The sequence below is a fragment of the Cytophaga aurantiaca DSM 3654 genome, from assembly GCF_000379725.1.
GTDB classification, from domain to species: domain Bacteria; phylum Bacteroidota; class Bacteroidia; order Cytophagales; family Cytophagaceae; genus Cytophaga; species Cytophaga aurantiaca.
On sequence record NZ_KB903632.1, the window covers coordinates 1 to 57,671 of the forward strand.

Annotated in this window: 41 protein-coding genes, 1 tRNA gene and 1 pseudogene (1 of these 43 running past the window's edge); 23 read left to right on the forward strand and 20 right to left on the reverse strand. The window is 37.3% G+C overall.

Features of this window, described 5'->3' with window-relative positions:
- Positions 1 to 247, forward strand: a pseudogene (locus tag A3EE_RS0107625) (IS110 family RNA-guided transposase); the annotation flags it as partial.
- Between the two features lie 108 nt (positions 248 to 355).
- Here the strand turns inward: A3EE_RS0107625 and A3EE_RS0107630 are convergent.
- From A3EE_RS0107630 to A3EE_RS0107655, 6 genes are all read right to left on the reverse strand, one after another.
- Complete coding sequence (locus tag A3EE_RS0107630; protein ID WP_018342854.1) at positions 356 to 3,178, reverse strand: WD40 repeat domain-containing protein; 2,823 nt, start codon at positions 3,176 to 3,178, stop codon at positions 356 to 358.
- 100 nt (positions 3,179 to 3,278) lie between these two features.
- Complete coding sequence (locus A3EE_RS0107635) at positions 3,279 to 4,289, reverse strand: SH3 domain-containing protein (protein WP_018342855.1); 1,011 nt, start codon at positions 4,287 to 4,289, stop codon at positions 3,279 to 3,281.
- Positions 4,290 to 4,410: 121 nt separating this feature from the next.
- On the reverse strand, positions 4,411 to 5,844 hold the full coding sequence (locus A3EE_RS20220) for a leucine-rich repeat domain-containing protein (RefSeq protein ID WP_018342856.1): 1,434 nt from the start codon (positions 5,842 to 5,844) through the stop codon (positions 4,411 to 4,413).
- 206 nt (positions 5,845 to 6,050) lie between these two features.
- A complete protein-coding gene (locus A3EE_RS21275; RefSeq protein ID WP_018342857.1) occupies positions 6,051 to 6,719 on the reverse strand; it encodes a DUF7822 domain-containing protein in 669 nt (222 codons plus the stop codon).
- 12 nt (positions 6,720 to 6,731) lie between these two features.
- Entirely contained in the window at positions 6,732 to 8,714 is a 1,983-nt protein-coding gene (locus A3EE_RS0107650) for a PAS domain-containing sensor histidine kinase (protein ID WP_033417698.1), read from the reverse strand.
- Positions 8,715 to 8,964: 250 nt separating this feature from the next.
- Positions 8,965 to 9,049 (reverse strand) — tRNA-Ser (locus A3EE_RS0107655).
- 291 nt (positions 9,050 to 9,340) lie between these two features.
- On the opposite strand from A3EE_RS0107655, the gene A3EE_RS0107660 reads away from it, so the two are divergent.
- The gene (locus A3EE_RS0107660) at positions 9,341 to 9,679 is read left to right on the forward strand and encodes an MGMT family protein (protein ID WP_018342859.1); all 339 of its coding nucleotides are present in this window, start codon (positions 9,341 to 9,343) and stop codon (positions 9,677 to 9,679) included.
- A 133-nt stretch (positions 9,680 to 9,812) separates the two neighbouring features.
- On the opposite strand, the gene A3EE_RS0107665 is transcribed toward A3EE_RS0107660, so the two are convergent.
- The gene (locus A3EE_RS0107665; protein WP_018342860.1) at positions 9,813 to 11,279 is read right to left on the reverse strand and encodes a sodium:solute symporter; all 1,467 of its coding nucleotides are present in this window, start codon (positions 11,277 to 11,279) and stop codon (positions 9,813 to 9,815) included.
- A 74-nt stretch (positions 11,280 to 11,353) separates the two neighbouring features.
- Between A3EE_RS0107665 and A3EE_RS0107670 the strand changes: the two genes are divergently transcribed.
- From A3EE_RS0107670 to A3EE_RS0107695, 6 genes are all read left to right on the forward strand, one after another.
- Positions 11,354 to 11,653, forward strand: a complete 300-nt coding sequence (locus tag A3EE_RS0107670; RefSeq protein ID WP_018342861.1) for an ATP-dependent Clp protease adaptor ClpS — start codon at positions 11,354 to 11,356, stop codon at positions 11,651 to 11,653.
- A 54-nt stretch (positions 11,654 to 11,707) separates the two neighbouring features.
- The gene (gene recR, locus A3EE_RS0107675) at positions 11,708 to 12,325 is read left to right on the forward strand and encodes a recombination mediator RecR (RefSeq protein WP_018342862.1); all 618 of its coding nucleotides are present in this window, start codon (positions 11,708 to 11,710) and stop codon (positions 12,323 to 12,325) included.
- The gene (locus tag A3EE_RS0107680; RefSeq protein ID WP_026209658.1) at positions 12,322 to 14,280 is read left to right on the forward strand and encodes a glycosyltransferase; all 1,959 of its coding nucleotides are present in this window, start codon (positions 12,322 to 12,324) and stop codon (positions 14,278 to 14,280) included. The genes recR and A3EE_RS0107680 overlap by 4 nt, the downstream gene beginning before the upstream one ends.
- 18 nt (positions 14,281 to 14,298) lie before the next feature.
- Entirely contained in the window at positions 14,299 to 14,631 is a 333-nt protein-coding gene (locus tag A3EE_RS0107685; protein WP_018342864.1) for a hypothetical protein, read from the forward strand.
- Positions 14,632 to 14,720: 89 nt separating this feature from the next.
- Complete coding sequence (locus tag A3EE_RS0107690) at positions 14,721 to 16,274, forward strand: SulP family inorganic anion transporter (RefSeq protein WP_018342865.1); 1,554 nt, start codon at positions 14,721 to 14,723, stop codon at positions 16,272 to 16,274.
- A 10-nt stretch (positions 16,275 to 16,284) separates the two neighbouring features.
- Positions 16,285 to 16,923, forward strand: a complete 639-nt coding sequence (locus A3EE_RS0107695; protein WP_018342866.1) for a carbonic anhydrase — start codon at positions 16,285 to 16,287, stop codon at positions 16,921 to 16,923.
- 171 nt (positions 16,924 to 17,094) lie between these two features.
- Here the strand turns inward: A3EE_RS0107695 and porX are convergent, their stop codons facing one another.
- Positions 17,095 to 18,651, reverse strand: coding sequence for a T9SS response regulator signal transducer PorX (gene porX / locus A3EE_RS0107700; protein ID WP_018342867.1), 1,557 nt, complete (start codon positions 18,649 to 18,651; stop codon positions 17,095 to 17,097).
- A gap of 373 nt (positions 18,652 to 19,024) precedes the next feature.
- On the opposite strand from porX, the gene A3EE_RS0107705 reads away from it, so the two are divergent.
- From A3EE_RS0107705 to A3EE_RS0107725, 5 genes are read left to right on the forward strand one after another with little or no spacing between them, the layout of a single operon-like run.
- A complete protein-coding gene (locus A3EE_RS0107705; RefSeq protein WP_018342868.1) occupies positions 19,025 to 20,257 on the forward strand; it encodes an HD domain-containing protein in 1,233 nt (410 codons plus the stop codon).
- Positions 20,258 to 20,293: 36 nt separating this feature from the next.
- On the forward strand, positions 20,294 to 21,343 hold the full coding sequence (gene lpxD / locus A3EE_RS0107710) for a UDP-3-O-(3-hydroxymyristoyl)glucosamine N-acyltransferase (protein WP_018342869.1): 1,050 nt from the start codon (positions 20,294 to 20,296) through the stop codon (positions 21,341 to 21,343).
- 8 nt (positions 21,344 to 21,351) lie between these two features.
- Positions 21,352 to 22,740, forward strand: a complete 1,389-nt coding sequence (locus A3EE_RS0107715) for a bifunctional UDP-3-O-[3-hydroxymyristoyl] N-acetylglucosamine deacetylase/3-hydroxyacyl-ACP dehydratase (protein WP_018342870.1) — start codon at positions 21,352 to 21,354, stop codon at positions 22,738 to 22,740.
- Between the two features lie 2 nt (positions 22,741 to 22,742).
- The gene (lpxA, locus tag A3EE_RS0107720; RefSeq protein WP_018342871.1) at positions 22,743 to 23,522 is read left to right on the forward strand and encodes an acyl-ACP--UDP-N-acetylglucosamine O-acyltransferase; all 780 of its coding nucleotides are present in this window, start codon (positions 22,743 to 22,745) and stop codon (positions 23,520 to 23,522) included.
- On the forward strand, positions 23,522 to 24,142 hold the full coding sequence (locus A3EE_RS0107725; protein ID WP_018342872.1) for an ABC transporter ATP-binding protein: 621 nt from the start codon (positions 23,522 to 23,524) through the stop codon (positions 24,140 to 24,142). Before lpxA ends, A3EE_RS0107725 begins: the two co-directional genes overlap by 1 nt.
- A gap of 409 nt (positions 24,143 to 24,551) precedes the next feature.
- On the opposite strand, the gene A3EE_RS0107730 is transcribed toward A3EE_RS0107725, so the two are convergent.
- Together A3EE_RS0107730 and A3EE_RS0107735 are read right to left on the reverse strand one after the other, a co-directional pair.
- A complete protein-coding gene (locus A3EE_RS0107730) occupies positions 24,552 to 25,562 on the reverse strand; it encodes a zinc-binding alcohol dehydrogenase family protein (RefSeq protein ID WP_018342873.1) in 1,011 nt (336 codons plus the stop codon).
- A gap of 17 nt (positions 25,563 to 25,579) precedes the next feature.
- On the reverse strand, positions 25,580 to 26,200 hold the full coding sequence (locus tag A3EE_RS0107735) for an SGNH/GDSL hydrolase family protein (protein WP_018342874.1): 621 nt from the start codon (positions 26,198 to 26,200) through the stop codon (positions 25,580 to 25,582).
- A gap of 98 nt (positions 26,201 to 26,298) precedes the next feature.
- Here A3EE_RS0107735 and A3EE_RS0107740 point away from each other — a divergent pair, with 98 nt between their 5' ends.
- From A3EE_RS0107740 to A3EE_RS0107750, 3 genes are all read left to right on the forward strand, one after another.
- A complete protein-coding gene (locus A3EE_RS0107740; protein ID WP_018342875.1) occupies positions 26,299 to 29,025 on the forward strand; it encodes a WG repeat-containing protein in 2,727 nt (908 codons plus the stop codon).
- Complete coding sequence (locus tag A3EE_RS0107745) at positions 29,025 to 29,384, forward strand: hypothetical protein (RefSeq protein WP_018342876.1); 360 nt, start codon at positions 29,025 to 29,027, stop codon at positions 29,382 to 29,384. The genes A3EE_RS0107740 and A3EE_RS0107745 overlap by 1 nt, the downstream gene beginning before the upstream one ends.
- Before the next feature lie 152 nt (positions 29,385 to 29,536).
- Positions 29,537 to 30,019: a hypothetical protein gene (locus A3EE_RS0107750; protein WP_157446936.1), complete on the forward strand. Its 483-nt coding sequence runs from the start codon at positions 29,537 to 29,539 to the stop codon at positions 30,017 to 30,019.
- 56 nt (positions 30,020 to 30,075) lie between these two features.
- Here the strand turns inward: A3EE_RS0107750 and A3EE_RS0107755 are convergent, their stop codons facing one another.
- The 9 genes from A3EE_RS0107755 to gcvP all read right to left on the reverse strand — a co-directional run bounded on the left by A3EE_RS0107755 (position 30,076) and on the right by gcvP (position 49,496).
- Positions 30,076 to 30,486 (reverse strand): DUF6691 family protein, encoded by a 411-nt coding sequence (locus A3EE_RS0107755; protein ID WP_018342878.1) that lies wholly within the window; start codon positions 30,484 to 30,486, stop codon positions 30,076 to 30,078.
- A 108-nt stretch (positions 30,487 to 30,594) separates the two neighbouring features.
- Entirely contained in the window at positions 30,595 to 31,149 is a 555-nt protein-coding gene (locus A3EE_RS0107760) for a YeeE/YedE family protein (RefSeq protein ID WP_018342879.1), read from the reverse strand.
- 252 nt (positions 31,150 to 31,401) lie between these two features.
- Positions 31,402 to 35,994 (reverse strand): T9SS type A sorting domain-containing protein, encoded by a 4,593-nt coding sequence (locus tag A3EE_RS0107765; protein WP_018342880.1) that lies wholly within the window; start codon positions 35,992 to 35,994, stop codon positions 31,402 to 31,404.
- A 35-nt stretch (positions 35,995 to 36,029) separates the two neighbouring features.
- On the reverse strand, positions 36,030 to 37,271 hold the full coding sequence (locus A3EE_RS0107770; RefSeq protein WP_018342881.1) for a hypothetical protein: 1,242 nt from the start codon (positions 37,269 to 37,271) through the stop codon (positions 36,030 to 36,032).
- A complete protein-coding gene (locus tag A3EE_RS0107775; RefSeq protein ID WP_033417701.1) occupies positions 37,261 to 38,346 on the reverse strand; it encodes a porin family protein in 1,086 nt (361 codons plus the stop codon). The genes A3EE_RS0107770 and A3EE_RS0107775 overlap by 11 nt, the downstream gene beginning before the upstream one ends.
- Before the next feature lie 12 nt (positions 38,347 to 38,358).
- Positions 38,359 to 41,493 (reverse strand): nSTAND1 domain-containing NTPase, encoded by a 3,135-nt coding sequence (locus A3EE_RS0107780; RefSeq protein WP_018342883.1) that lies wholly within the window; start codon positions 41,491 to 41,493, stop codon positions 38,359 to 38,361.
- A 4-nt stretch (positions 41,494 to 41,497) separates the two neighbouring features.
- Positions 41,498 to 43,003: a hypothetical protein gene (locus tag A3EE_RS0107785; RefSeq protein ID WP_018342884.1), complete on the reverse strand. Its 1,506-nt coding sequence runs from the start codon at positions 43,001 to 43,003 to the stop codon at positions 41,498 to 41,500.
- Between the two features lie 13 nt (positions 43,004 to 43,016).
- Positions 43,017 to 46,286 (reverse strand): hypothetical protein, encoded by a 3,270-nt coding sequence (locus A3EE_RS0107790; RefSeq protein WP_018342885.1) that lies wholly within the window; start codon positions 46,284 to 46,286, stop codon positions 43,017 to 43,019.
- A 309-nt stretch (positions 46,287 to 46,595) separates the two neighbouring features.
- A complete protein-coding gene (gene gcvP, locus A3EE_RS0107795) occupies positions 46,596 to 49,496 on the reverse strand; it encodes an aminomethyl-transferring glycine dehydrogenase (protein WP_018342886.1) in 2,901 nt (966 codons plus the stop codon).
- A 161-nt stretch (positions 49,497 to 49,657) separates the two neighbouring features.
- Between gcvP and A3EE_RS0107800 the strand changes: the two genes are divergently transcribed.
- From A3EE_RS0107800 to A3EE_RS0107830, 7 genes are all read left to right on the forward strand, one after another.
- A complete protein-coding gene (locus A3EE_RS0107800; RefSeq protein ID WP_033417713.1) occupies positions 49,658 to 51,238 on the forward strand; it encodes a M28 family peptidase in 1,581 nt (526 codons plus the stop codon).
- A 116-nt stretch (positions 51,239 to 51,354) separates the two neighbouring features.
- A complete protein-coding gene (locus A3EE_RS0107805) occupies positions 51,355 to 52,734 on the forward strand; it encodes a LutB/LldF family L-lactate oxidation iron-sulfur protein (protein ID WP_018342888.1) in 1,380 nt (459 codons plus the stop codon).
- Positions 52,735 to 52,758: 24 nt separating this feature from the next.
- Positions 52,759 to 53,460: a class I SAM-dependent methyltransferase gene (locus tag A3EE_RS0107810; protein ID WP_018342889.1), complete on the forward strand. Its 702-nt coding sequence runs from the start codon at positions 52,759 to 52,761 to the stop codon at positions 53,458 to 53,460.
- A gap of 45 nt (positions 53,461 to 53,505) precedes the next feature.
- On the forward strand, positions 53,506 to 53,634 hold the full coding sequence (locus A3EE_RS22170) for a hypothetical protein (RefSeq protein WP_018342890.1): 129 nt from the start codon (positions 53,506 to 53,508) through the stop codon (positions 53,632 to 53,634).
- Between the two features lie 8 nt (positions 53,635 to 53,642).
- A complete protein-coding gene (locus A3EE_RS0107820) occupies positions 53,643 to 54,122 on the forward strand; it encodes a hypothetical protein (RefSeq protein WP_018342891.1) in 480 nt (159 codons plus the stop codon).
- A 113-nt stretch (positions 54,123 to 54,235) separates the two neighbouring features.
- Entirely contained in the window at positions 54,236 to 54,688 is a 453-nt protein-coding gene (locus tag A3EE_RS0107825; RefSeq protein WP_018342892.1) for a hypothetical protein, read from the forward strand.
- 99 nt (positions 54,689 to 54,787) lie between these two features.
- The gene (locus A3EE_RS0107830) at positions 54,788 to 57,040 is read left to right on the forward strand and encodes a TonB-dependent receptor (protein ID WP_026209662.1); all 2,253 of its coding nucleotides are present in this window, start codon (positions 54,788 to 54,790) and stop codon (positions 57,038 to 57,040) included.
- A 61-nt stretch (positions 57,041 to 57,101) separates the two neighbouring features.
- Here the strand turns inward: A3EE_RS0107830 and A3EE_RS20230 are convergent, their stop codons facing one another.
- A protein-coding gene (locus A3EE_RS20230; protein WP_018342894.1) for a M48 family metallopeptidase crosses the window boundary here: on the reverse strand, positions 57,102 to 57,671 show its 3' portion. Its footprint extends 528 nt past the window's final position; the window shows 570 of its 1,098 coding nt (coding positions 529-1,098); its start codon lies off the right edge, out of view — the gene reads right to left on this strand; its stop codon occupies positions 57,102 to 57,104.

A 57,671-nucleotide genomic window follows, 5' to 3' on the forward strand; every position in this document is an offset into this window, starting at 1 on the left:
CGTAAGAAAACGAACACATGTATCAAGAAAAGCAAATATGCGTATCAAATCAATATTACACATGGCAGCACTGGTTGCTATTCAATCAAATAAAGAAATTACAGAATTCTACGATCGTAAAATAAAACAAGGGAAAGCAAAAATGAATGTTATAAACGCTATTCGAAATAAATTAATACATCGTGTATTTGCATGCGTTAGAGATAATAGAAAATATGAATATATTTATACCAATGCACTTGCATAAACCATAGAAATCCACGGCGAAAATAGAAAGCATTCATACATATCCACGCCATAATAAATCCCATAGCTAAAGCTATGGGCTATGCAGAAGGTTAATTTTGAGTTATTGTCAGGAAGGCTTCTGCAGTATCCGATCCAATACTGCTTTAGATGTTTCTCCTGAAATGATCTTCAGTTTGAATGTGTATGTACCTTTCTTTTTTATTTCTGCAATATCCAGTTTGCGAAATTTTTCTTCTTCGAAAATAGCAATGCGCTCATTTGGCAAAACAGCAAGCATCATATTGTTGTCTTCCGGTACAAATCTGAATTTATCTACTACACTGCTATAATATTTGATCACAACATTTCTATCCTTACCTGTGATCAGGAAAAAGGTAATGTTATTAAACTCCATTATGCTGGTATCTAATTCCATCGTAGCATTAACAAATAAGGCGTTGATATCTTTATAAAAACGATCCCAGTTATAGATGCCAAAATTGTTGATGGCGAAACTGCGGACTAACTTTTCTTCTTCTTCAACGCGTTGGGCTTCATTTTTTTGTTTTTCTTTAATCACCCTTTGTTTTTCTTCATTCTCCCGTTTACGTATCAAATCGTATTGGTTTTGATATTTGGTTAATAATTCAATTTGTTTTTGATCTACGTATGCGTATGTATGAAATTCAATAGTATCTTTTTTAAAAGATATTCTATGCACGCCAGAAGGTAATTTCACCGAAGTTTTTTTCCAAAGAATGACGGGGGATTTACCTGGATTTCCTCTTGACAAGACTACATCATCCGGTATTTCAATAACCTCACTGCCCAAATAACTTAACTTATAATCCATTACAAATTCCTGGTTGTATGCGTACACTAAAGCTCCTGTTTTGAAATCCCAACATTCTGTTGGTCTTTGATTGCTATAACCATAAAAAAAGTTTTCTTTCCCAGGGCAGAATGCAGTCATTTCTTTATTTGTACGAACGGTGTTTAACAGTTTGCCATTTTGCCCCCACAGCATTACGGTGCCGTCAACGGTCTGTGTTAAAATACTTTCATTGCTGCAAAAGTTTGCGCGCACTATCTCACTATCATACAATTTAAAATCAACAATTTTCTTTCCTGATTTATCAATCAAAAATAATTGCGTCGAATCGTCCTGAACGATAATACGGTCTTCATTTTCCGAAAATTCGAAAAAGCACCATTTGGATTTCTTCAATGATAAAATAATATTTCCTTCAGTACTAAGCAACGTTCGTGATACGTCAGTTGTATCCCTAAATATTTGAGGATAAATAAAGTTTCCTTTTTTTGAAAAAGAGAAATAGGTATGTTGATTCTCAGGCACCTTAATTTCCTTATAGGTATCTTTTTCCCAGTTCCAAAAAAACTCACTGTTGTCTTTTTTTAAAATAAGAATTGGATCTTGCGGACTGATTGTGAAAGTATATTTTTCAACTTTAAGTTTAGCTTTGAAAGTCTCGTTTTTATTCCAATCCCAAATCAACGCCTCGTTATTTTTAGTATAAATTACGATGGATTGGTTGTAGTTCGCAAAATGCCAATCCTGAATATCTCTTGCATCCATTGATGCTTGTTCTTTCCCATCCACATCAAACACAGTTAGTTTTTTTGAAGCTATCACTGCTATGTTTGATTGATCCGGAGACGTTTCCCAATGGCTATAAAAAACTCCCTCACTAGTGACATCGAAAGAAAAATTATGAAGCGTATTTCCTGTTAATGAATATATAGAAACAGGTCTAATTCCATAATCTTCAGGAATGCGTTCTCCAATTACTTTATTTCCGCTTTTGTCAAATGATGGATTGTTTAAAAAACCAAAATCTTTTATCAATGTTCCATTAAGAGCATAGAGTTTGCAATTGTATTTATTATCTGTCAGCAGAATGTGTGTATGTAACTTATTAACGGATAAATATTCCGCGTGTTTTGTACCTCTGTTCGTATATAATAATCTCGTTGCTCCTTTAAATCGTGCCTTTAGTTTACCATCCCACCCATAATAGGATAAATAGTCAGCACCATCTCCGGCAACAAAACCCAAATTATCAGGTAATACTTCCAATTCTGCCCAATAGAAATTATTGTTAAACTTATGTAGTTGAACTTGTTTAATTTGCTCCGTATAGTATACAGGTTGCGATATACGAACACTAGACCATGTTGTGTTTTTAACATATGCATTCGACGGATCTGTTGGATCATCTGATTTATTCAAGCCTGCGTACTCCCACTTTATGGTATCGATCGCTGCCGCTGCTGTATACTTTTTAGTATCGAAATGCGCCTGAAAATATTTTGCATTGGGATTCTTTTCCCTTGCCGGAGGATTTTTTACTGTATCTTCTGAAGCTGTGTAGAGCTTCTTCCATCGGTATTGCTTATCGGTAGCCGCAGTTGATTGTGTTTGTAAAAAGAGAGATGCTGTTTCAACCTTTTTGTTTCCGTCTTCTTCCAAATAATAAAAATCAAAATCACCCTCTACCTTTGAAGCCAGATTCACATTGATCTTTTTATCCTTCGCTATATTGATTTCTTCTCCATTTGCAGTTGCCGTAATTTCAAACATGCCTCCGCTTTCAAAAGGTTTTGCTTCACCATTTTCATCGTTACACATCATTGGTATACCACTGGCTAAAATATCTGCAGCGGTATGAAATTCCCGATACGTCAATGCTACTTTTCCTTTTACCACATTTCCTTGCTTGTCTACAAATGCATTCTCCGGAATTTCAATACTTGAACCACTGGATAACCGAAGTGTTTTGGGCTCTGACGCATCCAGTTCAAAGGTATCGTACTTGGGCGTAATGGATTTGAAAGGCGGTTCAATGGTATAAGCCGGACCATCTGAGTTACATGCGATGAAACATAAAAGAAGTCCACAAGCAAAAAGTAAACGGGGGATTGTATTCATAAAAACAGTATCGATTATTTGGATACGAAAGATAGTAAATAGTTGTCAGTAGACAGTGGTCAGTAAAACAGTGGTCAGTTATGATGAAGCCAATAAATTCTCAGCACCCACTCTCTTGCAGAGAAATCGTAATATATCGGGTTTCTATTAGCCTATCACCTGAAAACCGCTGTACTTTAAGATAAAAACTGCCAAGATCGTAACAGAAATAGCGGTTCTTATGTACATATTCTGTATTGATCTCATACTCTCCCGGTATTGTCACAATGGTATCTTTCATGTGATGTTTTTTAGCCATTGCGTTTCTGTATAAATCTCCTTCGCCTTTAGTTAAATTACCATTGGATCTAGGTAGGAAAATACCACCCGTATCTGGCAGTACCTTGTATGGGGTAAGTTCAAACCATTGCATGATTTTATTGTCGGCATTTTCATGTGTGAGTTCTTTCACTTCATACAGAAGTTGTCCGTAAGCAAGGGAAACAACGAAGCGGTCGCTTTTATTTTTCGGAACACATTGAATGCGTTTGATTACTTGATAACTTTTTAGCGTTTCATATAAAGAGATGGTATCCTCTTTAATAATCTGCGCCTGGCTTCCATCCACTCCATTCTGCTGATAAAAGCGGTTAGTGTTTGTATATTCCTCATCATAAATGAATCCGAAAAAAATCATTTTAAACTCCGGATAAAAAAGCGTTATGCCAACCGGATTTTCAGAAGAGGTGTATTCTTTGAAAACATAATAAATATAGATCTCTGAATTATTTCTAAAGCGTACCTTATACCATTCCTTGTGTTCTTCCAGTACATCCAGTTCCTGACCAAATGGAAGTATACTTTCCAGCTCGGTATTGTGATCCATCTGAGCATATACTGTTGTACCTTCTTTATTGGTTACATATACCACTTTGATGGCTTTCATGGTATCCTCGGGAATAATCGTTCGTGGGACATTTACAGCAGCGGCATCATCCATGCCTGGAATAGCAGGTGTGGAATCAGGCACTACTAAAACAGAATCTGCAGCAGTCTGTTCGGATGTTGTTTTGTCTGCACAGCCATACAGTGCAACAAGAGATCCTATTAAAAGTACTCGAAAGAATATCATTCGGTTCATGCAATAAAAAATGTAGAGGTTCTGTGTCAAGGTAATAAAGTTAGAGCAAATTTATTAGTGGTCAGTTATGATAAAGTCAATGCATAGAACAAAAAGTACACTTCATCACTTATCAATGAAGTCTCATCGAGCTATCTTCTTCCGTTTCAAAACGCACTTCACAGTTTTCAGGTAATAGCTTTTTAATTTCTACGACTCTTTCCACAGGTATTTTTGTTTCTCGTATTCCAAGCCATTTAAGATTTTCTAAATTTTTAATTGGATCAGGAATGGTTGAAATCGGATTGTTTGTCAATGATAGTTGCTCAAGATTTTTCAATTCAAATAACTCCAGAGGTAACTTCTCTATGTTATTATCCATTAAATAAAGAACGCTCAGGAATTCAAGTTGGCCAATGCAATCCGGCAACGTAGTTATTTTATTATCCGACAAATCCAGTTTCTGAAGATTCGTTAAAATACAAATAAAACCCGGTAGCGTAGTTATTTTATTATTCGACAAATCCAATTCCTGAAGATTTGTCAACTCACAAATGAAATCCGGTAGCGTAGTTATTTTATTTCTCGACAATTTTAATTCCTGAAGATTTGTCAAACCACAAATAAAATCCGGGATTTTCTCAATGTTAGAATTTCGTATTTCCAATGATACAAGATTTGAAAGTCCTTTAATAAATGCTGGGAATTGAGATAGCGAATCGCTACCCAAACCAAGCCACATAAGGTTTTTTAGGTTGGATAATTCATCCGGAAAATGAGATATCTTATTCCCATTAAGAAAAAGATCATTCAGCAGAATTAATTGCCCCATGGATGCAGGAATGCTTGTCAAGTCATTTCCAAAAGCATGAAGGTGTCTGAGTGATATTAGATTTCCAATTTCGGAAGGCAGTATTTTTATATTGTTGCTTTGAATTTCAAGCGTTTCTAAATTACCCAGTAGGCCAATTGTTTCGGGTAAAGCCTTGAGTCCATTAAAAGGTATGCTTAATATTTTAAGGCTTTTCAATTCACCTATTTGATTCGGCAGATATTCAATCTGATTGCCTTGCAATGAAATTTCAATCAGGCTTTTCAATTTTCCTATTTCAGCAGGTAAAGAAGAAAGTTTGTTATCTCCGATCAATAAGGTTTCAAGATGGGATAATTCTCCAATTTCTTTCGGAAGGGCTGTTAATTCACAATGATGGATTGTAAAATACTCAAGTCTCTTGCAATATTTTATACCAGCAGGAATCTTCGTGAATTCATTATCATTTAATATCAGTGTTCTTAGATTCGGAAGCTTAAAAATTTCATCGGGTAAGTTTTTCAGGAAGCATTCTGATAGCGATAAAAATTGTAAACTATCCAGTTTTCCAATTTGCTTTAGCTTGTTGAAATCAATTTCCTTAAGATAGAGTTGAAGATTGTATACTTTCTCTTTTGCGTTAAGCGCTTCGTCGAGGTCTGTATACACTTTCTTACCCGGCACATGTCTCCAGTCGTAACAATAGCCATTGATCGATACTAAAAGCAGGACACCAATTATCAGTATGTGTTTCATTTTATGTTTCTTCTAATTTGCTGCAGGCTTACTTACGCGAATAATTATACGTTGGGGTGTAGTCAAAGACTACAGAAAGATCAGACACCAGTCCCGCTTCGCTCAGACTGGCGCCAGCAGTGCAGTATTTGTTTCATTTTTATTTTTCTGATTTTGCTGCAGAGAGTCGAGCGAATGTCTGCGGCAGTAGAAGACTATTGTTGAGTTTATTTATTACTGAAATCAAAATATAGATGTTTGGACCAGTTATCGACACACAATAATGCATGTTTTTCTGATTCAATTCTGTAGATCTCCTTATTTATCTTTTCTATATCTGCAGATGAATTTGAAGATTTAAATATGAAATTTAGAAATCCTTTATTCTTCCCGGAAATTATTTTTTTCAAAGCGATGATTTCAGTATTCTTCAATTCGATCATTTTATAAAAATCTGAAATCATTTGATTGTAATTTAAAATCTCTTCGTATATCTTTTGATTTTGAATCTCAAAAGCTTCGTTGCCCATCATATATAATTCTCCGGCTTCCAAATAAGCAAACGCACCTGAATTTGATTCATCATTTAAAAATATCTTTGTAGTTTCAATGAGTTTGTCCAAGTCCTGATGATCGTAATATCCACGTTGTTTTAAATCAATTAAAAAATCAAATAATTTTTCCTTCCCCTTATAAAAATTCCCTATAATAGAAATTGGATGATCGTATTCCCATATTATGGATGGTGACAACTTCGATTCCTGACTCACTAATATTTTATGAATTAAAGGAATCTCATAATTATTTTCCGAGACGCCTTTAATACTATCTGAATCCTGTTTTTTCCTTAGGGTTCTATCAAAATTAATTGCATACAAATAACTTCTATTTGCCATATTTTAAAAGGTTTATAACGGAAGGTATATATGAAAGCTTGTTCCCTTTCCAACTTCACTTTCGACATCGATGTAGCCGCGATGATTCTCAACTACTTTTTTACAAACAGCCAGGCCAATACCCGTACCTATAAACTTAGGATCGGCGGTGCCACGCGTAAATATTGTAAAAACTTTTTCAAACAGATCTTTTGTAAACCCTATGCCGTTATCTTTAAAAATAAGATGCGCGTATTTACTTTCAGGATCAATTAACTCACTGCCGTTTTTTATATTTTTGCCATCTATTTCGGAACAGCTGATTGAAATAACAGGTATTGCTTCATTGAATTTTAACGCATTGCTCAACAGGTTTAAAAACAGCTGATAGAGTTGTGATGAAACGCCCTCTATTATTGGCAACGGAGACAGATGAATGACTGCATTCTTTTGTTTGATTATACATTCGCAGTCAGTAATAGCATTAGCAAGTATAACAGACAGATCAACCGTTTCAAAGGTAAGCTGAGGTGATGAAAGGCGCGAATAATTGAGCAGCTCTTTTACCAAAGAAGACATGCGCTCCGAAGCGCTATTGATTTTAGAAATATATTTTTCAAGCAGCTCCTGATCGTTGATATTTTCCATGATCAGATCGCTAAAGATCCGGATCTTTCGCAATGGTTCCTGCAAGTCGTGACTGGCAACATACGCAAACTGTTCCAAATAACGATTGGAACGATTCAGGTTGAAGTTCGCATTGCGAAGATCAACCGTACGCTCATCTACGCGTTCTTCTAATTCATTACTCAATTGTCTGTATTTTCTTTCTGATTCCTGCAATGATTGTTGAGCAGCAAGTTCCTGCCGCATATCCCTCATCACCGCACCAAACGCTAATACTTCTCCTGTTACCGGATCATCGATGCGCACCGTATTGTTGTATACGGGAATGATCTCCCCTGTCTTTAAATGCCGGACATTCATTTGCCCTGACCATCTTCCAACAGTTTGCAAGGATGTAATTACCTCTGCAGCTACTTTTTCAAAATCCTCTTTTAAATGCAGCTCCGAGATAGGGGTTTGAAGAACCTGCTCCATGGTGTCAAACCCAAGCAGTTCCATGCCCGCCTTATTGATGTAGGAGTTAATGTTATTTGTTCCCAACAAAGACATCAGCTCAATGCTGTTGTCTACCAGTCGTAATAATTTCTCTTGCTCGGACTTGAGTTGATGTTCTTCTGTAACGTCCTGCACAGTTCCTACAAAACGATAAGGAACATCACCGTTAAAATATCCCTTGCCTTTGTTTCTAATCCAGCGAATCTTACCTTCTTCACTGCCCACTCTGTATTCCAATGTATAATCTGCCCGTTGCAGGGGATCCAGAGAAGCGCCTACAGCGACGGTCACTTTAGGATGATCCTTTTCGTTAATATATTTCCAAAAATCGAGTGGGGCTATGTGCTCATGCGGCGGCATGTTAAATAATTCGCGGCAACGGGCATCCAGCTCAACCGTATTATCAAGCAGGTTGAAATCCCATGTACCATAAGATCCGGCATCCAATACAAGACTTTTTTTCTTTTCAGCTTCTTCCAGCTTTTTACGGGCTTCTACAGAATGCGTGATGTCGTTTGCCAGACACATGATGCCATTGATGCGACTCTGTTCGTCCCGCAATGCTTCGAATGTGAGGCTATAGTAAAATGGAATTAACCATCCCTCAACAGGTAACTCTACAAATACCTCGTTAATGACAGCACGATTTCCCTGGTTGTAAACGTCATCAAAAATTTTTCTTAGCTCCTGTACATCTTCCCTTTTTAAAACGTCAAAGGCAGGCTTTTCAAGAACATCTTCCGCATTTAAATTCCAATAACGAAGCATGGCTTCATTCGCCAGTTCTATCATGTAATCCGAGCCGCGGTAAATAGCCATACCGATAGGCATTTGTGAAAGGATGTTGGATAGGTTAAGTTGAGAAGTGATTCGTAAATTGTCGGCCAAACTCATAATTCTTTATTCAGACTAAATTTATGGAAAAGTTAAACCTGCATTAATCGGAGACTCATTGCTATTGAAAACACAATGAAAGAAAACACTATTCAAGATATAAAATAGCATACATTTTACAAAAAAAAATGCTGAACGATCGCGACCGTTCCGTAAGTACGAAGAGGGCTATAAAGAATGTGAGTGGGGCTCAATAATTGATATATATTAAAACAAAAAAACCCTTCCGGTTTGGAAGGGTTTTAATACGTAGAGAGAGAGGGATTCGAACCCCCGGAACCTCGCAGTTCAACGGTTTTCAAGACCGCCGCATTCGACCGCTCTGCCATCTCTCTATGCGGTCCAAAGACAATCGTGTTGTCTAATGAGGATGCAAAACTATGCATTTTCTATTAATATACAAACATTGACTGCCAAATTCTTTTAAAAAAGTTTCCACAACTTCTTCGTTTGGATACAAGTCTAAGATAATGTTAGAGTTGTATCCAAACGAAGAAAACTCCAAATATCAAAAAAACAAATTCCAAAGAGGTTGCGAGGAAATACATTCCTGAGTGTCCGCCGCGGCGTAGGCTGAAAAAGCACAACCCCGGCAACATTCAACAAAATTCTAATATCTTTAATTCATGAAAAAAGACCATGAGTCCTTCTTTTCTTCCGTTTATCAGGTAGTGGAATTGATACCAGCCGGTCGGGTAACATCGTATGGTGCGATTGGTAAATACTTAGGCATGAAATCTTCTGCACGTATGGTGGGCTGGGCAATGAATGCTGCTCATGCGCATCTTCATGTACCAGCGCACCGCGTGGTTAATAGCTCGGGTTTGTTAACAGGCAAACATCATTTTGAAACACCTACTGCAATGGCAGAAGCATTGGAAAAAGAAGGTGTTAAAATAAAAGACGGAATCAAAGTAGTTAACTTTAATTCCGTCTTTTGGGATCCTGAAAAAGAGTTGCTGTGAGAACTTATTTTTCTTGGGGCGATGCCCCAAGCTATGTTATTTAAGGCTTTCAGCCTTAAGATTCGACAATAAACAATTTGTAGTTATTTACTAATAGCCGCTATTTTACAACGGTGCGCAACCTGACCACTCTTTACTGACCACTGGCCAATCGTTCTGATTTCGACGAAATCAGATACATCCCCAGCGCAGTAATCGCTCCATTTATCATTAGGTCTTCAAATGCGGTTTGATAATGCAATACTTCTTTACAGAAGATCACCACTCTCCATGTTAAAAACGGCGATAAGATACAGATCAACGGCACCCATGCATCTTTCACTTTTCTATTCTTGCTGATAATTCCAAAGGCAAACATACCCAACAATGGACCATACGTATAAGCTGCTGCTTTTAACACCGTTTTAATAACAGAAGTATCTTTATTAAATTCTTTAAATAGAATAATGATAACAAAAAAGAGTACTGAAAAACCTACGTGTACATAGGTGCGTGTACGGTTTTTATTTTTCACTTCGCCTTTATTGAAATTTAAAAAGTCTATACAGAACGCTGTTGTAAGTGCTGTCAATGCAGAGTCTGAGCTTGCATAAGAAGAGGCAGTAATTCCCAATAAGAAAAATACACCTGCAATCACTCCTAAATATTTCAATGCTAAGATCGGATACAAATAATCCGTTTGTGCCGGTATAGTAAATCCTTCTTTTTCTGAATAGATATACAGCAATGCACCCAGAGTTAAGAATAAAAAGTTTACGATCACCAGAATGATGGAGAACCAATACATGTTCTTTTGAGCTTCGCCTAAATTCTTACACGTTAAATTCTTTTGCATCAGATCCTGGTCTAAGCCCGTCAATACAATGGTAAAGAAGATCCCTGAAATAAATTGTTTCCAGAAATAATCTGACGCTTTGGCATCTTCAAAATGAAAGATGGTAGAATATTTACTTGCATCTACTTCTTTTACCATGTCCACTACACCCCAGCCCAATTGATTTGAGATTACAGCAACACTAATAATTACCGCACCTACAAGAAAGAAGGTCTGAAAGGTATCTGTCCAGATAATGGTCTTCACCCCTCCTTTGAATGTGTAGATCCAGATCAATAGAATGGTAATGCCCACGGTGAACACAAACGAAACACCTAAGCTTTTAAACAGGAACGTATGTAAGACTTCGGCCGCGAGATAAAGTCGAAGCGATGAGCCAATAGTTCTGGATAATAAAAAGAACGCGGAGCCGGTTTTATAGGACCAAAAACCAAAGCGTTCTTCCAGAAATGTGTAAATGGAAACCATGTTGGATCTGTAGTAGATCGGCATCAAAATCAATGCTACGATGAAATACCCGACCAGATTCCCTAAAATCAATTGAAAATAGGAAAAGCCTTCTAATCCAACCCTCCCCGGAACAGAAATAAAAGTCACCCCGGATACCGAAGTGCCGATCATTCCAAAAGCGACCAAATACCAGGCAGATTGATTATTTCCAGTAAAAAAAGCGTCTGAATCGGCTTTTCTGGAAGTAAACCAGGCAATAAGTAACAATGCACCAAAATAGATGCTCAAAATGGAAATAATTAACCCGCTTGTCATATTAATTCTGTCTTAAAATCAGTCAAATTTGTCTTTTTTTTATTAAATTTGCTATACACCTTACCGAAAGAATTATGAATCACTTTCTAAATCATTCGTTCCCATTTCAACATGAAGAAGATGTTGCGTTAATGGAAGAAGTGCAAACTTCTGATATGAATGACCTTATTGTGTACAATGATGATGTAAATACATTTGAGCATGTTATCCAAATGTTGATGTCTGTTTGCGGACATTCACCGGAACAAGCGGAACAATGTACACTTCTTATTCATCACAAAGGTAAATGTACGGTAAAAATGGGATCGTTCAGTGAACTAAAGCCAATGCGTCAGGGATTATGTGACAAAGGTATTTCTGCTGAAATACGCTAGTAACAAACCATTCGCATTTGAATTTCTTTAGTTTACTTACCACAATCTTAACTTATGAACTTTCCTTCTAAATTATTAGAAGATGCTGTACTTGAAGTAGCTAAACTTCCCGGAATCGGAAAAAAGACTGCTTTAAGATTGGTGCTTCATCTTTTAAAGAAAGAAAGTAAAGACTCTGAAAGTTTAGCGCATGCACTTTTAAATGCGCGCGAAAACATTCAATACTGCTCAAAATGCCACACTATTTCAGATAATGAAATTTGTGACATATGCACAAGCAATAGAAGAGACCAACGCATCGTTTGTGTTGTAGAAGATATCCGGGATGTATTGGCAATTGAAAATACAAACCAATATTTTGGCGTTTACCACGTTTTAGGAGGAGTAATATCTCCGATGGAACGAATTGGGCCAGATCAGTTAAATATCAATTCTTTAATCGATCGTATATTAACCAATACGGAAATTAAGGAGGTAATACTTGGACTCAGTCCAACAATGGAGGGTGATACAACTGCGTTCTTTATAACTAAGAAACTTAAGCCGCATCCAATCAAGATCAGCACGATCGCTCGTGGGATACCTTTTGGTGGTGAACTTGAATACATGGATGAAGTAACTCTTGGTAGAAGTATTGCAACCCGAACTTTATTTGAAAACAAAGAAGATTGAAACAATTAAGTGTCATAATTGTAAATTATAATGTGTGTCATTTTTTGGAACAGGCACTCATTTCTGTATCTAAGGCAAGTTCAAACCTGGATATTGAAGTTTTTGTTGTTGATAATAATTCAGCTGATGGTTCAGTTGAAATGGTAAAAGCAAAGTTTCCTTCTGTAAAACTTATCGTTAATGAATTGAATGTTGGCTTTTCAAAAGCAAATAATCAAGCGATTGCACAAGCTACAGGTGAATATATCTTATTATTAAATCCGGATACCGTAATTGAAGTTGATACCTTAGACAAATGTGTTGCGTTCATGGATGCACATCCTGAGGGCGGCGGATTAGGTGTTAAAATGATCGATGGCAAAGGGGATTTCCTTGCTGAATCGAAAAGAGGCTTCCCTACTCCATGGGTTGCGTTTTACAAGATCTTCGGTTTAGCTAAGCTGTTTCCTAAATCTAAAAAGTTTGGCCATTATCATTTAGGCTACTTAGATAAAAATAAAACACACGAAGTAGAAGTACTTTCTGGTGCATTTATGGTTCTGAGAAAATCTGTTCTGGATACGATCGGCGTACTTGATGAAGATTACTTCATGTACGGTGAAGACATTGATCTGTCTTACCGCATCATAAAAAACGGGTACAAAAATTATTATTTCTCAGACACGCGTATTATCCACTACAAAGGGGAAAGTACAAAAAAGACGAGTGTCAATTACGTGTTTATTTTTTACAAAGCGATGATTATTTTCGCTCAGAAACACTTTACAACAAACAATACCGGCGCCTTCAAATTACTGATCCATCTTGCAATTTATTTCCGCGCTCTTATTGCACTTTCAAACCGTATCCTTGATAAAGTATTACCTATTGCATTTGACGCAGGGTTAATTCTCAGTTCTTTGATTGGCTTGTTTTATTTCAAGAATGAAACACAATTATTAAATGATTCATCGATAGAGATTGTCTACAAGCAGATCATTCCGTTATTCACTTGTACATGGCTTCTTTCATTGCTGTTTAACGGCGCCTACAAAAGCAATGTAACAGCTGGCCGATTGATTCGCAGTTTCTTTTTCGGAACATTGATCATTGCATCCTTATCGTACTTCATTGATGAGTACAGATACTCTAAAAACTTTTTGATCGAAGGTTCTCTTTTATCTATGTTAATGGTATTTGTATTCAGAGGTTTAATACACTGGATCAAAAACGGCAGATTTGAACTGGGTGAAAATAAAAATAAAAAGATCGTTATCGTCGGCTCTTATGCAGAGTGCGACCGGATCGATTCGTTGCTGCACGAATCTAATTATAAATTAAACATCCTTGGTTTTATCACAACAGGTAATAACGCAGATGTAAAAGGTAAATACTTAGGCTTCACAAAACAACTACATAATATTGTACGTCTTTACAAGGTAGATGAGATCATCTTCTGTTCGAAAGATCTGCCTGCAAACTCGATCATTGAGTGGATGACGCAAATAGACAATACGCTTGTTGATTTTAAGATCGTTCCTGAAGAAAGTAACATCATCATCGGAAGCAATTCTAAAAACCGTCGTGGTGATTTTTATACCCTGAACATTAATTTGAATATCATTGAGGAGAAAAACATCAAAGACAAACGCATCCTGGATGTTATCGTTAGCCTTATATTCTTGATATCCTATCCAGTGATTGTATGGTTGATCGACAAACCTAAAAACTTCTTTTACAATATCCGTCAGGTGTTAATCGGCCGCAAATCGTGGGTAGGGTTTACAAATGCAGGTCAAATTAATCTACCTAAAATTAAAACCGGAATTATAAATCCTACGTATTATCTGGAACGATCTGCTAAGATCCATGCATCTAATATTCAGGAACTGAATTTAGCGTATGCAAGAGATTACAGTTTGTATATGGATATAACCTTAATTGCTAAGTCTTTCAAATATCTGGGAGGCTTTTAAACCAGCCCAACATCTTACATGAGAATTATTACCTACATATTATTCTTTTTATTCTCACTTAGCATTGTAGGCAAGTCAAATCTCATCGCATTCATAAAAAAAATTAAAACTCCTGTTGAGCTTGCTTCTACTGAAGTAGATGACGAAGCAAAAAGTCTCGACGACGAAGAAGGTAAAGAACGTTCTGAAAAAGAAGAATCTAAACAAAAAGATTCATACTATTTAAAAACTTCTTTTTATTACGGAATAGCTTTACAGTACAATTGCAATAAGCACACCTTAGATTTTTATGCACTTCTTTTCAAATCTCATTTTAAAGAAGTAGTAACACCGCCGCCTGAGTTGGTATAACCCTATTTCAATCATTTCATTCTTGCATGTAACGAACAAATCCCCGTGTTCGATTATACGTGTATTCTATTTACATTAAAATTTAAATTATGTTATCAACCAAAGAGTCTTTAAAAGACATCCAGGCGGGTGTCGTAGTATTCCTTGTTGCAGTACCACTATGCCTTGGAATTGCTTTAGCTCAAAATGCACCTCCGTTTTCAGGTATCATCAGCGGCATTATCGGAGGCAGCATCGTAATGCTGATCAGTGGCGCGAAATATAGTATCAGCGGACCAACCGCAGGCATGACAGCCATTATGATCAGTTCAATAAAAGAATTGGGAAATTTTGAAATGGTACTTACTGCGATCTGTATTGCAGGACTGTTTCAGATCTTGTTTGGAATACTTAAAGTAGGTATCATCGGCTACTACTTCCCTTCTTCTGTGATCAAAGGTATGTTGTCTGCAATCGGTATCATCCTGATCATAAAACAAATCCCTCACTTAATCGGATATGATGTTGACCCCGAAGGGAACATGTCCTTCTTTCAGGACGATGGCAAGAACAGCTTCTCTGAATTGATCCACATGGTCAATTATTTCACTCTCGGTCCAGCCATCATCAGCGCTATCTCTATTATTATCCTACTTTTCTGGAACAGTGATTATATAAAGCCCGGATCGCGACTATCATTTGTACCCAGCGCCTTAATTATTGTGGCTGCCGGCTTATTACTGAATAAATTATTTCAGCTTGTATTTCCTTCACTCTTAATTCATCAAAATCACCTTGTATCTATTCCTACAATCAAATCTGCAAATGATCTGCTTGGCAGTTTGATCTTCCCTGATCTAAGTGCACTGAATAACATCCGCACGTACTCCATCGGGTTTACTATTGCTATTGTTGTAAGTTTAGAATCCTTGCTAAGTATTGATGCTACGGATAAATTAAAAAAAGAAAGCACTCCTACTCCTACCAATAGAGAGTTGATCGCGCAGGGAGTTGGTAATCTTACTTGCGGACTGGTTGGCGGTGTACCAATCACGTCTGCAATTATCCGGAGTTCTGCCAACATCAACGCTGGCGCAACAAGTAAACTCTCTGGTTATATTCACGGAGCTCTTCTATTTGCCAGTATCTTATTGTTTCCGGATCTATTGACGAGCATTCCCAATGCATCGCTGGCCGTAATCTTATTATTTACGGGTTATAAATTAACACGGATCGGCTTATTCAAGTCTATGTATGCGATCGGACAAAAACAATTTGTACCATTCATTACGACCATTGCTGTCATGCTTTTAACAAATATGCTGATCGGTATTATATGTGGACTTGCTGCAGCGTTGCTTTATATCATCCGCGACTTGATGAAAATTCCGGTAAAGAAATCTTCTACTGAAATAGAAGGAACAACGCACACCCTCATCACATTTCCGGAGAATGTGTCATTCATAAACAAAGGTGCCTTGCTGAAAATGCTAAACACCGTACCATACAATTCATCGTTGATCCTTGATGGAGTAAATATTAAATCGATTGATTACGATGTATTGGAAACCATCATGATCTACAAACAGGAAGCCGTTAAAAACGGAATAAAAATTCAACTAATAAATATTCAGGAGATCGACCTTCACATAATCAGAAAATAATTATACCGCTATGAAAGATAGTTATCAAACATTATTAAATAACAATAAAAGATGGGCTTTAGGTAAACTCCAGGATGATGCGGATTACTTCAAGCGCATGAAAATCTCTCAAACACCTGAGTACTTATGGATCGGCTGTTCAGACAGCCGCGTTCCAGAAACAGAAGTAACAGGAACCAATCAGGGACAACTCTTTGTGCATAGAAACATTGCCAATATGGTTGTGCATACAGACTTAAATTTATTAAGTGTTGTTGAATATGCTGTTACAGTATTAAAAGTAAAACACATTATTGTGTGTGGCCACTACGGATGTGGAGGTGTTGCTGCTGCAATGAAAAATGATTCGTTTGGCTATGTCGACAATTGGCTTCGCAACATCAAAGAAGTATACAATAAAAATACGATAGAACTGCTTGCGATCGAAAATGAAGAAGAGCGTACCAACCGACTGGTTGAATTAAATGTAGTTGAACAAGTTCGCAATCTTGCTAAAACAAAACCTGTTCAACAAGCATGGCAGAACAGAGAACTCGATATTCATGGCTGGGTTTACGGGCTGGATACTGGTATCATAAAAGACTTACATTCGTTGTACGATGAATCGGAAGATCTGGAGCATATCTTCAGGTATAAATTTAAGGAGTAGTTGCTAGTTACGAGGTACTAGTTACTAGTATAAAGTACGGAGTACAGAGTACTAAGACGAGGAAATAAAAAAGGAAAGAGATATCTCTTTCCTTTTTTTGTACTTAGTAATCTGTACTCCGTACTTTATACTCCTTTTATCGTCTGGCAACTAGTAACTAGCGCCTCGTAACTACCTGTTCGGTTCCAACACGATAAATGGAATCAGCACTTCTTCCATTGAAATACCACCATGTTGGAAAGTATCTTTAAACATCTGAACAAACTTTTGATAGTTATTTGGGTACACAAAGAATAATTCATCGCCGGCAAACACGTAGGCATCTGACATGTTTGTCTTTGGTAAAAAGATCTTCTCAGGCTTTTTAATTTCCATCAAATAGTTTGAAGCGTCAAAACCCAAATTTTTTCCAACTTTATAGCGCATGTTTGTATTGGTTGTTTTGTCGCCAATGATCTTATGTGCCTTACTTACCCGAATGGTTCCGTGATCTGTTGTAATCACCAGCTTGATCTTTTTATGACTTAAGATCTGAATCAGTTCCTGTAAAGGCGAATGCTTAAACCAGCTTGCGGTGATAGATCTATAAGCTGATTCATCCGGAGCTAGTTCTTTCAACACTTCCATGTCCGAACGTGCATGCGAAAGCATATCGACAAAGTTATATACCACAACATTCAATGGATTGTCCAGAATGTTTTTAATACCATCGCATAACGCTTTTCCTTGATTCAGATTCGTAACCTTCTGATAAGAGAATTTTATATCCAATCCGTTTTTCTTAAGTTGATCGCGCAGCAATTCTTCTTCCATATTATTTTTACCCAGCTCTTCTTCATCGCCGTTGTAAAAACCCGGATGTTTCTTTTCAATTTCTGAAGGCATCATGCCTGCAAAAAAAGCATTACGTGCATACATGGTTGTTGTAGGCAGGATCGAATAATACAACTCTTCTGTTGCAGTCTTATACGATTCAGCAATCAAGGGTTCTAATACTTTCCATTGATCGTAGCGTAAATTATCGATCAATAACACAAATACTTTTTCCTGTTTTACGATTGGCAGAATCTTTTTTCTGAAAACAGTATGTGAGAATACCGGTTTATTTTCAGAGGATTCATTGATCCAATCTTCATAGTTATTTTTTACCGTTTTAAAGAACTGCTGATTGCCTTCTGATTTCTGAGACAATAGAATTTCTTTTAAGCCTGCATCTCCTACTGCATCGATCTCGATTTCCCAACGCACTATCTTCTTGTACAACTCAACCCATTCGGTGTAATCTAATTTATCGCTGATGCTCATACTGATCGCAGCAAACTCCTGTCTGTATGAAGACGTGGTCTTATCACTTACCAGTTCTTTATTCTGCAGCAGTTTTTTGATCGACATCAAGATCTGATTGGGGTTGATCGGCTTGATCAGATAATCCGCAATCTTTGAACCGATCGCTTCTTCCATGATGTGCTCCTCTTCGTTCTTCGTGATCATGACAATAGGAACCAATGGGCGTACTTCTTTTATCTTAACCAGTGTTTCTAATCCACTCAGACCAGGCATATTCTCATCTAAAAAAACAATATCGAACAGCTGCTTATTTGAAAGCTCCAATGCATCAAGTCCATTTGTCACAGTTGTTACTTCATATCCTTTGTTGTTTAAAAAAATAATGTGTGGTTTTAACAGATCAATTTCGTCATCTGCCCAAAGAATATGATATTTTTGCATGAGTGTGTTTTCTAAATGAATGATTCAATATACAAACGTTTGGTTTTAATATTCGGTATGTGGATAGAAAGTAAATTAAAGAGAAATTCTTTAATCCCGTAGGAATGAAATATCTGTAGCAAAATGTATATATGTATTAAAATCGTACGAGTCCCATCGGGACGATATACATAATCTTTATTAGTCGCTCCTCCCGGAGCTCCGCGCGTAATTTTAACTGACGGCTTACTTCTTACTACAGATATTTCATCCCTACGGGATTAATCCTTATTGTTACCTGTAGTTGTTGCCAAGTTCATATCTCTAAATAGAAACTTTTAATTCCTTTGAATCGTCAAAATAAAAGAAGTATTTTGAAGTATTAAATATCCATATGATCAATAAGAAGAAAGTAGTAAACGATCCTGTTTGGGGATTTATAAATATACCAACGGAATTGCTTTTTGAAGTAATACAACATCCTTACTTTCAACGGCTGAGAAGGATACGGCAGTTGGGTCTTACTGAAATGGTTTATCCCGGAGCCATTCATACTCGTTTTCATCATGCCTTAGGTGCCATGCACTTAATGACGGAAGCATTGAAATCGCTACAAAGTAAAGGGCATGCAATTTCTCCCGAAGAATTTGAAGGGGCGCAGCTTGCGATCCTGCTTCACGATATCGGACATGGACCATTGTCGCATGCATTAGAATATTCCTTGTTATCAAATATCAAACACGAAGAGCTTTCCAAATTCATTATGGAAAGTTTAAACAAAGAGTTTGATAATAAATTAAGTCTTGCAATCTCTATTTTTACCAATACCTATCATCGGACCTTTCTGCACCAGCTTGTTTCAAGTCAGCTAGACATGGACCGCATGGATTATTTAAGCAGAGACAGCTTTTTTACAGGAGTATCTGAAGGCACAATCGGTGCAGACCGTTTGATCAAAATGCTTGATCTGCATAATGACGAACTGATTGTTGAAGAAAAAGGCATTTATAGTATTGAGAATTTTTTAACGGCACGCAGGCTTATGTATTGGCAAGTTTATCTGCACAAAACAACAGTGAGTGCAGAGAATATGATCGTTTCGATCATCAAAAGAGCCAAGCATTTGATCCGTAAAAATGAGTTATCATTTAAACCGCCCTATTTATCAGTCTTTCTTGAAACTGAGATCTCTTTTGAACAACTGATTGAAAAAGATGAGCTCTTGTCTGCTTTTTTAAAATTGGATGATATCGACCTATGGTATGCGATCAAACAGTGGTCTGAAGAGAACGATTACATTTTGGTAACCATCTGTAATATGCTCTTAAACAGGAAGCTATTTTCTGTTCAGATACAGCCGGATTCTTTTTCACCGATTCAAAAAGAGCAGTATAAAAAACAACTGCTTGATTCTATGCCAATTTCAGAAGAAGACCTGGAATACTTTCTGCTTCTAGGAACAATAAGCAATGCGGCTTACCTTCCTGAAGATGCTCAAATTAAGGTAAAAATGAAGAATAAGGAGATTTTGGATGTAGCGTATGCTTCTGACTTACCCAACATTCAAGCTCTAAGCAAAATAGTAACTAAACATTATATTTGCTGTCCAAAAAATGTATATTTGTAAGGAATAACTGTACATAAAATAGATAAAAACAGCCAAATGGAGTTTACTTTAGAGGAAATAGCACACCTACTTGGAGGTGAAGTAAAGGGAGACGGTAAAGCTAAAGTCAATTCTATTGCGAAAATTGAAGAAGCAAATCCAGGAAGTATCTCATTTTTATCTAATCCCAAATACGAAAACTTTATATACTCTACACAGGCAAGCGCTGTGATTGTAAAGAAAGACTTTTTGCCTAAAACAGCTGTAACTACATCATTAATTCTAGTCGAAGACCCATATTCAAGCTTTACAACAATTTTAGAAGCGTATCAACAAGCGTTGCTTGCTTCTAAAAATGGCAAAGAAGAACCGAGTTTTATCGGAAACAAATCAACGATTGGTACCAACCATTATATTGGTGCATTCGCATACATTGGCAACAACTGCAAGATCGGAAATAATGTAAAAATCTATCCTCAGGTATACATTGGTGACAATGTTATAATTGGAGATAATACAACGCTTTATGCAGGTGTTAAAATATATACAAACTGTGAACTGGGACACCACGTTACCATACAGTCTGGTGCTGTTATAGGCAGTGATGGTTTTGGATTTGCTCCACAGGCAGATGGTACATACAAAACAATTCCGCAGATCGGGAACGTAATTATCGGCAACCACGTTGATGTAGGCGCAAACACAGTTATTGATTGTGCTACAATGGGCTCTACGATTATTTACGATGGCGTTAAAATCGACAACCTGATTCAGATTGCACATAACGTTAAAGTAGGTAAAAATACGGTTATAGCTGCTCAGGCAGGTATTTCAGGATCAACAACCATTGGCGAAAACTGCATCATTGCCGGACAGGTTGGCATTATCGGTCACATTAAAATTGCTAATAAAACTACCATTGCTGCGCAAGCAGGCATTGGTCGCACGATTTCAGAAGAAGGAACTACCTTATTAGGCTCTCCTGCCATTGAAAAACTGGATTTCCTAAAATCCTTCTCGATTTATAGAAAACTTCCCACATTACAGAGACGAATTGAGGAATTGGAAGAAAAAATACTAAATTTGTCCGTTATTAAGGAATTGTAATCACTTAGATGTATACGAAACAACACACTATTAAAGCGCCTGTTAAGGTATCAGGCGTAGGCTTACATACAGGCGCCCAAGTTAATCTTACTTTTGTCCCAGCTCCCATCAATCACGGAATTTTATTCAAGCGCGTTGATTTACCCGATCAACCTACAGTAGAATGCGATGTTGATAATGTAGTAGACGTATCAAGAGGAACATCCATAGAAAAAAACGGCGCGCGTATCAATACCGTTGAACACGCTTTAGCAGCTTTAGTAGGATTACAGATCGACAATATACTTATTGAATTGGATGGCCCTGAAATCCCAATCATGGATGGAAGTTCGCTGCCGTTTATTGAAGCTATCAGTGCTATTGGATTAGAAGAACAAAATGCATTAAGAAACTTTTTTGAAGTACCGCACGGTATCTTCTTCCACGATGCAGAAAAAAATATTGAATTAGCAGCATTGCCATTAGATGACTATCGCGTTACAGTGATGGTTGATTACAACTCCCCTGTACTTGGCAGTCAGCATGCTACATTGAACAGCATTACACAGTTTGAAAAAGAGATTGCTTCTTGCCGCACCTTCTGCTTCTTGCATGAATTGGAAATGCTGCACAAACAAAATCTTATTAAAGGCGGTGATTTGAATAATGCTATCGTAGTTGTAGACAGAGTTGTAAACGACGATGAATTAGAAAGCCTTGCAAAATTATTTGGTAAAGATAAAGTTGAAGTTAAAAAAGAAGGTATTCTTAATAACATCGACTTACGTTATAAAAACGAACCGGCAAGACATAAACTATTGGATGTTGTAGGTGACTTAGCATTAGTAGGCAGACCGATTAAAGCACAGATCATGGCGGCTCGCCCGGGTCATGCTTCAAACGTAGCCTTTGCTAAAAAAATCAAACGCGTAATGATGGACTCTCGTCAGAAAGCTCCGCATTATGATGTTACACAGCCTTCTGTATTGGATGTAAATCAGATCTACAAAATTCTTCCTCACAGATACCCATTCAAATTGGTTGATAAAATTGTACACCTTGACGAAAATATGATTATTGGTGTTAAGAATGTTACAATCAATGAGCCTTTCTTTGAAGGTCACTTCCCTGGAAATCCTGTAATGCCTGGTGTATTGCAAATAGAAGCAATGGCTCAGACGGGCGGTATCTTTGTATTGCAAACAGTACCGGATCCTGAAAATTACTGGACGTATTTCTTAAGTATTGAAAGCGCAAAATTCCGCCGTATGGTTGTTCCTGGCGACACATTAATTTTCAAATGTGAATTAACAGCACCTATAAAACGTGGAATAGCTAAAATGCAAGGCCAAGCTTATGTTGGTGGAAATTTAGTTTGTGAAGCAAGTTTAACAGCAAGCATTGTTAAAAAGAAATAAGCATGAATCAACCATTAGCATATATACATCCGGAAGCTAAGATTGCACAGAATGTTGTGATCGAACCTTTTACAACCATTCATAAGAATGTTGAAATTGGTGAGGGTACATGGATCGGTCCGAATGTAACCATCATGGAAGGTGCGCGCATTGGCAAAAATTGTAAAATTTTCCCTGGTGCTTCTATTTCAACCCTACCTCAGGATTTGAAATTCGAAGGTGAAGAAACACTTACTATTATTGGCGACAATACGGTAATCAGAGAATGTGTTACGATCAGCCGCGGAACAAAAGATAAATTCAAAACAGTAGTTGGCAGCAACTGTCTGTTAATGGCATACGTGCACATTGCACACGATTGTATCGTTGGTGACAACTGTATTCTTGCAAACGCAGTACAGGTTGCCGGTCACGCGATCATCGATGATTATGCAATCATCAGTGGTGCAAGTGCGATTCACCAGTTCTGTAAAATCGGAGCACACGTTATGGTATCAGGAGGTTCTCTTGTTCGTAAAGACGTTCCGCCATATACGAAAGCCGGTCGTGAGCCATTGAGCTACTGCGGTATCAACTCTGTAGGTTTAAGACGCCGTGGTTTTTCAAACGAAAAGATCAACGAAATTCAAGATATATATCGTGTAATTTATTTAAAAGGGTTTAACAACTCTCAGGCATTAAATCATCTTGAGGTAAACTTCTCTCCTTCTAAAGAATTAGATGAGATCATAAACTTCATGCGTAACTCTGACAGAGGTATCATGAAAGGTATCGGCGACTAGTGAAAATAGTTGCAAGCAATATCGGCAAACGATACAACAGAGATTGGATATTCAAGAATGTTTCTGTTTCTGTTGAAAGCTGCTCAACGCTTGCAATTACGGGTTCTAACGGATCTGGAAAGTCTACTTTACTACAAGTATTAAGTTCATTAACCGTACCAAGCATTGGTACGGTTTCTTTTTTTTCAGGTATGGAGAAAGCAGATGATACTGAAACATACAAACTGATCTCTTACGTTTCCCCATATCAGGAGATCATAGAAGAAATGACTCTTGCGGAGATGCTGCAATTTCATCAGTCTTTCAAACAACTTTCCATAAAAGACAGTAAACCTTTTGCAGAATACTGCGGCATCAACAAAGGGCAGAATAAAGAGATACGCCATTTTTCTTCGGGCATGAAGCAGCGTGTAAAGCTTGGACTGGCGTTGTTATCGGACACTCCTCTCCTTTTCTTAGATGAACCAACCAGCAATCTGGATGAGCAAGGAAGCAAGTGGTATTTAAGTGAAATCAACAAGTTGATCGGAAAGAAAACGATTGTTGTAGCGTCGAATATACCGGAGGAGTATGCGTTTGCTGGACAGATACTGAAAATTTCTGATTATCAATCAGCGTAATTTTCAAATTCCAAATAACAAAAAACTATAACCTGTCCCGCTTTTGGGTGGGATTCCAAACGGCTGCAAAAAGCTCAACTAGCAGATTTCTCTGCGGGAGTAATCAAGACATTTCAACTTTGAGGGTACAGGGCTGTCGGCCGTTGGCACAACAGCGGGTTGATTAGTGATTAGGTAAGAAATGTGATTGTCAATAGCGTTGAATAGTATTGCTATACATACTTCATACTTGCTTCATACATATCTCATACTTATGACTGACTTATACCATACTATGTTCATGCATCCCTGATAGTATGTTCATACTATGTTCATACTATCCTCATACTACATTCATACTTAACGCATACTATCGGCATACTTCCTTCATACTTAACTCATACTTAACTCATACTTCAGAGTACCTAATTCATAATTCAATCACAATTTTTCCAATAGTCTTTCCGCTCTCTAACATAGCATGTGCCTGTTTGATATTTTCTACGGTGAAGCCTTTTAATACTTGCTTTAAGGTAGTTTTAATTTCTTTTTGATCGATCAGCTCTGCGATCTTTGTTAGAATTACATGCTGTTCAATCATATCTTCCGTATTGAACATGGAGCGTGTATACATCAGCTCCCATGAAAAGCTTACGCTTTTATTCTTCAACTTATTTAATGCAACGGGAGTTGCAGAGCCTGTGATCGATGCGATATGTCCCTGAGGCTTTATAAGCTCTGCCATTGCATCCCAATAGGCATTCACATCCACGAAGTCCAGAATAAAATCAACCTGCTTAAACCCGATCTTTACCAGTTCATTTACAAGATCCTTGTGATCCACTACATGATCTGCACCAAGATCTTTACACCATTGTATGGTTTCAGGTCTGGAAGCAGTGGCAATCACATGTAATCCGGCTACTTTTTTCGCCAATTGTATAGCTATGGAACCTACACCACCTGCACCGCCAATGATGAGTATGCTTTTACCTTTATCTCTTTCACCTATACGGATACGGTCAAATACTATTTCCCAGGCCGTTAAAGCCGTTAAAGGCAAAGCTGCAGCTTCAGCAGTAGTAATGCTTTTAGGAGCTAGGCCAACAATACGTTCATCGATCAATTGATATTCGGCATTTGAACCCGGCTTTGTAAGATCCCCTGCATAAAATACTTTATCTCCTTTTTTGAATAGCGTCACTGCACTTCCAATTTCTTCGACAATACCAACAGCATCCCAACCAATCACCTTAGGAGTGGTTAGCTCTATTTCTTTTGCACTGTTTTGTCGTACTTTAAAATCAACCGGATTGACCGATATCGCTTCGATCTTCACCAATAGATTTCTTTCTGTTGCTACAGGTTTTTCAATTTCAAATAAGATAAAGCTATCCGCTTCTGTTATTGGTAATGAGCGTTTAAATCCAATTGCTTTCATGGGTATTTTATAAAAATTTATAATTTATCATTCATAATTAGTTGAACCCATTCCTTGTACATCTTAGCAGAAGGATGCAAACCGTCTCCGGCAACAAGATCCGGCTCGCTCAAACCTCTTCTGGATATCGGAGTAATATTGCAATACCTCAAGCCTAAGGAGTCTGACAAGTGTTTATTAGCCGCATTAAATAAATCAATTTGTTGTGATATTGCCATTTGATTACTTTTACCAAAAGGAGTGTAACCATAATCCGGAATGGACACAACAAAAACATTTTCCTTTTTACCTCCGGCAAATTGTATAGCACGTTCTGCAAGCTCTACAAATTCTTCTTTATATTCTTCAATGCTTTTGCTTTGATATTGATTATTTACTCCGATCAAAAGAGAAACCAGATTGAATGTATCTTTTAAACCGGAAACCTCAATCGCCCTCTTTAAACTTGTGGTTGTCCAGCCCGTTTGGGCAATAATTTTATATGATGAAACCGCCTTCCCGTTTGATTTTAATGTATCAACTAATTGTCTCGGGAAATTCTGATCCGCCGGAACGCTTTCTCCGATGGTGTAGGAATCACCTAATGCTAAATAGCGAATCGGTTCAACAGGTTTGATTTCACTGCTTTCATCTTTCATTTTGCAAGATAAGGATAGTAGCAACAGAATTACAATATGTATCGTTTTTAAAATCATAAATCTAATGTATTTTTAGGCTCAGTTATTTCACTTTTAAGATGAACTTCAAACGAATTGTATTTTTTATTTCTTTCGCTGTTTTGGTATGCTGTATTCATACAAAAGCTTATGCGCAATTACATCTTTTAAAAGATAACAAAACCTGTTTATATGGATATACGAATGAAGCAGGAGAATGGATTGTGCCGGCACAATATGTATATGCGGAAGAATTCTCTGATAAAAACTATGCAGTCGTAGGAAACGGAGACAAAACTGGATTACTGGATACAACTGGCACATTTATCCTACCATTGATCTATGATCAGATTGTAGTTTATTATCGTGAAAATTATTATCTATTAAAAAATGACAGCACCTATTCAATATTTGATGTTACAGATAAAAAAGTTCATTACAAGAATTTCCTGTACCCTATTACACAATATAAAAACAGTTATGTTATTTTTCAAAAAGGAGCGTATTACGGATTAGCCTTCAATGAAAAAATTGTATTTGACAATGTATACCACATTAATAATAACGTATACACCCAGGTAGCAATCGTTCATCATGGGCCTTATAACAATGATTCTCTGCGCTTATACGATTTACAAAAAAATGCATTTATAAGCGAAGATTTCTATAACTGGATATCTCTGGAAGGCGAAAATCATTATTTAGTAAGAAAGCATGATCGCTATGGCATGATCGATAAAACCGGAAAAATTGCCATTCCTTTTTCATATTCTGCACTGTATTCAAATTCATACAGTCATCCTATTCTTGTTATGCGTAATGTGAATAATAAAGGATACGATGTATATAGTCTCACTGGTAAAAAGTTAAACCGCAAACCATACCCGTATATAGATACAGTGCTTGTTGAAAAGAATCTATATATCATTTCTAAAAATAAAAAATTTGGAATATTAAAAGCAGATGGAACATTAGGATTACCATGCATCTATGACAGTATTACACATTTAGAATGGAATAATATATATTTACTATATCAAGACAAAGGCATTCATGTATCAAGCAATGAAGGGGTAATTCTTAATAAAAAACAATATAAAAACATTTGTTTTCCCTCGAGTTTATTTAAACCCGATGAAGAGACCCCACATTCCGCCTATTACGAAGAGCAACTCCCCCTTATTGTAAACATCTGGAATGACAGCTCAGTTAGTATTATAATTATAGATTCTTTAAAGGAGCATACAACGGGTGATGGGTATGAAATGGAAACAGATATACGGCTGTATGCAAATGAGAAATACGGATTTCTTTCAACAAGTCTCAACTATATTCTTCCTCCTGCTTACGATATGATCTTCCCATTTGAAACGGATCAATACAGTACATCTATTCTGAATGAGGAGCGTTTTGGTATTATGTCTCGAAACGGAGAAGTGGTCATTGAACCGGAATATCTTTTTATTGAACAGAATCCATTTTCAGATTCTTCTTTCATTTTCATGTCTGAAGAAAATTTATTCGGAATAAAAAACAGTGAAGGTGATATACTTATACAGCCAGTATATACTGCACTTAGCGGGTACGACCCTGAACATGATTATTGCTGGGCACAGCACATCGATAGTACCGAGCTACGATTGATTGATCGTAACGAAGAATTAAAAAGTCTGTATGATTTTGCATATCCGGTTTCACTATCCTTAGAAAAAAACACCATTGTGCGTGTTCGGGTATCCGATGTGATTGAAGAAGTTTATAAAACAGGTGTACTCGACTGTAGCACCTTACTACCTGTAATACCTTTTGTGTATGAAAAGATCGCCGCACTTAACGACAGTATGTATTTATGTATGATGGAAGAAAATTATACAAATTCAACGCATTTGGATTTATACATACATGATATGCGCATTGATTCTGTTACCGGAATCAGTATACTTCCAGAAAATATCATTGCAATTGAACGCAATTACAATTGGGGATATTTCAGAGATGGTGCATGGCTGATTCGTCCGACTAAAAAACCATTAGGTTATATATTAGATGAGCGATCAGTTATTCAGATGCAGTCCCAGACTTTCGCAGGCTTATCCTACGAAGATTTTGTAGACTATGAGATCACAATTGAATTTTACACTACAGCTACATCTAATCCATTAAGCCATTCACTCAACAATGAGATCTTGTGGTGGTATTGCAATGATCAGAAGCTTTCATTCAACAATATATATATGTATGAAGACACAGAAAATATTCCTGTGTTATATACAAATGATTATGTAACTAATGTAATAGAGTCTAAAGACGATGAATATGAAGAATATTACTACGGAAACTCAAACATTAATACAAGTACAAGTGAAATTATTTACGCTGTAATACATTCTGCTTCCTTCGCAGAAATCAGATTTAGAAGAGAGTATTGGAACAGATATGCTTCCGAGATTATACACGATAATAAACAATATACGATCACTAATACAAATCAGTTAAAACAGCTTTCTCTGGCAGACATAACCAATCATCCACAATATAAAGCTTTACTAAGTGCGTTAATTAATATACATCTGGATTCATTGGAAGATATTCAATTGCCCTGCACAGACAGAGATAATATTATTGAATTGACTAAAGGATATCAATTTGAGAAAGAAGGCCTTCGTTTTTATTTTAAGGATGAGCGGTATGAGTATAATAATTTTGAAGAGCAAGAAATAGAGGCACTAATTCCATATTCTGAATTGATGATTTATTTCAAAAAATCTGTTTATATTTCATTACTTTACCGTAACTCTATAAAGTAATGAATTCAAAAAACCTTACAAAATTTTTCGTCTTTATATTAACCATATTCATTGCTGAAATTGTATCTACCGTAGCAAAGAATTACTTAAACATTCACACAGGTTACAGAGATCCCTACAAATTAACAGCTATTCAAATGGGTATTATTGTAGTGATTTATTATCCGATCTTTACATTGCTTAGCGGCCTATCAGAATTCATTTCAAAAAACTTTTTCAAGAAAACAAAAAGTGCAATCACCGGTGGTATCCCGGGATTGATTATCGCGTTTTTAATCGGGCTTGTAATCTGCTATGGTATCTTTTTAAAATTATGGCACCACATAAATATTGTAGAGGTGTTGTGGAGGAAACTTTGATTATGTTTTTACTTTACTGGTTTGTCATATTATTCGTTTTCTTTGGACTAAGATATCTTATTCTAAAAAATCAGTGGTGCGCTGCAAATAAGGTTTCAAAGATACTTTTAATCATCCATCTTGTACCGCTGGTATTACTACTTATTTCCATAGTGCTTTATTTTTATGGCCTTTCCTTCAGAGGGTATGATTCCACTTCGATTATTTTTATTTGTACAGTTGGAACGGGCATTCCATTTTATTTATTACGAAAAAAGGAATTCCTTAAGCCGGCATTAAATTACATACTTATTGGAATCTGCGCCTTTTCAGTACCGTCATTTGCAGCTTACACGTATCACACATTAACTACCTTCAAAGACGACATTTATTACGAAGATGATACATGCCGACTTCAACAAACATTTAATGGGATTATGGCACCAAAAACATTTCCATCTTTATTTGTTAAAAAAGGAATGATCGAAAAAAGATATCAACCTGATGAAGGTGAAGAACCGATAAACAATGATCAATCCATTCAATCCATTAAAATTATTAAAAACCATCCGGATTCCATCGAAATAATTGTTCAACATCCGGATATGTATGACAGGTCTAAAACTTCGTTGTATAGCATTCGAATGAAAGAATAGACCAGATTAAAATATTTGTTCACGAGTAGGCACAAGCGAATGCTTGCGCCAGCGCATTAACTAGGCAATTTTTCTTTAATAAGTCCATATACAAACGTGCCTGCTATTGCTGAAACAATCGCAACCAGCATTACCTCTACCCCATTCCCTACAAGAGCGAACAACGGTCCGGGACATGCGCCTGTCAATGCCCAGCCTAAGCCAAAGATAATTCCTCCAGGCAATAGACCTTTGTGATATTCTTTGCTGATCAAACGGATATCTTCTCCGCCAAAACTTTTCAAATTAAATTTCTTAATAAGAAAAACAGAGATAGCTCCGATAACAACAGCAGAACCTATAATACCAAACATGTGTATGCTTTGAAAGTGAAACATCTCCTGAATACGGAACCAGGAGATTACTTCTGCTTTGGTCAATACAATGCCAAAGTAGATACCGATGAGAAAGAATTTTATATACTTCATAGTTAGTTGCGAGTTGATTGTTTCTAGTTATCAGCTGGCGTAAGCATTTGCTTGTGCCTTTCAAATAATATAAAGCACAAGCAAATGCTTGCGCCAGCGTTCTCTATTTCACATTGCTAGTACGTAAGGCAGGATCAGATACGTCATGAACAGTCCGCCGATGAAGAAGCCTACTACGGCGATCAATGAATTAACGCTTAGTAATGACAAGCCCATGATCGCGTGACCGGATGTACAGCCATTTGCATAACGAGTACCGAAGCCTACTAAGAAACCACCAATGATAATCATGATGAACCCTCTCAGTGTAAATAATCCTTCCCACGAGAAAATATCTGCCGGTGCCAATCCATCAAACTGATGAACGCCTTGCTGATTTAAGATCGCATAGGTATCGTCTCCCACACCAACGGTAGGATTCAAATAGGTATGTGCAACCCATGCACCCGCAACCGTACCAAGGATCAATACCAGATTCCAGATCTCTTTTTTCCAATCGTAATCAAAGAACTTAATAGACTTGGGAGCAAACATTGCACAGATGTGCCTGAAGTTTGAAGACACTCCAAATTGTTTGTTTGTTATAAATAATAACAAGGGCACCATCAGTCCTAGTAAAGGACCCGAAATATACCAGGGCCAGGGTTGAGTTATAAATTCCATAATGATGTAATATGTTTTAAGAAAGCCACTTTAAGAACACAGGTACTTTTACGAAAATATTCATTTACAGTGACAAGTTGTGTTTCGTGTAGGATTATTTACTGGTATGATTCCCTTTATATAGATTACAAATCCACTTCCTGTATTTTCAGTATATAACACCAAACAGATGTTATATAATTCCCAAAAATAAAAAATCCCAAGCCTCAATTGAAGCTTAGGATTTTCATACAATATACTTTTAAAATAAACTTAATGCAACACTACAAACTTCTGTGTCTTGACACCATCGTTGCTATTGCTAATGCGTAAGGTGTAGAAACCATTTGCATAGCTTTGTGTATTGATTGTAAAGCCATCTGTACCATCCTTCAATGTACCTTGTCCTACTGTTCTGCCAAGCTCATCTACAATTACCCAATTGTATTCTCCTGAAAGTTTACCGTTTAAAATAACCGTAGTAAGATCATTCGCCGGATTCGGATACAAGGTCACAGTTGAGCTTACTTCAGTAGGATCGAAGATTGGAGTCGTAACTGTTGAACCCAAACCTTTATAAGCCACTTGATAAATTTCTTTTGTAACGTTGTCTTGTACGAAGGCGATCATGGCAAGTTTATTCGGATCATATATTCCCGCATTTGAATAGTCACAATCAAAAGTAATCGTAGCGCTACTATTTTTCGCCCATGTAGTTGAAAAACCTGTACCTGCTGCATCCGGAAGAAATTTTGCATGTACCCATTGATAATTGGTTTCTCCATTAATACCGGTTACATTACTAACATAACGTTCCAAAACAGATATGTATAATGTCACCGGATTTGAAACAGGAATATTTGCAGTAATATTTACTGTTCCAGTGATTGTTGAAGAAGTAAATGTTGGGTCAATTTTAATCTTAAATCCAGGATCTTTTAAAATTGCTTTTATAATTGTTGTATCCTGTAAAACAGTTGCTGGATGCCCTACAGATTCTGAACCGTTCACAACTGCATAAGGAATAATTGACACCCCATTAAATAATGATCTTGCTCCTGGATCAGCCGTATTACGATTATAGAAAGGATCAGGCAATGAGTAACCAACGTGATACTGCAGTCCAACAACATCTAATGGATACTGGTTTATTTTTGAATAAAACATTTCATTTTCAACCTTTGTTACCGGATAAGCATTATTGGTAAATTGTTCTATTAATAACATTTTAGTTCTTTCGCCTATCCATATATTGTCAAATGCGAATCCATCTGAAACATTTTTAGTAGAACCAAAAGCTACCCTAAAACGAATATTTTTATTTGAAGCAATCTCATTGTCTAATGTATAACGCGCATTCTTAAAACCTACGCTATCCATGTAAGACCATCCATACTGACCGACACTCTGTTCACCTGGATTTCCTGCAATCCCGAAGTCATCATACCAGTTAATCCCTATTCCCTTTTCATTTTTCCCTAATGTTTCCCAAACTTTACCATCGTATGAATATTGTAATGCTGCACCATTAAGTTTATCAAGAGTCGCATTCCAGATATCCAATGTAATCATGGGACGCGTTAAACTATCCATACTAAAACACGGACTATAAACATAGGACTGCTCAAGTGGTTTATTAGAGCCCGTCAGGCCTGTCACCCAAAAATTATTTGCAGTTGTTTTAATTACTGATTTAGAAGGCTGTCCCCAAATCCATGTCGATACAGTATCAGCTACACTGCTTGAAACCCAGCCACCACCGTCTGCTTGAAAATCATTTACATAAGGTGTATTAGGACCCAGCACCTTTGCTGGAAGTATATAAACATTTTGAGAAAGTTTAGCTTTACATTTGTAATCAGACACTGCCTCTAAAGATACTTCGTAAATACCAGGTCCGCTGAATTGATGGTTTATATTTCCAAACAAAGGATCTGTAACAGTAGATCTGATAATATTTCCTGAAGACGTTCCATTTGAAAAGTCCCAGCGAATTGTATCAATGTTTCCAACTACAATACTGGATAAATTCTTGAACTGTGTATTTTGCTGATTACAGATTTCATCCCAAGTAAAGTTTATTTTTGGATATGAGCCTATTGTAATTATTTTCTTTTCTACATTTTGACATCCCTGACTTGTTATTGTTGTATAGTTTATACTATGGCTTCCTGCAGATAAATTTGTATCTAAATCTTTCTTTATGAAATTTTTAGAATCAATCTCCCAAATCCATTTATTAATTATACTTGAGGAAACACCTGAGCCTGAATTAAAAGTAGTAAATGAGTCTCTAAAACGAATAATATCTTTTTCACAAACAGTAGACAAACTAAAGTCTGGTTCAGGCTTACCAAAAACAATTGTAGATATCGTTGAATCTTCACTACAACCATTTAAATCCTTAAAAGTATAGGTGATAAAATGCTGTCCTACTCCTGCTAAATCCGGGATAAATTTTGAACCCGCAATTGCACTTGAAATAGGATTACTTGAAAATCCTCCAGACAGCCCAGTAGAAGGAAGAGGAAAAGGGTTTAATTCAGCGATCGAATCTTTGTCGCAATACTTAGGTTTAAGTCCTGTAAAATATACTAATGGCAATGAATTTATAACAACAGTATCGATAATTGAATTGGTACATTGATTCGCATCTTCGTATGTATATTTTAGATAATATGTATCAGGATTTCCATTTGACGGTAAAAATTTCAATGGTGATTGTTGCAATGGATTTTTTATAATAGATGCTTGCACTTTTGCTGTTATAGAAACAGCCCCTCCACTTGGAGAACCATTTAAACTTACATCAGAACTACCAAAACAATACGCAGCACTAGTACTGTTATTTGTAAGACCGAACAAATGAACTTCTGGAAGTTTATTAACTGTTGTTTCAAATGTAAAGCTATTAATACAGCCTTGAGGAGACTGATAAGTATATGTAATTAGATATTTTTTCGAATCTAATTCAGTATCAGCAAGCTTAGATGGTTTAAATATCGGTTTATTAAGACTATTTGTATCAACAATATTATTGAAATAGCCTTTACCTCCAGCAGGTATTATATTCGCATTAACTACAATAGTTGCTGGAACTTCGGAGACACAATATGAAGATTTAACTCCTGAAAATCCAACATTTTTAGGAAGTGATAACACCAATGTTGAATCAAGAACAGAAACTGTACAACCATAACTATCCGTATATGTTGCATTCATCTTAGCATACGTATTGTCTGGAATATTTTTCGATGAAAATTTATTATTCGACACGCCATCACCAAAAAAACTAATACCACTTCCTGTACGATTTACAGAAGCAGACAATACAACTAAAGAATCTGACTTACAATATTGAGGAGCTAAATTATTAATTTTAATGACTGGCTTATCGATTACATATACATATGAAATGGTTTTACCTTTAGTAGGATCAGTAAATACAATCATATAATATGTTCCCAAAACAGGAGCATTTGACGGCTTAAATGTACCAATTCCATTGTCATTAAACGGATCATAAATCATTAATGATGAATAATCCGCATTAGTAAAATATTCAACGCATGTATATTTGCCAATACCATTTGGTATTGACATAGTTACATCAGAAGATGTAGGACAATAATAGGTGCCTAATCCGTTTATTACTCCTCCACTTGGCTTAGACACATTGATAGTTTTTGTTTTTGTTGCAATACAACCATTGGGAGCTTCTAATGTTCTTGTAATGGTTGATGTTCCTTCCCCAATTACATTTGGATAAAATCGAGAAACGCCTAACGAGTTCGTTGAAACTCCATTTCCAGTTACAGTAATTATTCCACCATTAGTTGGATTTGATTGATCCCCTGTAATTAATATTGAATCTTCTGTATTGAAATAACTTGCCTCACTAGGGCTAGTTATTGTAACGGATGGAGATTGCAATATTGTTGTTTGCTGAGTATACGAGCCTTGACAACCATTATTTGTATAGGTATATGTTACAGATTTATTTGTTCCAACTCCAGCATTAGTTGGATTAAAAAAAGTTGTATTCACAATACCACTACCTGAAAATGTTCCTCCTGCTGGAAAGCCTGTTAATAAAATTTCCTGATCAGCGCTACAACAGGAGTTGGGCAAACCAAAAAAAGTAACTGACGGAATTGGTTTAACCAAAATATGTACAGTATCTGATCCCGGACATCCATTATCTGTAGCAGCATAAGTAATTATATATGAACCTGCTCCTGCCTGACTTGGCTTAAATGTATTTCCTGTTAATCCCGAAGATGCTGGAGAAACGGAATAAGAACCTCCATTCGGACTACCGTTTAAATTAATATCCGACCCATTTGAACAAACAATTTTAGCTGTAGCATTAAGATTTACATATGCGCCGGCACTTGTTACAACAGCATGCACTTTATTATCGCCAGAATTATTTCCAACTTGCATGGCATTACCACTACGAACTAAATTTTGTGAACCTGAGGGGCTATTTGCTCGTATTTGAATATTACTCAGTACAAATTTGTCTGTAGTTGCAGTAGCATTTATAAAATAAATAAGTGTAATTTTTGATGCCGTAACCGTTAATGCAGAAAAAGTAATATCATTCCCGGTAGCAGTAACAGAGCCATTTCCAGGATTAAACTCAAAGTTGGATGGAGCATTGATTTCATATGTTTGTACATTCCCTGAAATCGAAAATTCTGTTGCAGCAGATTCTGCAATCGTAATATTTCCAATTGTTGTATAAGTAGTTCCTACACATAAATTAAAACTCCCACCAGAAGTAACATTAACATTTGCAAGAGTATCCGTTACCAGAACGAATAAACAAGCAAGCACAATATATAGGCGTTTAGAAAACATAAGGTCTTAATATTTTTTATTACAATACATTTAAATTATTTTAATTCTCCGTTTGATGTCAAATGAATTAAAGACATTACACTATTTGATCCTGTTGCATTACCACCAAATTGTATAGTAGCAGATACGATAAAACTTCCATCAGCAGTTTGTTTTGCCGAAGCACCATAATCATTGCCGCTTCCTCCGAATTGCTTCGTCCAAAGAACATTTCCTTGTGAATCCGTGCGCATTACAAGCACATTACTCATACCATTGTCGGCGTCTATTGTTGAGCCTGTAATAATAAATCCACCATCTGCATTTAGACTAAAATCAGTAGCAATATCATTCCTTGCTGTACCAAATTCTTTATAATAATTTTTAGAAACTGAAGAAGTAGAAATATTTAGTTTCATAATATAAATCTCAGAATTGGATGTACTGGTTGTATTCCCCAATACAAAAGCGCTCCCGGGTATTGATAAAATATCTACTGCATTTGCAATATTAGGCTCTACGATTGCACCATTTTTATCATAACTTGAAGTAGCATCATACGCGCCATCAATTTTAAGTTTTCCTGTAGTAATAAGTATGTTAGATTGCGATGTAGAAGGTAAATATGTTGATGCACTCGTAAGATAAACAGAATCTTTCAGTTGCTGAATTGCAGTCCCAACATTCATAGCGTTATCTACTCCAAAAATTGCTTCCCACTCTTTCGTAAAAACAGGATCTACTTTTACAAGATACACAGCCGATACTGCTTTTATTGTTTGAGTTGTCGATCCTATTACAATATATCCTTGATCATTTGTCAATAATATTTTATTTCCTTTTTCTTTAAAATTTAAATTGCCGTATGTGAATTCCTGATATTGTGTACCATCACTATTCAACTTAACAATCCATACATCTGTACTAGAAGATGAAGCGCTTTCAGCTTTAGAACCAACAACCACATAACCACCATCAGTAGCAACCTCTATCCAATTCCCCTCATCATCACCTGCACCACCCAATACTTTGTTCCATTCTTCGTTTCCGAATTTATCTGTCTTTATAACAAGGATCTGTTTACCGTCACCGTATGAATCCGTAGTACCTACCAAAACGTAACCGCCATCGGGAGTCAAGGCTACGTTGCCTGCCTTTTGTGTGCCGCCTTTTCCGTAATATTTAATAAAACTATTTGCCTGTTCGGGTTGAATTTTCTCCTTACGGCAGCTACCCAACACCAGTGCTACAGATGTTAGTAAAAGAAAAATGGTATATGCCTGTTTCTTATTTTTCATGAGTAGGTAATTTTTTAGGCTTGTAGAATGATTTGTAATATCCTACAGAAAACATCAGTGAATTCAGTGTGAAGTTATTGTCTATGTATCCGTACTTATAGACCAGATCTGAATTGCTATATTTATTATCTGGATTAGAAATATTATTCAACCCATACATATATTTCACATCAAGTACCAAATAGCCGTAGCCGGCTTTGTAACGAATCCCGCCACCACCTACTAAGGAGTAGTTAAACATGTTGCGCAGGTCGTGTGTATTCACATCCGGACCGATCGCCTGATTGGATTGCGTATTGACATCTTTACGGGTAATGTTGGCTTTTGAATTCAGCATCATAGAAACTGCTGCCCCGCCCTGCAGGTAATAGCGCAGCTTCTGCTGCCCCATGGTATACTTCAGCACAACCGGCAGTTCAAGCCACAACTGAGTTTCCTTTGACACCAGCTCTGTATATTCAAGCAGTGTATTTTTATACTGATACTTTTTAAAGGAAAGTAATAAATCCGTACCTAAGGTGAATTTTTTATTCAGATAGATATCTGCATTAAAACCAAATTGCAGGTTCAACAATCCTTTATACTCTCCGGTATTTTCGCCTGTATTGTATACACCATACGGCACAAAGGAATTGGGTCTGGTGACATTCATTCCCACTTTAAAACCCAATGCATAAATAGGTTTCGTACGATACGAATTAAATAGATTAATAAATTCAGATGGATCAGTCACCGGATTTACCTGATACTCCGGATCTGTTTTTATCAATTCCAGGAAATACCTATTGGCTTCCTCATCTCTGCCATCAAATAACTTGGAAAGAATAATTAACCTGTATGCCTGCAGCTTTTCAAACTTACTGAACCCGTCTTTCTGAATACACGGGAGCAACATTCCTTCAATCGCATCAATGCGGCCAGCTTCATAGGTTTTCTCAGAATCTCTCAACAACTGTACGCAACGGTTTTCAATTATTGAATCTTTACTTTTATTCTGTGCAAGTATTGTTCCTGAAATCAGGAACAATACCATGCAACATAAAAATGTACCAAACGGAGTGAATCTCTTTTTCATCTTCCTCTCTCCTTAATATATTTTTTCCATATTACTTTCCTGACTTGGCAATTCCGGACACGTTAGCTCGTATGGAACACCTTCTTTTGCTACATATCGTTTCCACTCTGCTCCTGTCATGTTGCGTTTCAATAAACCACACATTTGCTCCGCCATAACCTTACTGCTTGTTGGCCATACACGAATGAGGTTATCACCGCAGCCTGCAATAAGTTTATCGCCATCCGGACTGAAACACATAGACCATACCCAGTTGCTGTGATCTTTTAATACCAACGGCTGTTCGCTCAACTCCGAAAGATCCCACACACGTATGGTTCCATCAAAACTAGCAGATGCTAATTTAGAATCGTCTTTACTGAATTGCATTTCATTCACACGTGCTTTGTGCCCAGGTAATGCTACAACCAAACGTTTGCCTTCAACATCCATAATTTTAATCACACCTAAATTATTAGCGATGGCTAAGAATTCTCCGTCGTGACTATATACCAAACTGTACACTGCACTTGTACTTTTATCAATGGAATAGGATTTGAATTCATTGTACAAGGATACAATTGTAGTTTCGCCAAGATCATTTGACACAGCAACAATACGTCCCTTCGGATGTACTGAAACTGCTTTAATGTTTGATTTGTCGCGGTATACAGTCGTTGATTTCCCTGTAGCAAGATCCCATAGGATCACTGTACTATCCGCACTTGCTGAAACCAGTGCAGTACCATCTGAAGTAAAGCCGGTAAAGAATACATTCTTTTTATGTCCGCCGAGTATCACAGGCTGTGCTTCGGGTTTTGACGGATTAATAATACGAACATTTGTTGTTGCTCCGCCCAATGCGAGATATTGATTGCTTGGACTGATTGACAATCCAGCAAATGAGAAGGTGTTGTAATAAACGAGCGTTGGTTTCGGATTCATACTTCCAACGTCCCACTTAAAGATTTTCCCGTCGGAACCAGCTGTATAAATTGTTTTTCCATCTTCAGAATAGACAACGGATTTCACTGCATCTTTGTGACCATGCAATGCATTGTATTCAGAAGGTTTTAAATCTTTCAATGCATAATACAATCCGTCATAGATCTCGTGCTGATTCACATTTCCGCCATTCTTATCATAAAATCCGAAGGCCTGAAATGCCAGCAATCCCTTACGCATCGAATCATCTTCGATCTGTACCGAACGCACAGCCATAGATTGCGCAATAGACAATAAACGCAATTTATCCGCCCGTTCTTTTTCGGCATTTGCAGTACGCTCGTTGGCGATTGCCAGCTCGCTCTGCATCTCAGCAATTTTCTGCTGCTTGGTTGCTTCTGCAGCAAACTTTACTGCAATATTCCGTTGCTTCTGTGCTTCATCGAAGTTTTTCTCAGCTATATCCTGCTGATGTTTTGCTTCATCCGCAGCAATAACGGCTAATTCTTTCTGACGTTCTGCTTCTTTTGTTTGCTCTACAGCTATCACTTGTTGCGATTTGGCAAAAGCTTCATTCTGTTCCGCTTTTGCTTTTTGCAACAACGCTTCAGCTCGCTGCTGATCTGCTTCAACCATTTTTAATATAGAGAACACCAATGATCCTAAGGCCATGATGGTAAAGATGCCCAAAACCAATGCTACAGTACGCGCACGTTTCAACGCTTGCTTCTGTGCAAGTTCTTTTAAGCGTTGTTCTTCTTCATGTGCTTCATTACTGGTATCCAAAAACACCATTGCACGTTCAAAGGCAGAATCATAACGCTGTGCCCAAACTAAGGTCGGTTGATTTTTCTGTTTCCAGTTTAAAGCCAATTGCAGATCGGGTGGCCTCCATAAACCTGCTTTACCTATCTGGTAACTGGATGCTGCATCCGATAAACGTATGTACATCTGTGCAGACTCACCTTCTTCTTCTACCCATTTTTTTAAACGGGTCCAGATGCGCATCAAACTCTCGTGTGAGATATCTATGATACTGTCTGAATCAAGAGCGATATGCACAGGCGGCATTAATAACGAACGGCCTTCTATTCTGAAGTGATCGACTATGAGAGCCATATCGTCTTCACTGCAGCCAGCTACTTTTGCTATTGTTGACAGTTTGGTAGGTCTGCGGATACCTGCCGAATCAGAACCTTTCTCTGTTAAGGTTTTAAATAATATTTCACAATAGAATTTCTGCTGTTCGGTAAGTTCATCGTACGCTTCATCGGCGTGCTGAGACAAGGCACCGGACATTGAGCCAATGGCTTCGTAATGTCTTAGATCTAAAACTTCATTGGGTTCGTGATTCTCTGCCCAGAACGTCCAGGTACGCATCAAGGCGTGCTGTATGATCGGCAGCTGATCGGGATTGTCTCCTAGATCATTTAACAACTGCTGAACCAAACGCGAAGATATTTCTGCGCCACCCACCGCAACTGGCCCTTCGATTGCCAAACGTTTCTGTTCGCGCACCATTTGCGGAATCAGATAGTGACTCTCATTGATGTATTTAGTAAGCTCAGGGAACTGTGCGCAATCGCCAATAAAGTCGGAGCGCATGGTAAGCACTACATAGATATTTGACTTTAGATCTTTCACCGCTTCCATCAATAAATTGATGTAGGCTAATGATTCATTGGCTGAATTTGTGTCTTCGCTTCTTTTAAAACGAAACAGTTCTTCAAACTGATCGGCTACAATTAATATATTGTGCCCGTTATCCAGATGCAATTGTTTTACCGCCTCTATTAAACCCAGCGATGAACTTTTAAGTAACGTTGAAGTAATTGTCTTCTTTAATTGCTTGTCGTCATTGTCTGCAACCAGATAACTTCCATCTTTTTGAAGCAAGGCTTCTGAAAGATTATCGATCGGACTACCTCCCGGACGTGTTGTAATTACATGCCAGTTCGGGCCAATGTGTGATAAGAAACCACCGTATAAAATCGGGATAACTCCGCAAAACATAAACGAAGATTTACCACTGCCTGACGCACCGATAATCCCAACAAATTTATTTTTTGAAAGTTTATCTAAGACTTCATCGCTTTGGCCTTCTCTGCCAAAGAATAAATGACTTTCATCTACGTGAAAAGCACGCAACCCTGGAAATGGATTTTGCTTTGCACGCGTGAGTCCAATGTGTTCTTGATCGATAAGATGTAGAAAATCGCTCATACTCTTATACCGTTATTTGTTTCAGAAATGGGTGAATAATCTCTTTCTCAAAACTTCCTGATGTACCACGAATAATTGAGAAATTATATTGATTGTAATATCCTGTATCGATTGGTTTATCTGTAGTCAAATAAATTGCCTTACCAATCATATTTTTCTTTCTTCCGAATCCAGGCGCCTTCAATATATCCAGCACCTTACTTTTTAGCCATTGTTCAGAAACCTGATCGCAAAAAACCAGACACGAATCACAGGCATTTAAATTATTGCGATGTCTTGAACGAACCTCCATAATGTCTCCTTCAAACATTGGAAGCAATACATCAAAGCCGTTTTGTTTTAGATGATTTACAATTGGCTGGCATTTATTCATATCAATGGCATCTACAATCACATAGATATTTTTACCTGTATTCGATGACAATTCTGCATCCGGTATAAAATAACTGTGTCCCTTTTCATCTTTGATCGAAGCAAGTTCTCGCTTGATCAACGATTTAAATTCTTCTATCGGAATTTTTAATACCTCTGCACCATTCATAGATTCTGTGCTGCTTACAAATGATTCCATCAACAGTTGCTGCTTATCGTCCGCGAAATTTATTTCCTGCGGAATCCATATCAATCTTCTGAATGGCGCACTGCCTTTCTTATTATTGCTGTAGTCAACTGCAATATGATTTTGAAGTTTCATTAACCGAACCTCTTCCCGTTGATCGTATTCCTCATCAATAAAAGAAGCGCCCATCAAATGAATGGATAGTTTACATTTATCCAGATCGGCTTTAATAGCATCGATGGTTTCAGGTGCATCTAAAGAAAGTACTTTATCCGGCAATACATGGTATCCATGTCTTTCCAATTCGCGACGAATGATATTTTTCTGTATCAATAGATCATTGCCTGTTTCTGCCAGATATACACATTCATCCGGCATGGCATCTACAGTCTTATGTTTATTCTCACTACCGATCGCTTGAGGTTGATTGTAGTAAATAACCTTATATATATCATACGCCAAATCTACGAGGCGCATCCAGTATGTCTTCTCTGCATCCTGTCCGAAAAAGGCATTAAACTCTTTCATCAATCCGGTAAAGGGATCGTACATGAATAAATCATAGCTCACCATTTCACGCAACAGCGGATGATATTTTTCAGGTTCTACAAAAGATTTAGATGCCTTAAACATTCTAAGCTTACCGTCGATGCGCATATTCATCGGATTATTCATCAACTGACGTAAATATTCTGCTTCTTTGATGAACTCTCCTGAAACAATGTATTCCGGAGAAACCAGGTAAATTACCACACAGGCTTTTTCAAAAGGATTAAAACCTGGTTCCGTCACTTCTTGACTTGTTATAATCTTAGGATGATGCTGAAGCAGTTGAGATATTAATGTGTCCAGGAATTTTTTAAAATTATCTACCCAGCCAGCATCATAGCCTGAAAGCTTTTCATTATCCTTTTCAGTATAACTTAAAAATATGTCGTATTCAAAAGCCATTTCGTTTTTTGCTTTATTTAACTACTAGTTCGTTTTTATTATATGCTTCTTCCAGCTCCTTGTTCAATGCAGGAATTACTGCGCGAGACAATACATAATAACTGGAAACAATGTCGAAGAAACGATCTTTATCAATTTTAAATAAGATCGTATCTACAGCTGCTGCAACAGTAAAATTCATTACATCTGTATCCAGAATTAATTCATCTCCCAATAAATATTTTGATCCATATTCGCCTTCAACAGTACCATCGGCATTAAAGAGTGATATCATTCCTGAATAAACTATAACCACAGGATGTGAGCCATTTAAACTATTCTGAAATAAGACTTCTCCTGCTTTAAGATTTACTTCTTCAATATGGTCTGCCATAATTGCCAGCAATCCACCGGAAATATTTGAAAATACAGGTATTGATTTCAAGAAGATAATTTTCGAAAACAGAAGCGATTTCCATTGAGTAGCTTTAGTAGAAAAAATCAATGCATCCAGTTCTTTTCTATGTCTCTCTGAAATTCGCAGACTAAGTGTTTGATACGTTACAGGAGCAATGGTATAAATAACATGTGCGGTAATTTCACGAATTAATTTATCCGGATTGAACAAATTTGCTACCAGCGTATCCGTTACTTTTATATCCTTCAAGGATAGTAACTTATTGATGGCACAGGCTTTTGTCCATCGGTTAATTTCATTGTAATCTTTATTGATCAGATGAAACAAAATTGTTTTTTCATCATATGATTCCCTTGGAAAATGCACCTGCAATTTTTCAATTTTCTCGGTTAAAGAGATCTGATCTAAAAGAGGAACCAACATTGGTTTTAACTCATCATCAATAAATACATCCAGCAATTCAATCGCATACAGAACCCCTTCAACCGTTCGGCTCTTAATATTTTCTTCTACTAATTTCACTGAAGCCTGATGATATATGAGAGACAATAACATGAAAATATTTTCATCGTTCTCTTCTATCTCTTCTAATAAAGCCTGATATAAAGGTGTTGGGTTTGTATGTTCCTTGATCTCATCTAAGGCTGCAATCTTCCATGCACATAAAGCAATTTCCTGCATCAGCAATTGTTTGATCTTACTTGCACGTTCTCCTTTCGCAATGTATGCCAGATTCCTTAGAGCAAGTAACGCTTCTGAAACAACTTTACGATCCGGATAATTGATCTTATTCCACAATACTTCAATGGCTTTATCTCCACCGATTTTAGAATACACCTGAATGATTCGTATTTTAGTTTGAAGATTCTGACCTGTTTTGTAAAATGCCAGGTCGAGTGTAGGTATCACTTTCTCTCCAATATATTGCAGACCTGAAGATGCTACATTCGCAAAACTCGGCAGAGATAAATTCTCTATCAGCAACATCCAATACTGTGTGAGTTTAATCGTACCTGCAGTCAACAAGGCTGACTTACGAACACGTGGATTTGATTCACGAAGTAAATCAAAAAGCTGACGTGCCATTTCTTCATTAAAATTATTTCGGATCAGCTTTACAGCTAATTCTTTATCAACCGGATTTTTAGAGCGCGATAGTTTTACAATATTATCAGAAGAAGAAACCATTTTTTCAACTTCATTCAAATTGGCTAAAGCATGCTCTGCCAAAGCTTTTGTTTCAATGGAGGTATCTGCTCTACCTATAATACCTTTTAAATTATCTGTTGCTGAAAGCAACTTTATATCTTCAATCTTTTTAAATACATAGTTTCGTACACGCACAGATGGATGATTGGTATATGAATACACTGTTTTTTCCAGCAGTGCGGGATCCAATCGCTCTGTCATTTTAAGCGTATTGATAATACGTGTTGCATTATCCGTTTTCATCTCCTGTAACAGAATTGCTTGTACAGATTTATCGTTGCTATCATCTAACAGATCTAAGTCGCCTCGTTGTGTAGTAAGCGTATCCTGAAGAGTTGAACGGTATTCAGTATACAGTTTAATGATCACATAGGCATAGATGCATGTCGCAATAATGAGGGCAACACTAAAATAGATCAACTGAAACGACAGTACTCCAAACAGAATAAGGAAGCCTGCGGCAACTACTACAGCAAACTGCCGGAATACACCTTCTACTTTAGTCTGAACATCGTGTCGGATTTTTGAATTGATGGGTAAGAAAAAGTTTTTATAAATGGGTTCTTCAAAAGATTCGATACAGGTTTGCAAAAAAATCTTACTCAAACAAACGAAAATGAAGAAGAGAATAAATGTTTCATTGATACCAAGCAAGGCATCATACTTCGTATCGCCAAAAAAACCGCCAACCAAAGCCGTGAGAATAGAAAAAACTCCGAGCAATACCGGTAAAATAAATAAAGACAATTTAACACCTATTGTGCTAATGATGCGATCTGCGCCTACCAATTGAAAGATCATATTGAACAGTGTCAATACTGTTCCATAACCCGCAAGAAAGTTCGCTAAATCAATATCATTTATATATACACGTCCGTCTTCGCTCACTTCCCTATAGGCTTCCAAACCTGCAGAAAAAAAAGAGAATTCCATAAACTGTAAAATGATAACCGACACCAAAGATAACTGAGCCAGTAAACGGATATACTTATTATTAAACAACTGCTTGATATCCGGAGATGCTTCCAGTTCTGCTTTTTTATTTATAGTAACAAGCTTTTCGTTTGAATGCTGACTAATGAAAAGCTGATACAATAAAAATGATAGAACCATTGCCCCTACACTAAAATAGAAGTAATCCACAACAGGTACATCCGATGGAATAAGGAATACAACGAAAAAGGCAATAACCGTTGCAAACATTTGTCCCTGATCTACTGTACCCGTTAATCGCTTTTCATTTCGTAAGTTGAATGAGCGTCCGATAATGCCGTAAAAACAGAGTAAGGTTAAGGCGTTAATACTTCCCAAACTGGCAAATACCAGATAACGCAACTTATGTATTTCTGGAAAAGTTTGTAGTAAATACGTAAAAACAACGATGGTGATTAATACTAATATTAATGTAATTCGTGCTAATCGCGAGAACGGAATTCGTTTTTGAAAGTATGCAAAGATCAATGTTGAAAAAACTCCTAATAAACCGGAAAATAAAAAGGCCTCAGAGATCCTCTTTTGATCGTAAACCTCAAGAAACATGGTACTGGATCCAATGTCATAGGTTACGATACTTATCCCCAAAAAAAATGAAAAAGACAATAATAACAGCACAGGTTTTAATTCTCCCGGCTCTATATCTAGAAGCTTGTTTAAATACTTTTTAAAAAACTTTTTCATCCTTATTTAAGCACATTATTTCTGCAACATAATAATACAATTTTATGTGCTTTTATATAAGTTTTCGTTAAAATTTAACATTAAATTCTTGGAATAAGTAAATTTAATCGCCTAAAAATAAAACTAATCCTATCCATATAACTTAATACCATTACAGCAATGTAAGACACCTCATCTTAAATAAATACAAAAAAATAAATGCAGGTAACCTGTAAAAAATGAATACATATCCACAGAAACCAAAAAAAGAGTGTCGCTAATTGGGCAACACTCTTTTTCAATATTATAAATTATAACTGTATTCTTAACTTAATTCGCCATTTCAGCTTCTGCAAACTCTTCAGTTGGTATACAGCTGCAGAATAAGTTACGATCTCCATAAGCACTATCAATTCTGCTAACTGAAGGCCAGAATTTCGTTGTCTTCAAATAAGGCAGCGGATATGCGGCTTTTTGTCTTGAGTACGAACGTGTCCATGCATCTGCTGTAATAACACTTGCTGTATGCGGTGCATGTTTCAATACGTTATCCAATTTATCTGCTTTGCCGTTTTCTATTTCTGCTATTTCAGCACGGATCGAGATCATTGCATCGCAAAAACGATCCAACTCATGCATCGATTCACTTTCCGTAGGTTCGATCATTAAGGTTCCTGCAACGGGGAATGAAACGGTTGGTGCATGGAAACCATAATCCATCAAACGTTTCGCAATGTCTTCTACTTCAATTCCGATCGTAGTTTTAAATGCTCTGCAATCCAAAATAAATTCGTGCGCGCAATGACCATTTGTACCTGTATATAAGATCGGATAGTGCTTCTCTAACCGGGCTTTGATATAATTTGCATTTAGAATGGCATTTTTTGTTGCATTCGTCAAACCTTCTGAACCCATCATTGCAATGTATGCATACGATATCGGAAGAATGCTTGCACTTCCCCATGGCGCAGCAGAAACAGCATGAATAGCTTTTGCACCACCTGTTTTAACAACAGCATGCCCCGGAAGGAAAGGTTTTAAATGTGCTGCAACACCAATCGGACCAACACCCGGACCGCCACCACCGTGAGGGATACAGAATGTTTTATGCAAATTCAGATGGCATACATCCGCACCGATACTGCCCGGAGAAGTTAAACCTACCTGCGCATTCATATTGGCACCATCCATGTATACTTGTCCGCCGTGCTTATGAATCGTTTCGCAGATCTCAATGATCGTTTCTTCAAACACACCATGTGTAGATGGATACGTAACCATCAGACAGGATAGATTTTTACTATGTTGTTCTGCTTTCGCTTTTAAATCTGCTACATCAATATTACCTGCATCATCACACTTCACAAGTACAACCTGCATCGCAGCCATTACAGCACTTGCCGGATTGGTACCGTGTGCAGAAGTCGGGATCAATGCAATGTTACGGTGTGTATCGCCTCTGCTTTCGTGGTATGCACGAATCACTAATAAACCTGCATACTCCCCTTGCGCGCCGGAGTTCGGCTGAACAGAAACACCTGCAAAACCCGTAATTTCAGATAACCAGGATTCAATGTTATCAAATAAACGATGATACCCTTTCACCTGCTCTGCCGGAACAAATGGATGTATCTGTCCTACTTCCGGCCAGGTAACCGGAATCATCTCCGTTGTGGCATTCAACTTCATGGTACAAGAACCCAATGAAATCATTGAATGTGTAAGCGATAGATCTTTATTTTCTAATTGTTTTAAATAACGTAACATCTCATGTTCCGTATGGTATGTATTAAATACCGCGTGTGTCATGAATGATGATGTACGAGCTAATTCTTTAGGAAGAGATGCTTCAACTTGTAAATATTTAGCAACAAGATCAGTTGAAGAAACTGTTTTACCGGACACTTCTACAAATACTTCTACAAGATTTTTCAGATCCGCTACAGTTACAGATTCATCCAGTGCGATAATAACTTCTTCGCCTTCGTAACGCAGATTGATCTGACGTTTTTCTGCCGCTACTTTTATTACTGAACCTTTGGTATGTACATTCAATGATAGCGTATCAAAATATGCCGCATTCAATTGTTCAAAACCTAATTCTTTTAAGATCGAAGTTAATGCAGTTGCAAAGCCATGTACGCGCGACGCAATCTGTTTCAAACCTTGTGGACCATGATACACAGCATACGATGCCGCGATCACTGATAATAATACCTGAGCGGTACAAATGTTTGAAGTCGCTTTCTCTCTGCGTATGTGTTGTTCGCGTGTCTGTAACGACATACGATATGCTTTTTTACCTTCGGCATCGATGGATACACCAATGATACGTCCCGGCAATTGACGTTTGTATTCTTCTTTCGTTGCAAAGAACCCTGCATGCGGACCGCCAAAGCCCATAGGCACACCAAAACGTTGTGAAGAACCAAACACAACATCCGCGCCCATTTCACCCGGGGATTTAATAAGTGTTAAACTTAATAAGTCTGAACCGAATGCTACCAATGCATCGCCTGCATGAATCTTAGAGATCAAGCTTGTATAATCTGCAACTTGTCCATCGCAATCCGGTGATTGAAGCAATGCACCGAAAATGTCGTTGCGTGTATAATCTACTGTTGTTGGATCAACAATTTCCAACTTAATACCAAGTGGTTCTGAACGTGTTTTCAATACATCCAGTGTCTGAGGAAATGTGAATGGAGATACAACAAATGTCTGTGCATCTTTCTTCGCACCTTTACGCAAGCTATGGATCAAGGTCATTGCCTCTGCTGCTGCTGTTGCTTCGTCCAATAAAGACGCATTCGCGATCTCCATACCTGTAAGATCACATACCATTGTCTGGTAATTGATCAAGGCTTCCAAACGGCCTTGTGCGATCTCAGCCTGATAGGGTGTATACGCAGTGTACCAACCCGGATTTTCTAATATATTTCTTAAAATAACCGTTGGCGTGAGCGTATTGTAATAGCCCAAACCAATATATGTTTTGTAAATCTGATTTTGAGAAACTATTTTTTTGAATTCTACTAAAAACTCTTCTTCACTTAAAGGCTTAGGTAATTGCAAAGGCTTCGCAAGACGAATATTTGCAGGCACGGTTTCATTAATCAATTGGTCTAATGAACCGACACCGATTGCTGTCAGCATAGCTTCTTTTTCTGAAGCGGATGTACCAATATGTCTTTCCTGGAAGGTACCTCTTTGGGTCAAATCTATTTTCATAACAGTAGAACTACTAAATACTAAGGATTGTTCCGAATGAAAATATCATCCGAAGCATCACAAATTTACAAAATTGCCTGCTCAATGGGGGCTTTTGCCAAGTACCTGTGGATAAATAATATTCCCTTAAAATTTAGTAGATTTACAGTATGAATATCCCGATGAAAAATATAACCTATTGTATCGCATCTGTTGCTACTTGCTTGCTGTTGATCAATGCAAGGCCGGTACCAAACGAAGCCGAAATCAAAGCCTCTGCAATCCAATCCATTACAGCTAAAGATTTATCAGAATACCTGCACATAGTGGCTTCTGACAGCATGGAAGGACGAGCTACAGGTGAACGTGGACAAAAGAAAACTGCTACATATCTCGCTACTAAATTCAAGGAATTCGGACTGTTGCCGGCTGTGACTACCGCTACGGGCAAAAGCTATTTCCAGGAGTTCACACTGATCGAAAAAAAGTGGGGCGATGTGTACATGAAAGTAGACAAACAAAACAAAGTATTCTTAAAAGACTTCTATGCATACGGAGATGTTTGTCTGCCGGAAGAGACCTCTATGAAGATCGTATGTGCGGGCTACGGCATTGAATCTCCACGATACAATGATTATTCATCTATCAATGTAAAAGACAAAGGAGTAATCATCTTTACGGGTGAGCCATTCAAAGATTCTTTGTCCTTAGTAACCGGCACGAAAAAAATATCAAGCTGGGCAAACGACTGGCGTGCAAAGTCAGAGCTTGCCTATAAAAAAGGTGCGAAAGCTGTATTTATCATTGTTGGAAATTCCGATAAAGATTTTGAAGCTCGATTGAATGCACTTAAAGACCACTTGAATGCGCCGACCATGGCTTTTTCTCACAAGAAAAAAGCGAGTGCATTCTTTGTTCCCATCAGCCTTGCGGCTCAAATGTTGAAGACAACGCCAGAGGCAATAGCTGAATACAAAAAAAGTTTAAACCAACCGGTAGTTGCTACATACTCGTTCAAATCTGCTAAAGTTCTTGCAAAAGCTGGTGTAACAGAACGACCTGTAAACACGGAAAATGTATTGGGCATCATTGAAGGATCGAAATATCCGGAAGAAATTGTTGTATTGACTGCACATTACGATCACCTGGGAATTGAGAATGGTAAGATCTACTATGGCGCAGACGACGATGGCTCGGGCACAGTGGCATTACTTGAACTTGCACAAGCCTTTTCGCAAGCGAAAAAAGACGGTTTCGGACCGGCGCGTACGATCCTGTTCATGCCTGTAACGGGTGAAGAGCGTGGTTTAATGGGTTCTGAATATTATACAGACAAGCCTGTATTCCCATTAAAAAATACCGTTGTAGATCTAAACATTGATATGATCGGTCGCGTGGATGCTGCGCATGTGAATAACGAAGAATATGTGTATATTATTGGTAGCAATCGTCTGTCTACTGAATTACACACCATCAGCGAGAATGCGAATAAAGCGTCTGCAAATATTCAACTGGATTACACATACAATTCATTTGATGATCCGAACCGCTTTTATTATCGCTCAGACCATTATAACTTTGCAAAGAATAACATCCCTGTGATCTTCTATTTCTCAGGTGTTCACGAAGATTATCACAAGCCTACCGACACTGTTGATAAAATTCGATTTGAAAAAATGGCAAAAATCACTCAATTAGTATTTGCTACGGCATGGGAAGTTGCCAACATGGATCATCGTCTGGTGGTTGATGTCACTGAATAGGTTGAATTAGTTGATGATTGGTCGGACCACAAAAAAAGTGGTCTGACCAATGTACGCAAGTGGTCAGACGGCTTTTTTGCCGTCCGACCACTTCACAAACTGCATTGATAAAATATATGAAAAACTCTGAATCATTCTTACTGGATGCCGATTCAAAAACATTTGATCCGGAACACCGTCGTAAAATCAATTTTAATATTGGTCGTTACAACGATGCGGTAGCAAAAGGTTTCAGCCAATTCAGTAATCACGAATTAGGCAGACAACGTGCTTCGTATATAAAGACACAGGTAATTGAAAATCTTGATAAATATCTGATCGAGTTTGAAGCCAATTTTACACGTAATGGCGGTAAAGTAATCTGGGCGCAGGATGCAGCAGAAGCATTATCTGAAATTCATAAAATCTTAAAAGAAAAGAAAACACGCAGCGTTGTTAAATCCAAAACAATGACTACGGAAGAAATTCACTTTAACTCTTATCTTGAAAAGAACGGAATTCAATCTATTGAAACCGATCTTGGAGAATATATTGTACAATTGGCCGGACAAAGACCCTACCACATTGTTACGCCTGCTATGCACATGTCCAGACATGATATCTCTAAATTGTTTGAAGAGAAATTAGGTATTCCCTATACAGAAGATGCGCAGGAACTAACACTTACAGCCCGCAGAATTTTACGTGAAAAATATTTAGAAGCTGAAGTTGGTGTGTCGGGAGCAAATTTCTTAATCGCAGATGTAGGTGGCATTGCTGTTACTGAAAACGAAGGAAACGCGCGCTTATCAACTACATTCCCAAAAACACATATTGCTATTGTTGGTATTGAAAAATTAATACCTTCTCTTTCCGACTTAGGTTTGTTTTGGCCAATGCTGGCACAAAGCGGAACCGGGCAACAGGTTACAGTGTACAACACGGTATTAACTGGCCCTTGCAAACAAGGTGAAAGCGATGGACCGGAAGAAATGTATGTAGTGTTGCTTGATAATGGAAGAACAAATTTAATGATGGATGCAGAGAAACGTCAGGCATTAAATTGTATCCGTTGCGGAGCTTGTTTAAATATCTGTCCGGTATACCGAAACATTGGTGGTCACACCTATGCAAGTACCTACAGCGGACCAATAGGCTCTGTAATCACACCGCATCTCGACGGCATGGAAAAGTTTAAACACTTAAGCTTTGCAAGTTCGTTATGTGGCGCATGTACGAGTGTGTGTCCGGTGAAGATCGACTTACATAATCTTTTGCTTTTAAACAGAAATCAAAGTGTGAATGAAGGCTTAGCAGCAAAATCAGAACGCTTTGGATTTAAGCTTTGGATGAAAGCGATGAAAAACAGAAAACTATTGAACCTTCCGGGTGCAGGCTTAAAGAACTTTATGGTGAGTTTTATTTTCAAAAACTCCTGGAGCAAACGCAGAGAAGATATTCATGTAGCACCGAAGTCTTTCCAACAATTATGGAAAGAAAGGAAAGGGAATTCATAATTATAAATTATTCATAATTTTTACGTGGCTACATACAACGAACGTTTATTCGACGGAAAATCTTTCAGAAGCAAATTACATTATGCCCGTTATGAATGGGTGAATGCATGGATCAATAAATGGAAGCTTGAACCGTACAGTATGCTGGAGCTTGGATGCTACGATGGAAAAACCATTGACTTCCTTTCCAATAAACCTACTATATACGCCGGGTACGACGCCAATTGGGAAGGTGGTCTGGACATTGCAAAAACAAAATGGAAAGATCAGACAGCGTATTCGTTTCATACCTGCGAAAAACCAAATGACTTCAGTAATGACCATTTGTTGTACGATATAGGTGTTTGCTTAGAAACCCTTGAACATATTCCCGCTGTTGATCTGGAAGCGTATATCAAATTACTAAGTATCAAAACAACGAAGTATTGTTTGATCAGCGTACCGAATGAAAAAGGTCCGGTGTTATTTTTCAAACACATTATAAAAAGTCTTACTCAGAGCAAAGGACAAACTGAATCGTACACGATAAAAGAATTGCTTTATGGTTCGATTGGAAGAGTGGATAAAGTTGAACGTATTGACTGTGGCCATAAAGGCTTTGATTACGATGCGTTGGAAAAAATCCTTGCGAAGTATTTCATTGTTCTGAAAAAAGAATCAATCCCCTATTCTGCCATTCCGCATGCATTAGGTTTTAATATTGGTTTTGTTCTTAAGAAGAAATAATACTAACCATTTTTTTATTATATTGAATCAATAAATTTTTCAAAAATGGAAGATCAAAAGTCAGCAAACACAACCAAAGCACTGAATATCTACGAACAACGCTTTGAAAAATTAATGATGTTGATTCGAATAGATAAAACGCTGAAAAAAGCGGTTATCAAGCATAAAAAATAGCCCTTACGATGGACATTTTAGATGAAGGCATATTAAACCTATGGAAAAATCTTCATGAGTTCAATGTGAAATATATTATGGTTGGAGGATTTGCAACCAACTTGCATGGATTCTCCAGAACAACTGCAGATTGCGATATCTGGATCGAAGATTCACTTACCAACAGAAAAAATCTTCGGTTGGCATTAGAAAAAAATGAAGGTATCTCTTTTGAATCAATCGAACGAATGCAATTTATTCCCGGCTGGTCATCTATTCAATTACATTCAGGTTTATCATTAGATATTATGACATTTTTAAAAGGATTCCCTCAAACTTCTTTTGAAGAATGTTTCTCTCAGGCATCTATAGCTGAAATATACGGTTTGTCGTTACCTTTTTTACATATCAATAATCTCATTGAAGCAAAAAAACAATCTGCCAGACCCAAGGATTTAATTGACATTATTGAATTAGAACGAATCAAGAGAGAGAGAGAGAACGAATAAAGAGTATTGTGCTTTTTTATTCTACAATAAATTTCAATACATCCAGTTACTTTTCATCCTTCAATTTGTACTATATGTGTGATTTTATGACACGTTACGAATTGAGGATTTAAATGAACAAGCAATTATCTACAGCATTTTTAATCATTTTCAGCATACTTGTGCTGGCGCTGAAAGATTCTGCATCGTTTGTTCACGCCATCCTGCATTATATTCCCAACAATCCCTGGCATCAGCACGATGAAATCAGCAAACATCATCACCTTCGGATAAATCCATTAGAGATCCATAAATATTTTCAAAACAAACATTCGCATCAACACAACGAGCATACGCATGCACATGATGTAATGGATCATATCCATCACGATGAACACCAAAGTAATAGTTCCTCTCCTTCAGAAAAAATAAATCTTGAACTCAAAGTCGATTATTACTTTCAATCACTGGCCAATTTTCATCTTTCCCAATCTATAGCTCTTTCCAAATTGAATCATTTTTCAATCTATCTCCAATTCATTCACAATAGAGACGCAAAGCCGCCTTATCAGCCTCCGCAAGTTTAGTTATTTACCAGTTTACTAATTCCTCTTTCTATTGAAAGTGAATAGATATACTATCTATTCACTCGAGGATTCTATGTATTATAACTAAACAATCGCGATATGAAATATTTTATGATCGTGTTATTCCATGTTGTATACTCACAGGTATGTGCTCAGGAAGCACGTATTAAAGGTACAGTTGTGCAGGCAGAAAATCACATACCTATACTGTATGCCTATGTACAGTTGGTCAATGCAAACAATCAGATTTCCTACACGGATGTTGAAGGCAGATTTGAATTTAATGCATTACCTGCAGGCACATATTATTTAAGCATTCATTCACTTGGACATGAATCGATAAGGGATACACTTCAGTTAAAAACATCTGAAACGCTTTTCGTTACATACGAACTACAGGAAAGTATCATAGAGATTCCGGAGATTGAAATAACAGCACGAAATGAAGTAGCCTTTACAACAATCAATTCCATCGACTTCAAACTTCGCCCTATCAATACCACACAGGATCTGCTGCGCATGGTACCCGGCTTATTTATCGCACAACATGCAGGTGGCGGTAAAGCAGAACAATTATTCCTCCGTGGCTTTGATGTAGACCACGGAACAGATGTTGCCATTTCAGTAGACAATATGCCTGTCAATATGGTTTCGCATGCTCACGGACAAGGGTATGCAGATCTGCACTTTGTAATTCCTGAGACGGTCGACAACATTCAATTTAACAAAGGATGTTTTCAGGCAAATACGGGCGACTTCAATACAGCAGGAGCTGTTAAATTTCAAACAAAAAATTTCATTCCAGAAAACAAAGTAAAGATCGAGGCTGGCAGATTCAATACTTACAGAGCATTACTCTTACTAAACCTGTTTCCTGCAAAAGACAGCGTCGAACGCAAACATAGTTTGTATGTAGCCTCAGAAGCCTTTTATTCAAAAGGTTTTTTTGAAAATCCTCAGCACTTTAATCGCTTCAATGTATTTGTAAAGTATCATGGTATCCTGTCCCGAAACACTTTCTTAACGGCAAGTCTATCTACATTTGGCAGCAGATGGGATGCATCCGGACAGATTCCGCAGCGCGCAGTAAATGATGGAAGCATTGGTTGGTTTGGATCGATCGACAACTCCGAAGGTGGAAACACAAGCCGTTCCAATGCCAATATTCAATTAACAACAGAAGCCGGTACTCTGGGAACATGGATCAATCAAGTCTTCTGGAGCAATTACGCATTCAGTCTATTTTCGAATTTTACTTTTTATAAAGAAGATCCTACACACGGAGATGCAATTCATCAATACGAAAATAGAAATATGTTTGGCTATACGACTTCTTTAAAAAGAGATTACATGGCAGCAGGCATAACCGTAAAGACAAACATTGGCGGTGGTTACCGAGGCGATGTCATAGACAATATTGGGCTTGCGCATGTTGAAAGAAGAGTCTTTTTAAATGATGTCAAAAAAGGTTCTATTCATGAAAATAATCTGAATGGATTTATGGATGCGAGCTTATTGCTATCTGCACGACTTACATTCAACGCAGGACTGCGCTATGATTATTTTTTATTTTCTTACAAAAGCAGTATCGAAGATTCTACTTCAGCAAGTCGTGGCCAGGGTGTTCTTAGTCCCAAAGCCAATATTTACTATAAACTTACGCATGCAGTACAGCTCTATCTAAGCGGCGGATATGGCTTCCATTCAAACGATGCACGTGTGTCTGTTTATAAAACAAATCAATCGAGTTTGCCAAGAGCGAAATCGGCAGACCTAGGAACCAATTTAAAAGTGGGCAATAAATTATTTGTTAATATGGCTTTGTGGTATATGTATTTAGAATCTGAATATGTATATGTTGGCGACGATGGTTTGTTAGAGCTCAGTGGCAGTACAAGACGTTATGGAATTGACATGAGTTTCAGGTATCAAATTCTGAAATGGTTATTTGCCGACATGGATCTGAATCTTGCAAAACCCCGGTACATTGATTTACCTAAAGGTGAAAACTATGTACCGCTGGCTCCACCGATAACAAGCACGGGAGGATTATCTGTAAAGCAAAACAACTGGAGTGCGAGTTTGCGCTATCGTTTCTTAGGGAAACGTGCAGCTGTTGAAGACAACAGCATCATTGCTTCAGGTTATTTCATTATGGATGCAGTTGCAAATTATCAATGGAGAATGTTTCAATTTGGAATAACTGCAGAAAATATATTCAATCAAAAATGGAGAGAAGCGCAATTTGCAACCGAGTCTCAATTAAAAAATGAAACGGTGCCAGTAACCGAAATTCATTTTACTCCCGGCACACCGTTTTATATAAAAGGAACTATTGCGGTTTGTTTCTAAAAGCAGAAGGCTATTCAATATACCTGAATAGCCTTCTGCTTTTATTTTAATTCAGCGAATCTTATTGAAACGACAATCTTGATTTGATTTTATCCCAAGTCTCTCCTAAGTCCTGTCGATCCTGATAATTCTTTTGTTTTGCAGATGCTTCTTTCGCTTTCGCAATCCGATCTTCTGTTAAGGGGTGTGTACTTATCAGTTCAATAGCTCCGATTCCATCGTCGCTTTCTTTTTGCAAGGTTTCAAATAAATAGATAAAACCTCTTTGATCGATCTTATTATCATACAACACTTTCAATCCTTCTGTATCAGCTTCTTCTTCCAGGCTTCTTGAATAGGTAAGTGAATTGAACATATCTGCATTACTTACAATTACAGATGTGATACCATTTACATCACTTGTAATGATGGATAAGAATAAATAGCTCGACAAACTTTTAGCGATTGCTTTGATAGAGTGACGATGGTTCACATGGGATACTTCATGCGCCAGCAAGGCTGCGAGTTCTTCTTTGTGCTGCATCTTACTAAGAATACCTTCAAACACTACAATATGTCCACCAGGCAATGCGAATGCATTTACAGTAGCATCTTTCACAACATGAATCTGAATCGGATATTCGGTATTGAA

Bases quoted from the DNA above. Each gene is read 5' to 3' on its own strand.
- A3EE_RS21275 (WP_018342857.1), bottom strand. From the start codon at position 6,719: ATGGCAAATAGAAGTTATTTGTATGCAATTAATTTTGATAGAACCCTA.
- A3EE_RS22170 (WP_018342890.1), top strand. From the start codon at position 53,506: ATGGAAGATCAAAAGTCAGCAAACACAACCAAAGCACTGAATATCTAC.
- A3EE_RS0107780 (WP_018342883.1), bottom strand. From the start codon at position 41,493: ATGAGCGATTTTCTACATCTTATCGATCAAGAACACATTGGACTCACG.
- recR (WP_018342862.1), top strand. From the start codon at position 11,708: ATGAACTTTCCTTCTAAATTATTAGAAGATGCTGTACTTGAAGTAGCT.
- gcvP (WP_018342886.1), bottom strand. From the start codon at position 49,496: ATGAAAATAGATTTGACCCAAAGAGGTACCTTCCAGGAAAGACATATT.
- A3EE_RS0107770 (WP_018342881.1), bottom strand. From the start codon at position 37,271: ATGAAAAATAAGAAACAGGCATATACCATTTTTCTTTTACTAACATCT.
- A3EE_RS0107830 (WP_026209662.1), top strand. From the start codon at position 54,788: ATGAAATATTTTATGATCGTGTTATTCCATGTTGTATACTCACAGGTA.
- A3EE_RS0107755 (WP_018342878.1), bottom strand. From the start codon at position 30,486: ATGAAGTATATAAAATTCTTTCTCATCGGTATCTACTTTGGCATTGTA.
- A3EE_RS0107685 (WP_018342864.1), top strand. From the start codon at position 14,299: ATGAGAATTATTACCTACATATTATTCTTTTTATTCTCACTTAGCATT.
- A3EE_RS0107765 (WP_018342880.1), bottom strand. From the start codon at position 35,994: ATGTTTTCTAAACGCCTATATATTGTGCTTGCTTGTTTATTCGTTCTG.
- A3EE_RS0107775 (WP_033417701.1), bottom strand. From the start codon at position 38,346: ATGAAAAAGAGATTCACTCCGTTTGGTACATTTTTATGTTGCATGGTA.
- porX (WP_018342867.1), bottom strand. From the start codon at position 18,651: ATGCAAAAATATCATATTCTTTGGGCAGATGACGAAATTGATCTGTTA.
- A3EE_RS0107735 (WP_018342874.1), bottom strand. From the start codon at position 26,200: ATGAAAGATGAAAGCAGTGAAATCAAACCTGTTGAACCGATTCGCTAT.
- A3EE_RS0107650 (WP_033417698.1), bottom strand. From the start codon at position 8,714: ATGAGTTTGGCCGACAATTTACGAATCACTTCTCAACTTAACCTATCC.
- A3EE_RS0107705 (WP_018342868.1), top strand. From the start codon at position 19,025: ATGATCAATAAGAAGAAAGTAGTAAACGATCCTGTTTGGGGATTTATA.
- A3EE_RS0107745 (WP_018342876.1), top strand. From the start codon at position 29,025: ATGAATTCAAAAAACCTTACAAAATTTTTCGTCTTTATATTAACCATA.
- A3EE_RS0107740 (WP_018342875.1), top strand. From the start codon at position 26,299: ATGAACTTCAAACGAATTGTATTTTTTATTTCTTTCGCTGTTTTGGTA.
- A3EE_RS0107800 (WP_033417713.1), top strand. From the start codon at position 49,658: ATGAAAAATATAACCTATTGTATCGCATCTGTTGCTACTTGCTTGCTG.
- A3EE_RS0107715 (WP_018342870.1), top strand. From the start codon at position 21,352: ATGTATACGAAACAACACACTATTAAAGCGCCTGTTAAGGTATCAGGC.
- A3EE_RS0107825 (WP_018342892.1), top strand. From the start codon at position 54,236: ATGAACAAGCAATTATCTACAGCATTTTTAATCATTTTCAGCATACTT.
- A3EE_RS0107665 (WP_018342860.1), bottom strand. From the start codon at position 11,279: ATGACAAGCGGGTTAATTATTTCCATTTTGAGCATCTATTTTGGTGCA.
- A3EE_RS0107730 (WP_018342873.1), bottom strand. From the start codon at position 25,562: ATGAAAGCAATTGGATTTAAACGCTCATTACCAATAACAGAAGCGGAT.
- A3EE_RS0107820 (WP_018342891.1), top strand. From the start codon at position 53,643: ATGGACATTTTAGATGAAGGCATATTAAACCTATGGAAAAATCTTCAT.
- A3EE_RS0107695 (WP_018342866.1), top strand. From the start codon at position 16,285: ATGAAAGATAGTTATCAAACATTATTAAATAACAATAAAAGATGGGCT.
- A3EE_RS0107760 (WP_018342879.1), bottom strand. From the start codon at position 31,149: ATGGAATTTATAACTCAACCCTGGCCCTGGTATATTTCGGGTCCTTTA.
- A3EE_RS0107790 (WP_018342885.1), bottom strand. From the start codon at position 46,286: ATGAAAAAGTTTTTTAAAAAGTATTTAAACAAGCTTCTAGATATAGAG.
- A3EE_RS0107635 (WP_018342855.1), bottom strand. From the start codon at position 4,289: ATGATATTCTTTCGAGTACTTTTAATAGGATCTCTTGTTGCACTGTAT.
- A3EE_RS0107785 (WP_018342884.1), bottom strand. From the start codon at position 43,003: ATGGCTTTTGAATACGACATATTTTTAAGTTATACTGAAAAGGATAAT.
- A3EE_RS0107805 (WP_018342888.1), top strand. From the start codon at position 51,355: ATGAAAAACTCTGAATCATTCTTACTGGATGCCGATTCAAAAACATTT.
- lpxD (WP_018342869.1), top strand. From the start codon at position 20,294: ATGGAGTTTACTTTAGAGGAAATAGCACACCTACTTGGAGGTGAAGTA.
- A3EE_RS0107660 (WP_018342859.1), top strand. From the start codon at position 9,341: ATGAAAAAAGACCATGAGTCCTTCTTTTCTTCCGTTTATCAGGTAGTG.
- A3EE_RS0107630 (WP_018342854.1), bottom strand. From the start codon at position 3,178: ATGAATACAATCCCCCGTTTACTTTTTGCTTGTGGACTTCTTTTATGT.
- A3EE_RS0107670 (WP_018342861.1), top strand. From the start codon at position 11,354: ATGAATCACTTTCTAAATCATTCGTTCCCATTTCAACATGAAGAAGAT.
- lpxA (WP_018342871.1), top strand. From the start codon at position 22,743: ATGAATCAACCATTAGCATATATACATCCGGAAGCTAAGATTGCACAG.
- A3EE_RS20220 (WP_018342856.1), bottom strand. From the start codon at position 5,844: ATGAAACACATACTGATAATTGGTGTCCTGCTTTTAGTATCGATCAAT.
- A3EE_RS0107690 (WP_018342865.1), top strand. From the start codon at position 14,721: ATGTTATCAACCAAAGAGTCTTTAAAAGACATCCAGGCGGGTGTCGTA.